At 43.6% G+C, this 44,758-nt stretch carries 41 protein-coding genes and 1 other annotated feature; of the genes, 17 read left to right on the top strand and 24 right to left on the bottom strand.

The features are described 5' to 3' along the window. Positions 1 to 118 precede the first annotated feature (118 nt). Positions 119 to 1,252: an ROK family transcriptional regulator gene (locus ABCM67_RS13615; protein ID WP_044962240.1), complete on the top strand. Its 1,134-nt coding sequence runs from the start codon at positions 119 to 121 to the stop codon at positions 1,250 to 1,252. A 109-nt stretch (positions 1,253 to 1,361) separates the two neighbouring features. On the opposite strand, the gene udk is transcribed toward ABCM67_RS13615, so the two are convergent. From udk to ABCM67_RS13550, 13 genes are all read right to left on the bottom strand, one after another. Continuing rightward, positions 1,362 to 1,982 (bottom strand): uridine kinase, encoded by a 621-nt coding sequence (udk, locus tag ABCM67_RS13610; RefSeq protein WP_021652753.1) that lies wholly within the window; start codon positions 1,980 to 1,982, stop codon positions 1,362 to 1,364. Between the two features lie 175 nt (positions 1,983 to 2,157). Beyond that, positions 2,158 to 3,036, bottom strand: coding sequence for a methylenetetrahydrofolate reductase (locus tag ABCM67_RS13605; protein ID WP_015526188.1), 879 nt, complete (start codon positions 3,034 to 3,036; stop codon positions 2,158 to 2,160). Positions 3,037 to 3,160: 124 nt separating this feature from the next. Further along, a complete protein-coding gene (locus ABCM67_RS13600) occupies positions 3,161 to 3,781 on the bottom strand; it encodes a methylenetetrahydrofolate reductase C-terminal domain-containing protein (RefSeq protein ID WP_021976351.1) in 621 nt (206 codons plus the stop codon). A 1-nt stretch (position 3,782) separates the two neighbouring features. Further along, the gene (gene rsxC / locus ABCM67_RS13595; RefSeq protein ID WP_147602651.1) at positions 3,783 to 5,747 is read right to left on the bottom strand and encodes an electron transport complex subunit RsxC; all 1,965 of its coding nucleotides are present in this window, start codon (positions 5,745 to 5,747) and stop codon (positions 3,783 to 3,785) included. 419 nt (positions 5,748 to 6,166) lie between these two features. Further along, the gene (locus ABCM67_RS13590; RefSeq protein ID WP_114001781.1) at positions 6,167 to 6,691 is read right to left on the bottom strand and encodes a hypothetical protein; all 525 of its coding nucleotides are present in this window, start codon (positions 6,689 to 6,691) and stop codon (positions 6,167 to 6,169) included. Positions 6,692 to 6,802: 111 nt separating this feature from the next. After that, a complete protein-coding gene (locus tag ABCM67_RS13585) occupies positions 6,803 to 7,429 on the bottom strand; it encodes a response regulator transcription factor (RefSeq protein ID WP_022426201.1) in 627 nt (208 codons plus the stop codon). Beyond that, on the bottom strand, positions 7,377 to 8,720 hold the full coding sequence (locus ABCM67_RS13580; RefSeq protein WP_342992923.1) for an ATP-binding protein: 1,344 nt from the start codon (positions 8,718 to 8,720) through the stop codon (positions 7,377 to 7,379). Before ABCM67_RS13580 ends, ABCM67_RS13585 begins: the two co-directional genes overlap by 53 nt. Beyond that, complete coding sequence (locus tag ABCM67_RS13575; protein ID WP_342992922.1) at positions 8,717 to 10,384, bottom strand: histidine kinase N-terminal 7TM domain-containing protein; 1,668 nt, start codon at positions 10,382 to 10,384, stop codon at positions 8,717 to 8,719. Before ABCM67_RS13575 ends, ABCM67_RS13580 begins: the two co-directional genes overlap by 4 nt. Positions 10,385 to 10,530: 146 nt before the next feature. Beyond that, entirely contained in the window at positions 10,531 to 11,385 is an 855-nt protein-coding gene (locus ABCM67_RS13570) for a DUF4428 domain-containing protein (protein WP_342992921.1), read from the bottom strand. 162 nt (positions 11,386 to 11,547) lie between these two features. Then, positions 11,548 to 12,405 carry a S8 family serine peptidase gene (locus ABCM67_RS13565; RefSeq protein WP_265190862.1) on the bottom strand — a complete coding sequence of 286 codons (858 nt, stop codon included), beginning with the start codon at positions 12,403 to 12,405 and terminating at the stop codon, positions 11,548 to 11,550. Positions 12,406 to 12,512: 107 nt separating this feature from the next. Beyond that, a complete protein-coding gene (locus ABCM67_RS13560) occupies positions 12,513 to 14,105 on the bottom strand; it encodes a recombinase family protein (RefSeq protein WP_005428244.1) in 1,593 nt (530 codons plus the stop codon). Continuing rightward, a complete protein-coding gene (locus ABCM67_RS13555) occupies positions 14,102 to 15,691 on the bottom strand; it encodes a recombinase family protein (RefSeq protein ID WP_342992920.1) in 1,590 nt (529 codons plus the stop codon). The genes ABCM67_RS13560 and ABCM67_RS13555 overlap by 4 nt, the downstream gene beginning before the upstream one ends. A 76-nt stretch (positions 15,692 to 15,767) precedes the next feature. After that, a complete protein-coding gene (locus tag ABCM67_RS13550; protein WP_009245398.1) occupies positions 15,768 to 15,935 on the bottom strand; it encodes a hypothetical protein in 168 nt (55 codons plus the stop codon). Between the two features lie 343 nt (positions 15,936 to 16,278). Here ABCM67_RS13550 and ABCM67_RS13545 point away from each other — a divergent pair, with 343 nt between their 5' ends. Further along, positions 16,279 to 18,522, top strand: a complete 2,244-nt coding sequence (locus ABCM67_RS13545) for a tetratricopeptide repeat protein (RefSeq protein WP_005428247.1) — start codon at positions 16,279 to 16,281, stop codon at positions 18,520 to 18,522. A 336-nt stretch (positions 18,523 to 18,858) separates the two neighbouring features. Here ABCM67_RS13545 and ABCM67_RS13540 read toward each other — a convergent pair whose 3' ends face one another. From ABCM67_RS13540 to ABCM67_RS13515, 6 genes are all read right to left on the bottom strand, one after another. After that, positions 18,859 to 20,538 carry an ABC transporter ATP-binding protein gene (locus tag ABCM67_RS13540; protein ID WP_005428253.1) on the bottom strand — a complete coding sequence of 560 codons (1,680 nt, stop codon included), beginning with the start codon at positions 20,536 to 20,538 and terminating at the stop codon, positions 18,859 to 18,861. 25 nt (positions 20,539 to 20,563) lie between these two features. Further along, positions 20,564 to 21,658, bottom strand: coding sequence for a S8 family serine peptidase (locus ABCM67_RS13535; protein ID WP_009245400.1), 1,095 nt, complete (start codon positions 21,656 to 21,658; stop codon positions 20,564 to 20,566). A 115-nt stretch (positions 21,659 to 21,773) separates the two neighbouring features. Then, on the bottom strand, positions 21,774 to 23,294 hold the full coding sequence (locus ABCM67_RS13530; RefSeq protein ID WP_005428257.1) for a DUF6034 family protein: 1,521 nt from the start codon (positions 23,292 to 23,294) through the stop codon (positions 21,774 to 21,776). A 359-nt stretch (positions 23,295 to 23,653) separates the two neighbouring features. Next, the gene (locus ABCM67_RS13525; protein WP_009245407.1) at positions 23,654 to 24,295 is read right to left on the bottom strand and encodes an ATP-binding cassette domain-containing protein; all 642 of its coding nucleotides are present in this window, start codon (positions 24,293 to 24,295) and stop codon (positions 23,654 to 23,656) included. Between the two features lie 12 nt (positions 24,296 to 24,307). Then, positions 24,308 to 25,201, bottom strand: a complete 894-nt coding sequence (locus tag ABCM67_RS13520) for a hypothetical protein (RefSeq protein WP_005428264.1) — start codon at positions 25,199 to 25,201, stop codon at positions 24,308 to 24,310. Beyond that, positions 25,194 to 25,772 (bottom strand): ABC transporter permease, encoded by a 579-nt coding sequence (locus tag ABCM67_RS13515; protein ID WP_244094046.1) that lies wholly within the window; start codon positions 25,770 to 25,772, stop codon positions 25,194 to 25,196. The genes ABCM67_RS13520 and ABCM67_RS13515 overlap by 8 nt, the downstream gene beginning before the upstream one ends. A gap of 714 nt (positions 25,773 to 26,486) precedes the next feature. Between ABCM67_RS13515 and ABCM67_RS13510 the strand changes: the two genes are divergently transcribed. From ABCM67_RS13510 to mobQ, 6 genes are all read left to right on the top strand, one after another. Continuing rightward, positions 26,487 to 27,404, top strand: coding sequence for a ParM/StbA family protein (locus tag ABCM67_RS13510; RefSeq protein ID WP_009245410.1), 918 nt, complete (start codon positions 26,487 to 26,489; stop codon positions 27,402 to 27,404). 3 nt (positions 27,405 to 27,407) lie between these two features. After that, a complete protein-coding gene (locus ABCM67_RS13505) occupies positions 27,408 to 27,791 on the top strand; it encodes a hypothetical protein (protein ID WP_005428271.1) in 384 nt (127 codons plus the stop codon). Between the two features lie 24 nt (positions 27,792 to 27,815). Continuing rightward, positions 27,816 to 28,532 carry a replication initiator protein A gene (locus ABCM67_RS13500; protein WP_005428274.1) on the top strand — a complete coding sequence of 239 codons (717 nt, stop codon included), beginning with the start codon at positions 27,816 to 27,818 and terminating at the stop codon, positions 28,530 to 28,532. After that, a complete protein-coding gene (locus ABCM67_RS13495) occupies positions 28,529 to 29,386 on the top strand; it encodes an ATP-binding protein (protein ID WP_005428275.1) in 858 nt (285 codons plus the stop codon). The genes ABCM67_RS13500 and ABCM67_RS13495 overlap by 4 nt, the downstream gene beginning before the upstream one ends. 169 nt (positions 29,387 to 29,555) lie before the next feature. Next, positions 29,556 to 29,777 (top strand): hypothetical protein, encoded by a 222-nt coding sequence (locus ABCM67_RS13490; RefSeq protein ID WP_005428277.1) that lies wholly within the window; start codon positions 29,556 to 29,558, stop codon positions 29,775 to 29,777. Positions 29,778 to 29,912: 135 nt separating this feature from the next. Beyond that, a complete protein-coding gene (gene mobQ, locus ABCM67_RS13485; protein WP_023924145.1) occupies positions 29,913 to 31,622 on the top strand; it encodes a MobQ family relaxase in 1,710 nt (569 codons plus the stop codon). A 411-nt stretch (positions 31,623 to 32,033) separates the two neighbouring features. Here mobQ and ABCM67_RS13480 read toward each other — a convergent pair whose 3' ends face one another. Both ABCM67_RS13480 and ABCM67_RS13475 read right to left on the bottom strand, forming a co-directional pair. Further along, positions 32,034 to 32,699 (bottom strand): PBECR4 domain-containing protein, encoded by a 666-nt coding sequence (locus tag ABCM67_RS13480; RefSeq protein ID WP_005428282.1) that lies wholly within the window; start codon positions 32,697 to 32,699, stop codon positions 32,034 to 32,036. A 309-nt stretch (positions 32,700 to 33,008) separates the two neighbouring features. Continuing rightward, complete coding sequence (locus tag ABCM67_RS13475) at positions 33,009 to 33,389, bottom strand: TnpV protein (RefSeq protein ID WP_005428283.1); 381 nt, start codon at positions 33,387 to 33,389, stop codon at positions 33,009 to 33,011. A 156-nt stretch (positions 33,390 to 33,545) separates the two neighbouring features. On the opposite strand from ABCM67_RS13475, the gene ABCM67_RS13470 reads away from it, so the two are divergent. Next, the gene (locus ABCM67_RS13470) at positions 33,546 to 33,716 is read left to right on the top strand and encodes a hypothetical protein (RefSeq protein WP_005428285.1); all 171 of its coding nucleotides are present in this window, start codon (positions 33,546 to 33,548) and stop codon (positions 33,714 to 33,716) included. 54 nt (positions 33,717 to 33,770) lie between these two features. On the opposite strand, the gene ABCM67_RS13465 is transcribed toward ABCM67_RS13470, so the two are convergent. From ABCM67_RS13465 to ABCM67_RS13455, 3 genes are read right to left on the bottom strand one after another with little or no spacing between them, the layout of a single operon-like run. Beyond that, positions 33,771 to 34,607 carry a S8 family serine peptidase gene (locus tag ABCM67_RS13465; protein WP_342992919.1) on the bottom strand — a complete coding sequence of 279 codons (837 nt, stop codon included), beginning with the start codon at positions 34,605 to 34,607 and terminating at the stop codon, positions 33,771 to 33,773. After that, the gene (locus ABCM67_RS13460) at positions 34,589 to 34,912 is read right to left on the bottom strand and encodes a hypothetical protein (RefSeq protein ID WP_161206344.1); all 324 of its coding nucleotides are present in this window, start codon (positions 34,910 to 34,912) and stop codon (positions 34,589 to 34,591) included. The genes ABCM67_RS13465 and ABCM67_RS13460 overlap by 19 nt, the downstream gene beginning before the upstream one ends. Before the next feature lie 9 nt (positions 34,913 to 34,921). After that, positions 34,922 to 36,619, bottom strand: coding sequence for a carbon starvation CstA family protein (locus ABCM67_RS13455; RefSeq protein ID WP_147602655.1), 1,698 nt, complete (start codon positions 36,617 to 36,619; stop codon positions 34,922 to 34,924). A gap of 95 nt (positions 36,620 to 36,714) precedes the next feature. Further along, positions 36,715 to 36,964: a binding site (T-box leader), on the bottom strand. 211 nt (positions 36,965 to 37,175) lie between these two features. Here ABCM67_RS13455 and ABCM67_RS13450 point away from each other — a divergent pair. From ABCM67_RS13450 to ABCM67_RS13415, 8 genes are all read left to right on the top strand, one after another. Continuing rightward, positions 37,176 to 38,549: a ParB/RepB/Spo0J family partition protein gene (locus tag ABCM67_RS13450; RefSeq protein WP_342992918.1), complete on the top strand. Its 1,374-nt coding sequence runs from the start codon at positions 37,176 to 37,178 to the stop codon at positions 38,547 to 38,549. 309 nt (positions 38,550 to 38,858) lie between these two features. Beyond that, positions 38,859 to 39,215 (top strand): hypothetical protein, encoded by a 357-nt coding sequence (locus tag ABCM67_RS13445; RefSeq protein WP_009901612.1) that lies wholly within the window; start codon positions 38,859 to 38,861, stop codon positions 39,213 to 39,215. Next, entirely contained in the window at positions 39,202 to 40,287 is a 1,086-nt protein-coding gene (locus tag ABCM67_RS13440; protein ID WP_144100237.1) for a DNA cytosine methyltransferase, read from the top strand. The genes ABCM67_RS13445 and ABCM67_RS13440 overlap by 14 nt, the downstream gene beginning before the upstream one ends. A 4-nt stretch (positions 40,288 to 40,291) precedes the next feature. Further along, the gene (locus ABCM67_RS13435) at positions 40,292 to 41,005 is read left to right on the top strand and encodes an antirestriction protein ArdA (protein WP_005927704.1); all 714 of its coding nucleotides are present in this window, start codon (positions 40,292 to 40,294) and stop codon (positions 41,003 to 41,005) included. Positions 41,006 to 41,019: 14 nt separating this feature from the next. Further along, on the top strand, positions 41,020 to 42,069 hold the full coding sequence (locus ABCM67_RS13430; protein WP_342992917.1) for a hypothetical protein: 1,050 nt from the start codon (positions 41,020 to 41,022) through the stop codon (positions 42,067 to 42,069). A gap of 91 nt (positions 42,070 to 42,160) precedes the next feature. Then, positions 42,161 to 42,631 carry a PcfB family protein gene (locus ABCM67_RS13425; protein ID WP_015567070.1) on the top strand — a complete coding sequence of 157 codons (471 nt, stop codon included), beginning with the start codon at positions 42,161 to 42,163 and terminating at the stop codon, positions 42,629 to 42,631. Continuing rightward, a complete protein-coding gene (locus tag ABCM67_RS13420; RefSeq protein WP_342992916.1) occupies positions 42,628 to 44,451 on the top strand; it encodes a type IV secretory system conjugative DNA transfer family protein in 1,824 nt (607 codons plus the stop codon). Before ABCM67_RS13425 ends, ABCM67_RS13420 begins: the two co-directional genes overlap by 4 nt. An 89-nt stretch (positions 44,452 to 44,540) precedes the next feature. Continuing rightward, positions 44,541 to 44,699, top strand: coding sequence for a Maff2 family protein (locus tag ABCM67_RS13415; RefSeq protein WP_003500126.1), 159 nt, complete (start codon positions 44,541 to 44,543; stop codon positions 44,697 to 44,699). The last annotated feature ends 59 nt before the right edge of the window (positions 44,700 to 44,758 follow it).

The raw sequence follows: 44,758 nt of genomic DNA, 5'->3' as shown, positions 1-44,758 counted from the left end.
AGCTTTGCCCTAAAGGGTAATCGAGCAGGAAGCCCCCACTTCAAAATCGTAAGATTTAAGTGGTGGGAGCATGTCACGACTTAAACATATCTATAATTACTTTTATCAGGAGAATCTCATGAGTGAAAAAGGATTAACCACCATCAATTTAAAAAAAATAAACCGCTCCAAGGTTTACCAATATATATACAAAACACACCAGACTTCCAAAATGCAGATCGTCCAGGATCTTCAGATGGGGCTTTCCACCGTAAGCCAGAACCTGAACCTGCTGGAAAAAGAAGGGCTTATTGACAGAAACGGATATTTTGATTCCACAGGTGGTCGAAAGGCCCAGGCCATCCAGATCGTCTCGGATTTCCGGATTTCCATTGGAATCGGGATCCTGAAAAACATGTTCCATATCACAGCAATCGACTTATATGGAAATGCCTTTTATACAGAAACCATTGCTCTTCCCTATTCCAACACAGAAGAATATTACAGACAGCTGACCGATAAAGTACGAAAATTCATCGCAGAAAATCACTATCCGAATGAAAAGATCCTGGGTATTTCCATTGCCACACAGGGGATCACTTCTCCGGATAATTCCACTGTGATCTACGGAAACATCATGAACAATACCGGAATGAAACTGGAGGATTTTTCCCGGCATCTTCCTTACCCCTGCCATCTGGAACATGATTCCAAATCCGCTGCTTTTCTGGAGCTGTGGAATCACCCGGAGCTTGACAGTGCTGTCGTGTTCCTTCTGAACCGAAACCTGGGCGGTGCCATTATCACCAATCATCAAATTCATCAGGGAAGTTCCATGCACAGCGGAACCCTTGAGCATATGTGCGTCAATCCTGACGGCCCTTTATGTTACTGCGGAAACCATGGCTGTCTGGAAACCTACTGCTCTGCCAACGCTCTGGAACAGTCTGCCGGGATGCCTGTGAAGGAATTTTTCCCTCTGCTCCGCGAAAAAAAATCCCCCCGGCTTGCTGAGCACTGGGAAGATTATCTGAACCATCTGGCCTTTGCCATGAAAAATCTGAACCTGATCATCGATGCACCGATCATCATCAGCGGATATCTGGCACCTTATTTTACAGAAGAAGATATTAATTATCTGTTAGAACACATCAACACAGACGCACCATTCACCCTGGACAGAAGCCAGATTCTGGTCGGCACCCACGGGCAGTATACACCTGCCATTGGTGCAGCTTTATATTATGTAGAGAAATTTACACAGAGCGTGTGAATACAGACATATTCACCTGAACCGGTCAAAAAAGCATGTCATACACAGCCAGACGGATACAATCTGATCCGCTCTGTCCTAGAGTATGACATGCTTTTTATTTTACTTATTATTTTTTCAGTTCTTTCAGCAGCTGCCCGATTTTTGACACAAACAGATCAAAGGCCACATTATTCTTACCGCTGTTGATCACAATATCTGCTTTCGCCCGTGTGGGCTCCACGTACAGATAATGCATCGGTTTTACTGTGGTAAGATACTGATCGATGATTCCGTTTAAATCCCGTCCACGTTCCTCCACATCTCTGGAGATACGTCTTAAGATCCTCTCATCTGCATCTGCTTCCACATAAACCTTGATATCCAGAAGATCTCGGATACGGGGATCTGCAAGAAGCAGGATTCCCTCTACCAGAATGACCGGTCTTGGTTCGATCTTCAGCACTTTGTCGGAGCGGTTGTGCTGACTGTAATCGTATACCGGACATTGGATGGTTTTGCCCTCCCTGAGTTCTTTGAGATGCTCGACCAGAAGATCGGTTTCCAGTGAATCCGGGTGATCGTAATTCACCTTCACACGTTCTTCAAAAGGAATTCCGTCCTGTCTGCGGTAGTAATTGTCATGATAGATCACCACCACATCGTCTCCGAAATGCTTCTTCAGTCTGTTTGTAAATGTAGATTTGCCGGAGCCTGACCCTCCGGCGATCCCGATAATAATACTTTCCATCGTCTCTTTACCTCTTAAGCTAGAATTCTTCCGCTGTGGATCCCGCAGGCTTCCCGAAGAGTTTTTCCGTATAAAGAAGCTTTTTCTTACACAAAAGCTGCCCGGTCGGTGTGCATCTCCTGCATCCGGTTCCGGACAGCTTTTCTGGTTATTTTTTATAAAGCAATCGTTCTGATCAGATCTCAGCCTGCTCCAGAAGTGCCGGGATCTTGGATTCCCATCCAAGTGCCATGATATGTACACCCTGGCAGTATGGCTTACACTCTTTGATGATACGTGCAGCGATCTCAACACCTGTGATACCAGCTTTTGTCTTCTCTTTGTCAGCTTTCAGCTCCTCGATCATCTCATCCGGAACATGGATGCCGGCAACGTTGTTGTTCATGAACTTAGCCATTCCAGCAGACTTCGGAATGATGATACCAACCTGTACCGGTTTTCCGAACTGTTTTGCTTTTTCCATAAATTTGATGAATTTCTCCGGCTCAAATACAGCCTGTGTCTGGAAGTAGTCTGCACCTGCAGCAACCTTTCTTTCCATCTTTGCAAGCTGAGCGTCAACGGAATCGCTGCATGGAGATACAACGGCACCCTTGGAGAATTTCGGAGGCTCACCAACCAGCTGGTTTCCTCCAAGATCTACACCGGACTCGAGAAGCTGTACTGTATGAAGAAGAGATACAGAATCAAGATCGAATACCGGTTTTGCCTGCGGATGATCACCCATCTTCGTATGGTCACCTGTCAGACAGAGGATGTTCTCAATACCAAGCATAGCAGCACTTAAAAGATCAGACTCCAGTGCGATACGGTTTCTGTCACGGCATGCAAGCTGGAAGATCGGATCCATTCCGGCGTCTTTGAGAACTTTACACATTGCAAGAGATCCAAGACGCATAACCGAAGACTGGTTATCTGTTACATTGACTGCATGAACGCCCTTGAGATAAGTTTTGGCTTCTTCTACCAGTTCATCTACATGGATCCCTTTTGGCGGTCCTACTTCTGCAGAAACTACAAATTCACCACGGTCGAATAATTCTTTCATTTTCATATTATATTTGCTCCAATCATTTAAAATTTGGGGTACGGTCCACCTGCTCTGCAACATACATTGCGGAATATTTCCGATGAACCGTATCATAATTTAATTTGGCTTCTTAATAAATCTTTGCTTATTATTTCACTTCATCATCTGTAGCGAAATTATGGATCTGTGTCGGGCATTTCAGTGCGTCAAGGCGTCCGATCTCTTTCAGACGTCTGTAGATGCGCTCCCATCCACACTCCATATCACTGTCCACCTCGCATTTACCATTCTTGGAACCGCCGCACTGGCCGTTGACAAGACTCTTGGAGCATGCTGTGATCGGGCAGATCCCGCCAGTAAGGTTCAGATAACACTCACCACACTGGTCACATTTATATTCTAACGGTGTTACACCCTGGAAACCAGGTACTGGGTATGTATCGCAGGCTGCGCATACCATCTTGTCTTCCAGATATTCTGCGATGGTCTGTACACCAACACCACAGGAGAATACCAGGACCAGATCCGCTTCCCTGATCTTATCCATGTGTTTCTGAAGACGTAACTGCATATTTTCCGGATTACAGATATAATCCGTTGTCATGATCCCTGTCACATTTCCTTCAGCGGAAAGCTCCTTCTGAAGTTCAACAGCTTCTTTTTCCGGAAAACGAACTTCCTTGCATCCATGGCAGTTGATGATAAAAACTTTCTTTCCGGCTGCCAGTGATACGATAGTTTCTTTTGCTTTTAACTGGGTAATCAACATATCACTTCATCCCCCTTACTGCATTTTTTCCGGCTTTGATACTGTTAATGATCGGAATCTTGGAAGAACAGATATACTGACAGCATCTGCACTCAACACAGTCCATGACATTCATGTCCTTCATGCCCTGCCAGTTCTCTTCTTTCGCATATTTTACGAAATACAGAGGAGAAAGTTCCATCGGACATACGTCCACACAGCGTCCGCACTTGATACATGGCTGCTCTTTGGTCTCATCTGTATCAATGGCGATGATACCGTTGGAGCCCTTCATCATAGGTACCTCCAGAGTGTTCAGAGGGAATCCCATCATAGGTCCGCCCATCTTGACCAGAACATCGTCATCTGTAAATCCACCGCAGTAATCGATCAGCTCTTTTACGCTGGTACCGATCTTGATGATAAAGTTGCCAGGATTCTTGATCTTCTCGCCTGTTACGGTTGCAACACGCTCGATCAGCGGCATACCCTGCTGGATCGCATCGGAGATCGCTTTTACAGTACTGATATTATCTACGATAACGCCAACATCTGCCGGAAGGCCGCCGCTTGGAACCTTTCTGCCCATGACGCGCTTGATGAGAGTTTTCTCAGCACCCTGCGGGTATTTGGTTCTTGCAACAAAAACTTCCATATTTCCGATATCGGCAACTTTTTCCTGCATTAATTCGATCGCATCCTGCTTGTTATCCTCGATGACAATGATGCCCTTCTCAGCACCTGTTGTCTTGAGGATCGCTTTCAGACCGAAAATAATATCATCAGCAAACTCAAGGAGAACCTTATGGTCTGCTGTTAAATATGGCTCACACTCACATCCGTTGAGAAGGATGGTATCAACCGGTTTTGCAGGTTTCAGCTTGACACAGGTCGGGAAACCTGCACCACCCATACCAACGATTCCGGCTTCTTTTACAATCTCAATGATCTCATCCGGTGTAAGTTCATCTAGGGCTTTATGTGGCTGTACGGATTCGTGCAGAGTATTTTTTCCGTCGGATTCGATGACAACTGCCATCACCTCACTGCCTCTTGTACCATGCATACGTGGCTCAACAGCAACTACGGTTCCGCTTACACTGGAATGTACTGGTGCGCTGATAAATCCGGCAGCTTCTCCGATCTTCTGTCCAACCTTTACTGTGTCTCCTACTTCCACGATCGGATTGGCAGGTGCACCAAGATGCTGGGACATGGAGATCACAACCGTCTTCGGATCCGGGAATTTCTTCAGATCGATATGCTCGCTGAATTCCTTGTGCTCTGACGGATGAACGCCACCATAGTATCCGTTCAGTCTGTCCTCTCTGATAGACTTCACGTAATCATTGATCACCTTAAAGTTAACCTTGGAGTAATCACGTACCTGTACCGGCTGGTTCAGGAACTCTTCCAGACGACCCTGTTTTGCCAGTCTCTGGTAAATCTTCTCCCATGCGCAGTCCTTGTTAGGATCCACTTCACATTTCCCGTTCTTTGCTCCGCCGCACTGTCCGTTCACAAGACTCTTGGAACAGTCGACGATAGGACAGACGCCTCCGGTAATGTTCAGATAGCACTGTGCACATGCATCACAGCTCTTTTTGGTAAGTGCCATGCCGTGATGGCCTCTGTAGTTAAGGGTATTACTTGCTGCGATCACCGGCTTACCGGTCAGATCTGCAACAGTCTGGATACCAAGACCACAGGAGATCACAACTACATTCTCTGTACCTTCCGGCAGCAGATCCTGTAATTTTCTTTCTGTGTGCATCTTGTTGCACAGAAAATCGAATTTCGCACTGCCTGTGACGGTTTTTCCCTGCTCCGCAGCAAATTTCAGGAATTCCTCGCAATCCGGTTCGTCAACGGTCTCAAATTCCTTGAAACACTTGTTACAGGCGATTACAAACAGATTGTCCCTGCCGTTCAGCACTGATGCAAGCTCATCACTGCTTTTCAGCTTGTACTTAGTATAGTTTTCCAATTGCTCACCTTCCTTATAAAGATTATATCCTTATGATTATCTGCTCTTATCCGTTCCCTCCTTCTCTGCACTCCCAGGAAAGAAACAATAAAACCAAATAAATAAGTTCTTTGTTATTTGTTCAGCCCTTCGAAAATCCTGGTCCAAAAAAAGGCCGCAATATTTCCTCTGACTGCTACAATAAATGTACCATAATTTGAACATATTATCCAGTTTTATTAGCTATTTTTATAAATTTATTCTATGATTTCATTCCAATCGTCTATGGATGTACGGATATTTGTACAACTTCTGTTATGCTGCATGCGTTAGTTATATGCAACTTATATAATTTTGTTTATAAAATATCCTTTTTATGCATTGAGCATATTGCACAAGGATTTTATCTTTAACAGGGCAGATCCGAAAGGTGTCTTTTGTCATGGGGTAAGACGCTGTCCGCAATATTCACAGGTGCTCAGACGACCTTTTATTACCTGATTCTTTGCACCGCAGCTGGGGCAGGTAACTGTAATATAGATCTTCTCATTTACGCGTCTGTTCGGTGCAGTGATCATAATATAATTTCCTTCTCTGTCTATCTGGATATTCCGGATATATCCCCCCGCAATAAATTTTTCCAGCTTTTTCACTGCACCTTTTCCCAGTTCCTGCTCAAGCTTTTCAAATGAGACGGTATTCTGGGCATAGGATTCAAACCAGCAGGCAATTTCTCCAGCTTTTTTCTTCTTTAATGCTTTTTGAATTTCCCGGAAGGTTGGATACAGAAACAGCAATCCAAGTATGATCTCTGTTGCTGCCATTCCCCAGCGCCCTTCACCAATATACTTCTCCGATGCGCCAATAGCTCCCAGGGAAAAAAGTATAAAAAAACCACAAAGAACCCATTTCAGTTTCCCCAGTATTCCTGTTTTTTTATTTTTTTCTGTCAAAAAATCGCTCATGTCTGTTTCCTCTTTCCTATTATTCAAAATCTTATGATATATTTGTGAATGCTCCGTCAGCTCACGCCAAACTCCCTCTGTCCGAATATGTTTCTGCATTCTGTGGATCATCTATTTCAGTGTGGTTACGATCAGTTTACTTTCCAGTGCAGCTGCTATCAGATCCTCCTTGCAGCTGTATCCCGCCTTGGCGATCATTTCCTGAAAATTCCATCTCACCCCAGAAGCAGAACAGTCCATTTTCCTTGCGATCTCGGAATATGACATCCCGTGAATATACAGGCGCAGCATCTCAAGCTGTCTGGGACTGATATCACCGCTTGTGATCCAGTTAAGTTCCACCTCCGGTGCCACATCCGGAAATACATGCTCCCCATTTAACGTTCTGTAGATCACACTCCGTATTTCCTCTTCACCGTGATCCTTATACCATAGACTGTCTGCACATCCGCTCTTTGCTCTTTCCAGCACCTTGGGATCGATCAGCGAAGTAACAACCAATACCTTTGTATATGGATATTTTTCCCTGATGATCTTTCCGGCACTCAGCCCATCATGATTATGAAATGTCTGCACATCCATAAGTACAAGATCAATTGCCGAGTAAGAGCAGATCTTTACAGCTTCACAGGCATCCGAAACTGTCTGGACATGTCGGAATTCCGGTTCCCGCATAATAATACTTTCAAAATACTTCTGCATGATCCTCTGATCTTCTACTATCAGTATCCGTACCATAGACTCCCATCCTTTCTGTCAGTGGCATTTTCAACACCAGACAAAATTCCGGCGAAAAAGAAACCTGCATAATACATTTCTCTGACTCCGCAGCTTTTCTCAGTGCAGACAGACCACCACCTTCTTCTGCATTTTTTTCAGGTGCATCTCCATCATTCGTTATCCGGATGCTGTATTCATTTGCACCTTTTTCTATCTTCACCAGAACTGTACTTCCATGGGCATGTCTGGCACAATTTGTCACACATTCACGGATCGCTCTGTCTGTCAGCAGCCTGTAGGAGGGATGCTGAGGGAAATCCCCGCTGATCTGAACATAAATTCCAAGTTCTTCTGCATGCCTGATCGTATCCGCGCATAATTCTTCCATATTCTCAACAGAAGAATCTGTAAGAATATAGACCAGATGCTTTAGTGCAGATAGCTGTTCATCCATTTTATCCTGATTTTCTTTTCTTTCCAATATCCTGCGTATTGACAGAAGGCTTCGGCCAAAATTGTCATGAACCTGCATTTTCATGGCAAGTGTCTCCTGCTCTCTTATTTTATCTCCGATTTTTTCATACATTTCCTCCAGCTTATGATTCAGGATTTCCAGCTTTTCATTATTTGCTCTGATCTTTTCACCATTGTAATAAATTTCTGATACATTAACTGCCACTGTCTGCAGATATCCTGCACAATCCAGCTCCTGCAGACGATATTCCTGAAACATCCAGACGGAATCATCCGGAAAATAAAATACATTACTGTCACTGTTTAATCTGCGAAGTCCCTCTGCTTCGGATCCTCCATTTATTACTTTCCGCAATGCCTCATAATCCTGCAGATAGGAGCCTGTCATTATCCTGCTCAGTTCATGCATCTTAGTGTTGCATAAAACGATCCTTCCAAGAGGATCCGAAAAACACACCCCACATGGAACATCATCAACAGCTTCATTCACAGACCAGTAAGACAGAGAATGATGATATCTGCGTCTCTCTCTCCAGATTGCCCAGCAAAGATAAAGCAACAATACCACCATCGCTGCCATCAAAACACTGACCGGACACATTCGGAGCATTAGCTGATATGCGCTTTCCCCCTGGCAATATCTGTGATCATTCATCAGGAACCCCATAAGCATAAAAGAAACTGCAAAAACAGTCACTGCTGTTATAATTTTCTTTTTCCCGTAAAAACAGGTTATCCTGATCAACAGAAGGATCAATTCCAGAATCAGGCAGATTTCAAGAAGGATCATCAAAAAATCCTGCATTGCCATACTGCATTCCGCAAAATCAGTCATCTTCCGCCTCTCTTTCTGAATACGATACATCCGATAAACCATTCGTTTTCATCTTCCTGCTGCACATTTAATTCCGGTCTTTCTGACATTAATCCCCGAAGATCTGCTTCTGCTACAATATGAACCGAGATCCGCAAAGCATCATCGATCTGCGACACACGGTAAAAAACAGACTGCATTGTATCAAACAATCGTTCCACAAGCCATTCAAAGGTATCATAGCATTTTAGTATATCATCTGCATTCAGCTGCATTTCACCATTTTCGACATAATAAGCTGCCCGGATCTTACATAATTTTAAGCTGTCACAGGATTCCGCAAGACTCTGTCTGAGATCCTCCATTGTAAGCAGATTTCCGTCTGATGCATATTGTGTCAATACCAGATTTTTTCTTCTTTTTAAATATGTACCAACAACCACGATTTTTCCCAGGATCCGGTCATAGTGTTCCCTTGACTCCGTTCTTTCCAGCTCATCCATCAGCTGTGACAGCAATTCCAGCTGCCCGGCTGTCTGATTCTGTATCATGTTCAGCAGTCGGTTCTGTTCTTCTGTTTTTCTCCGCTCAGCTTCTTTCTGATAGGTTTTCTGCAGCAGACGATTTCTGGCAGTCAGCTCCTCCTGCTGTTCCCGGATATCCTGATACTGATCCAGAAGCACCGAAATATCTTCTGACCAGAACAAATGTCCTCCTCTTATAGGAATATGGTTGATCCGGATTCCCTGTTCCTGTACAGCTGATCTGTTTATTACAATTTTACGCAGTTCCGGTGACAGCTCAGGAAAATCACCGGAATGATAATAACGCTGAAAGGAATCATCCGTAATCTCTGCATCCAGTCCTCCGGAGGTCTGGAATAATTCAAAATATCGATTGTTCGTCTGTATCAGGCCGCATAATATACATCCCTGGTAAATTGCCGCCATCAAAAGGCAGCATACCGCTGTCATATCTCCGGCAATTGTTTTGATCAGAGGCAGACGGAGTAAATTCCCGATATTCCATCCCAGAAGCAATATTCCCGGAATAACCGGCAGCCAAAATTGCTTTCTTCCCGGAATCCTGCTTTTTCTGATCAGCATAATTTCCATCCATATCAGGCAAAATATGATCCATCCCTGGATCACTATAAAAAGAATACCATAGCTGTAATCTCTGTCCGAAAACGGAGGCCGCCCGGAAAACCGAAACACCAGCTGATGCAGGTCATTTGTAAAAACACAGACGATCATAATCACCGCAAAAACCAGCAAAACAATAATTTTTCTGCCCGTTTTCTCGCCGTCCTTTTCACCAAGAAACATCGCTGCTGCCAGTCCAAGGACCGGTATCAGGATCATCGGGATATAATACAGATACCAGCAGATATGTTCTCCAAGCGGATCATGAAAAATATGAAATTTTACTGTCCGTACAAAAAACCAGAAGACCATCAGACAGCCAATTGCAGTCAGACATCTGCGCGTTTTTCTATGCACTACATGCTTTTCCAGATAAATCACCCAGGCACAATACATTCCCAGATAAATACAGTTACGACACTGATCTGCGAGATTTCTCATAAAAACATTTTCCGGTCTTCCCAGCCTGCAGAAATACGCCAGAAATACACTTATCAGGATTCCTCCATACGACAGTGCCCTTTTTTTATTGTATGTCATGAAAATTCCTCTCTCATCAATACACCTCTGTGATAAGTATACTATAAAGTTCTATTTTATTATATAGTTTTCAGAGAAACCATCCATTCTCAACCCCTGTTATCACAAACAGAGTGAACAATTCTGTCCACTCTGTCTATCATCACTCAAAATGGTCTTGGCTGGCCACAGTATTCGCAGAATCTTCCGGTATTCTCTGCACCGCACTGACATTTCCACAAACCGCCGGGCTGCTGCATTCCGTTGTTCATCTGCATTCCAGATTGCTGCATTCCGTTGTTCATATTCATCCCAGGCTGCTGCATTCCACTGTTCATGTTCATTCCGGACTGCTGCATTCCATTGTTCATGTACATCCCGGACTGCTGCATTCCGCTGTTCATGTTCATTCCGGGCTGCTGCATTCCAGCCGCATTTGGTGTCAGGGCGGCTATGATCTGATGACCTGTCTGCTCCACTTCCATCAATTCACCTCTGTTATCGCTGCTTATGGAAAAAGTATTCAAACGAAAATCCATATCATCAAACCATGGAGTTTTTACTTTAATACGCATAGTATAATCAAATTCATACTTATATACCGGTGGCTGATAGCTTACGGTTTCTCCATCCTTTGTTGTATATGTTTCCTCGTTCTGCTGTCGCTCTACATCAACTCTGCACTGCACAACAGCGGATAAAGGAACTATATCCGGATTTTCATTGACATCCAGCTTCCGTGCAACAGTAAAATTCCCCTTATTGTCATCAATAAAAACATTGTAATTTCTGGTATTGATCTGACGTGTTATACAAAAATCCATTACGGCTTTTTTGTTTTTTTCACGATATTCCAGTTGACGTTTTATATCCTCTACCGTACTGTGCCGCCGGTCTTCAAACCATAGTGACAATTTTTTTGCACAATCCTTACACAGATTTCCGTCATCCAGTTTTCTGTTGCCTAATAAACCTATTTTCTCTCCGCAGATATCACAGATCTTCTTATCAAATAATCCCATACCCAATCCTCCTTCTTTTTATATTTGTGTTTTTGTTTATCTACATTATGCGTGAATGCTTCGCCATTTGCACTAGCATCTCTGACAGTAACTGAATTCATCTTCATATCAATGTCAGGATCATAAGGCTCGTATCTGAAAATCCTGTCCGTTTCTATATGTTCAGGATATGCCGTATGGGATACTCTCTGCCAGACACAACCGTCCCCATCCCACCTCCACATTCGGATATTCCTCATATCCGCCCACACTCTGTGCGCCTTTCCTCAGATACGCCTTCACCTTTTCCCCATAAAGAAACGGATCATTTCCTTTCACGATCCCCCATTCCATAAGCAGAGCTGCGCTTCCGCTGACAAAGGGTGCCGCAAAGGAGGTTCCGGTGACAGTGGCGTAGCCTCCGCCGGGAACCGGGGCGGAGATGGATACACCGGGAGCTGCGAGGTCAGGCTTCCGGATCGGCAAGAACTGACTTCCCCTTCCGGAAAAATCTGCGTAGGCATTCTGTCTGGAATCATAAGCTCCAACAGAAATAACTTTTCCGGCAGTGGAAGGAATCGTCAAAGTTCCCACAGCCCGCGGAGAATAAAACCCGGTTCCGCGATTCAGTACATTTCCACCCGGCAGCCAGAGGAAATACTGTCCGGAGCGCACACGTTTTCCACTTAAAAGAACTTTCCAGACACCGCTATCCACATAATTACCCTCAGGAATGAAATCTATGTAGATTTCCTGGGACAGCTGATAGGGACCGGGTTTTCCATAATAGATCAAAAGCTCTGTATTTTCCAGCAGATGCCGCTGTGGACCCAGCCTTTCATATAATGGACCGATCCGTTCTCCGGACGGACTTTCCAGATAAATTTCCATCTCATCTTCATAATCCTTCCATAACTGTACATTTAATGTGGGCTCAAAAGCTCCCACCGCCAACTGGATTTCTTCTGTTTTCCCCTGCTGCAGGATTCCTCCTGCATGCCAGGGCTGGCTGCCGTTATTTCCGGTTCCTGTAACGATCACAGTCCGCCCCATGGCCGCAACTGTATCAATATAGTTTTCCAGAAGAGAATCCCCTCTGTGTGTTCATTATAACTAGGGGAAAATTACTGTAAAAAAATTTGCAGTCTTTACACTGCCTGTTTTTCTACCGGATAAGGCGACTGATACTTAAATACAATATCAATGCTCTTATCTCCATTCACAACAATTTTTTCAATCAATTCTGTCACAATTTCTCTTGTCACTTCGGATAATGTTCCATACTTGATAAATTTCTCTATCCAGTTTTCATAAGATTCTTCTGCCTCTCCAAAGCTGTCTTTCTCTTGTTCTGCCAACTGAATCTTCGCCCTGATATCTTTATCCTGCTTTTCATATTCTGCCTTATAGGAGAGATATTCTTCTTTATCCAGAACACCATCTACATAATTTTCGTAAGTTTTCTTTTTATACTTTTGGACAGCCGCAAGTTCTTTTTGTAACCGTTCAATCTGCTGGTCTGCTTCTGCACATCGTCTCTGCACCTCCTTCTTCCTATCTGCTACTTTTAATATTTCATCCTTATCACTTTCTTTCAGTGCCAGTTCCGCTTGTCTTTGGATTTCATTTTTTACAATAGAATCCAATACTTCTTTTTTAATGAAATGAGAATAACAAACTGTGTTTCCTTTTTTGTGATAGGTACCGCACTCATAACCGTCCCGACAAGTAACCCTCTGGAAATTATATCCGCAATCTCCACAAACAATAATTCCTGCGTATGGATTTACCTTTCTCACTTCGCTATTAAATCCCGGTGTCCGTGTTCTTTTCTTCATAAGTTCCTGTACCTGCTCAAAAGTATCTTTGCTAATAATTGCTTCGTGCATTCCTTCCACAATATACTGCTGTTCCTCTGGAATATATTGATACTTTTCCACTTTATAGGATATCTTTTCTGATTTATGCTGTACCATAGCCCCTGTATAAACTCTGTTTCGCAAAATTACATTGATCGTAGGATATGCCCAGCCCTTTGCACCCGCTTTTTCTAATGCATTGGCATATTTCAATCCCTGCACCTTTCTCTTATACTCTGACGGTGTCAGAATTCCTTCCTGATTCAGTTTCTTTGCAATACCATCCCTGGAATATCCTTCCAAACTCATATAAAAGATTCTCCGTACCACTTTAGCTGCTTCTTCATCTACAAGAAAATGATGCTTATCTGCCGGATCTTTTACATATCCATATGGGGCAAACCCAGACATAAACTGTCCCCGTTTCTTCTGGGCGGTCAATGCACCTCTGATTTTCTTAGATATATCACGACTATACATATCATTAAACAACGTCTTAAACTGTGCCAATTCTTCATTACTGTGATGAACAGAATCCACGCCATCCAAAATTGCAATATAACGCACACCCAAAGATGGAAAAACACGCTCAATATAGTTACTGGTTTCAATATGTTCACGCCCAAGCCGGGAAATATCTTTCGTAATAACGCCTTGAATTTTCCCTTTGTAGATATCCTCCATCATCCGCTGAAATTCCGGTCTATTCGCAAAATAAAGCCCCGAATAACCGTCATCAATATAAATATCTGCGATTTCCAGATCCTCTGATTTAGTCACATACTCACGAATCAGTTTCATCTGATTTTCAATACTCTCACTAACTTTATTCTCTCCATCATCCTTCGACAGACGACAATATACACCCATCTGATACATCATATCACCCCATCTTTCTCAAGTATTCTATCTGGTGAACTCTCTACTGAAGCAAACTTAAAATATATATCTATTTTCTGCTCTGGATATACATAAATTTTATCAACTAACTCCACAAGCGCTTCTCTGGTAAGCTGCTTTACCGTTATTCTTCTGCGATTAAAGTGCTCCAACCATATCTTTGTTTCATTGACCGCCGCCCGCTGCCTTTGCTCTTCATGGTTCAGTTCTGATAATTCTTTTTGATATTTCTGATTCTCTGTTTCATACATCTGTTTTAATTCCAGATATTCCTCTTTGGAAAGTACTTCATCCATAAACTGTTCATATGCTCGTTTCCGGTATTCCAGATTTCTTTCTATTTTTGCCTGCAATTTTGCAATTTTACCATCCAGTTCCGGCTGTTTCTGTCTGATCTGAGTTTCCAGATTCTTCACATCCATCTTCATCTGTTTCAATTGCTGGTTGATTGCAAATACAACCAGTTCATCCAGCTTTTCAAATGTAATATGATTCAGCTCACAGTAATTCTGCCCCTGCTTCTGATGAAAACCACACATATATCCGTCATAGTCTTTATGAGATGCCAGATAACGTTTTCGCATGGCTGTTTTACATTTCCCACAAAAGAGCAGTCCCACATATTTATGTGGTTCATTGTTTTTATCAAAATAGGAAACTCTGCGCCCCTTTCTTATTTGCTGAACCCTATCAAACTCTTCTTTAGAAATGATTGCCTCATGTGCATCCGGCACCAGCTCCATTTCTTCCAGGGGAATTGCCTTTTTGTATTTCAGCTTATAAGACGGTCTTTCATGTTTCCGAATCACAACCGCCCCAGTATAGACCGGATTCTTTAAAATTCCACTTACAGTAGACGATGTCCACAGACCTTTTCCCGAATCCCATACATAATTGGTTTTTAAAACTTCCTTTTTATATTTTGCGGGACAAGGGATTTCATCTTCATTCAAAGTCCTGCAAATAACCGTACAGCCAAATCCATTTTGATACATTCTGTAAATTCTTCGAACAACCTCGGCTGCATAAGGATCAATTTCCAGATGATTATGAATTGTTTTACTTTTCACATATCCAAAGGGGGGCTGTTTCGGAGTATATTCGCCCATACTTCTTTTGGTCTGAATCGTTGTCTTAATCTTTCTGGATGTATCTCTCAAATACATATCATTCAGCAAAGTTTTTATTTCTAACATTTCATCATAAGTTCCAACGGCTGAATCATAATTATCCAGAATCGAAACAATCCGAATCTGTTTCTCCGGGAAATATTTGCCTAGATAATAGTTGGTATCAATATGTTCTCTTCCAAGTCGAGATACGTCCTTAAAAATCACCATATTGATAACACCAAGCTCAATATCTGCCAGCATCCTCCGAAATTCAGTTCTTTCAAAATTACTTCCAGAAGCCCCATCGTCTACATAAACTTTTTTCTCTGCAATATCTTTATTCTCTGCAATATAATCTCTTGCCATCTGAATCTGAGAGTGAATACTATTGCTGTATTCACCCTCTTTATTTTGCTCTTCAATGGAAATTCGGCAATAAATTCCTGCCTGATACATTCTATCCCTCTTTTCATCGGTCTTGCGTAGTCATTGTCTTTAATTGTCTTTATTTTACAACAAGAACTTAAGAAAATCAACCTGCAATTTTTCGTTCAGTAAGATTCTGAATGCACTGGATCAATGTCTTTTCCCCATTAAAATGCACTCGAATCTGATATCCTGCATGTTCATAGCTTACATTCTCTTTTTGGATTTCTTTTTTTGTATCCAGAACTTCTACAGAATCAAATAACGTATTCATGCTATATGCCTCCTTCAGCATACAGTTCTCTCTACATCCTATGCCGGCAGGATTGTACAAAAGTTCTGTATGAATTGAATTCGGCTTTCGAAAGCCTGATTACATTCTAAAATTATTCTGCACCAATCACATTGAATTGAAATTGACCGCAGATTGAGTTTTTAAGATTCATTTTCTTCCTATACAGTATCAATTCCTATTGTCCGGAACATTTGTTCGTGTTATAATAAAAAGACTTTAAGAATATAAAACACGAAAACCAAAGGAGGGATTTCTGTTGGAACGATGTGATTTTTCTTCTATTAGCACATGCCTAAAAAATCAAATCAGTGAAAGCAATCAGATGAACCAACCTGATTTTTTATACGAATTATTTGAAGATTTTATGAATGATCCGATAAATGAAGATTTTTCTATGGATAATGGTCTAATTTGCCGCTGGATAACCGGACAAGCAAAAATCAGTCCCAAAATAACCTCATATTATGCAAAACCCAGCAATCAGAAAAAACTGGCAACAACCATTCAGCGGAACTTACTTCCCTTAATGGCAGACTGCAACATGGTTATACAGGACATTTACACGTTATTCATACAGGACGATACGATTTCGGATACAAAAAAGCAGGAACTTGTATCTCTATATAAACCTTCTGATTCAAGGCTGTTGTTTTTAGCAAAAGTACTTTCTTTTGGTATGGAACGGCAATTTATTAAACGTGATACAAGAAATCAAAAACTGATTGCAGGAGGTGTTCTATCTCCGATTGTTCTGGATTACATTATGGACAGCGAAGTCCCAAAACCATGCCGTCATTTTCTAGGAAGAGAAGAAGAACTGGATGAACTCCATACTTTGTTTGAAGAGAACCGACATATATTTCTTTATGGAATTGCCGGAATTGGAAAAAGCGAGCTTGCTAAAGCCTATGCAAAGCAATACAGAAAACAGTACACCAATATTCTCTATATGGAATACACCGGTAATCTATATCAAGATATTGTAGACATGGATTTTATTGATGATCCACCAGAAATCAGTGAGCAGGAACGTTTTCAAAGACATAACCGTTTCTTACGCTCTTTGAAATCTGATACACTGCTGATCATAGACAATTTTAATGTCACATCCACACAGGACAGTTGCCTGTCAGTCGTATTAAAATACCGTTGCCGGGTTTTATTTACAACCAGAAGCCAACTGTCTGAATACTGTAGTTTTCAATTAAAAGAACTGAAAGATATACCCACTCTTTTTCAACTGACATCTGTATTTTATTCAGAAGCAGAGGAAAACCGGGCAATCGTAGAAAAAATCATAGAAACTGTACACTACCATACTTTTGCTGTCGAACTGGCAGCCAAACTTCTGGAAAATGGAATTTTAACTCCAGAGCAATTATTGATAAAACTTCAAGAGGAAAAGGCTTCTCTTCATAATGAAGATAAGATTAAAGTAATGAAAGATGGTCAGAGCAAAAAAGCCACCTATTACAACCATATCCATACCCTGTTTTCGTTATACTCCTTATCACGGAAACAGCAGGATATTATGTGCAATATGTGTTTTATGCCTTCATCTGGTATTTCTGCCCGTATATTTTCCAAATGGCTGGAGCTGCCTACTTTAAATGACGTGAATGATCTGATCGAGACAGGTTTTGTACAGTCAAGTCTCCGGCATACTATTTCTCTGCATCCAATGATTCAGGAAATTGCAGTTTCCGAGACCGCACCTTCTGTTACAAGCTGCCACACGTTATTGGATTCTCTGCAAAAAATATGTTTGATGCATGGCATTGAAGTTAGCTATTATAAAAAATTATTTCAAACAGTAGAAAACATCATGCTTTTCATTGAAAAGGACGATATTCCCCAATACCTGTTATTTTTAGAAGATGTTTTTCCATATATGGAGAAGTACCACTATCAAAAGGGTATGAAAAAAATCATCCAGGAACTACAGCATTTTATAAAAGCAAATACTTACGGGACTGCATCTGACCGTGCCTTACTATTGGATTATCAGGCAACTCTGGAACCCAAAACAGAAAAAGCGATAAAATTAGAAAAAGAAGCACTTGCTCAAATAAAAGAAACCACAAAAGAAAATGCCCACCTGGTTTCCAACCTCCATTCCAATCTTGGAGGGCTTTACCGAATCAACGGACAACTTGATCTCGCTAAAAGGCACATGAAAATGGGTATCTCTCTTTTACAACAATACCAGCTTCTTTATACTAATGACAGTATTCCTCAGATTAATAATTATGCTGTCCTCTTAATTGAAATACAAGAACCTGACCTTGCCCTGTCTGCTCTTCAGAAATTAGCACAGATTATCAAAGAATATAATTCAAACCACTGTTTGGATTATGCCCAGGTACAGGAATCCCTTGGAAGTATCTGCCTGATCACTGCAAATATTTCGCAAGCGAAAACCCATTTTAAAAAAGCCTTGAAAATTTATGAGGATATATGGGCAGACGAACCCGAATTGATTGAAGAAAAATATCAAGCAATTCAAGAATTGTATCCACAAGCTGGAATTGCTCTGGCAAAAAGTATTCTTCTCACCAAGCACTAACGGTTCCTACAAACACTTGTAAAATATATTGCCTCAATAATGTAAACGCCTAGTTTTGAGATACACTCCAAGACTAGGCGCTTGTCCATTTCCATTTTTTCTTAGACATGGAGCGTTTACATAAGGATCACTTTTCTTTTTTTGACACTTTTCGCTCCTCCTATCTCAAATTTTTTATAGTCTAGGTATATTGCCTTCATCAATGCCTGAGAACTTGTAAATATGCTCCTCTGCTTGTTCAATCTGCGATACATTACAATCATCTCGTCATCAACCTACTGTTTGATACAATATGTCAAATGCATAGTGGCTCAGTTCTATTAGAAATTTATATCTCTAACTCCGCACCAATTCTAAAATTCCTTTTGAAAGGCGATATACTTTATCAACACTTTCCAGTTCTTTATACTTATGCGTAATAAAAACGATAGTCTTATTTTTTAATTCACTATGTAATAACTCACGTAAAGCTTCATTTGATTCAACATCAAATCCTTCTGTAGCCTCATCCATAAGTAAAATGTCTGCATTTTTCAGCAGAGCCCTAGCTACAGCTATCTTTTGTCTTTCTCCTCCAGAAAGTTTTGCACCATCTTGTCCAATTTTTTGTCCAAATCCATGATCCAATTTTTCAATAAAACCTAAAGCACCACTTTTTCTACATGCTTCAACAACTGCATCTCTTGACGCCTTTCCATCGATATTAACATTCTCCTCTATAGTCCCTTGGAATAGATATGGTCTTTGGCTTATAACCGCAATTCTATTTCTCATATCTTGTATATCCATCAATTCCACAGGAGCTCCATACAATTTTATTATTCCTTTTTGTGGCCGGTAGAATCCCGCCAAAAGGTTCAAAAGTGTTGATTTGCCACTTCCATTTTCTCCTACGATCGCAATTCGTTCCCCTTTTTTTACACATAGTGAAATACCATTTAAAATAGGGTGTCCTGGTTCATAACCAAAGACAAGATTTTTTACTTCAAAAACCATATCCCTATCTTGATAAATTTTCTCAGGTTTCATTTCACATAATTTCATTTCCAATTCTTCCGGTTGTCCCCATAACTCAAAAAGACGTTTTGCCGATGGCTCAATTTGCGCAAAATAATATTTAATGTTTATCAATGCTGAAATTGGATTTACAACATATGCACTATATGTAATAAAAGCAAATGCTCCGCCTATAGTGAATTCTCCTTTTATTATAAAAAGCCCACTTAATATATATAATAACGCATTTACAACCGTGTCTATTACTACAACACTGACAGTACTATATTCATCTAGCATTGCGTTCTTTTTATATGAATCCATCAAATCTTTTTGCAGACCTTCAAATTGAGATTTTTTTACCTGAAACAGATTCCAGAGCTTCATTTCATGAATTCCATTTATACACTCGGCAAACCAACTCATAAACTTTCGTTTATCCTCAATCCACTGTTCAAACACTTCCCGTTTCTTGTTTGCACAATAGGACACTATTATAAATTTCAGTGGAATAATTGCTTCTATCAATATTGCTAATTTCCAGTCTAATAAGGACAGCCCAACTACTCCTCCTATTATTTGGAGAATTGATGATATAGAAAACTGAGTAATCTGATCCACAACAGATGACACATTATCAATATCCATACCAATTGTATTTATAATCTCTGCACTTCCTCTTTCAGCAAAATACTGTATTTTCATCCTATTGATTTTCCAGTAAGTCTTTTTATAGAGAGAATGTGTAAACTGATTATGTACATTTGAAAATAATTTTGTTTGGATTATATTTAACTCTTGCTGGGTTAAAGAAATTATTATTAATATAACAGAAAATAAAAGAATGTATTTCATGTTTTTCTGCAATATACCACAATCTGTTATTTGTCTTATAAGCAGTGGGTGTATAAACGTTATGAATGATGAACCCAAAAGGCAACAGATAATCCCTGGAAAATACTTTTTATATTCACACAACATTTTACAAATTCGATACCATGTTTTCCCATTTTCTCTCATATCCAATTGCCATCCTCACTATTCGTTAAGCAAAATATTGACAAACAAGCTCATATATATCCTCTATATTGTAAGTTATTCCTATTCGATCTTCTGCATACAATTCATACATATTATTTTTACGCACAATATACATATCTATATCTGATGCCTTACTACTTTCAAATATTTCTTCCTCTTGATTCAAAAGAATAATATCAGGTTCATAAGCTATATATACTGTATAAAGGATATCGTTCAATGACTCATTGGAATCGTCATAATATTCTAAAGGAATTACATTTTCATCTAAAGGATTTTTCTGCAGATTTATTGCGTAATAACCGTTCTGACTAAACATCACTTTTAGCTGTATCATTTCCTCGTAATCTAAATCAATACCGGCAATTACCGGTATCTCTATATTGGTTTTATCCCTTATTACATTTTCTAGTATATCCGGATAATCAGATTTATGCGTTGCTATAGTCATCAAAAAGTCCATAACATCATCAAATCCTGCTGTGGGCTTTCTGTTTAAATATGTAGCAATATGTCCAGTGACAACAGGAGCCGCATAACTATTGGCTTGATTTACGATCCCATTCCACGAAAAATTTGCTATAATAGAATTCTCAATATTATAACCTTTTTGTTCTTGAAACAGAATTTGACCATTTCCCAAAAGACCATAACGATCCTGCCTGACACCAAAAACACCTGGATATGCAGCTGGATAAGTCTTTATATTTCTGTTATGATATGCTGCTACTATAATCGCATCAGCATCAAGTAATCTTTTTATTTGAATCCATAAGGGTTTAATATCAAAATAATTGATTGTTCCAAGACTCATGTGAATTAACTTTATTTTATTTTGAATACACCATTCCAAAGCTTCCAGCAAAACTGTGATCTGTGTTGTTCCTGCAGAGTCAGTCACATTCAAGTCCCATAATTCTATATCACTACATATGCTTGTGATAATTCCGACGCATACAGCGCCATGGAATGATTTATCGTCTTTATACTCACTTGGATCGCATTTAGAAGCCAAAAAAGATTTATGAACAATCCTTTGATTCCTGTTATTTCTCATATGATAAGGTATACCGTTATCAATCAATGCGAGCTTAATCATTTGCACTATTCCTATTCTTACCTGTTATATATCCAAGCCAAATATCGCATATTTATTATTCTCATGATAAACCTTGTAATTCTATGGTCAATAAAAATTCAAGTGTCGCTGAACCCTAATATGCTTCTCCAATCACACTGCCATCATAAGCATTGATCACATAAGAAAGCTCCTGTAGAGAATTTCCACCAATACTTTCCCTGACAGTAAAAATCCATGCTGGAACCAACCATGCGTGTTTCGGCTCCTGATAGGCTGTGGTATAAGTATACTGCAATTTTGCGTTTACCACATCATACTCCAGTGCGGTAGTGTCGTTGGCAGACTGGCCTTTTCCGGAATACCAATAAAAAATCTGATCTGTCAGCTTTGCCTGTATTTTTTCAAAAGGCAGAAGCTTTGTATTTTCCGTCACCGTACAGACTTCTTCCGATATCCCATCCCATTTAAAATATTTAATTCCTTCCTCTGTTATCAGAATAGAGATTGTTTCTACCTGGAACGGAGGCACATAACTATCCACTGTTTCTTCCGCAACCACGCCATCAGGAACTGAAGTAATACCCTCTACACTTTTCGAAAAACAATACAGATATCCCGGTAATCCTCTATCCAGATCTCCCTGCCACAAAGCATCACTACCAAGTCCCAGACCATTGCGCTCTGAACATGCGCCATTCGGGAACCACACGGTACGATCAGAATCTACAAGGCCCATTCCATCGATACCTAAATCCTCTAAAACTTGTTCTGCCTGTTCCTTTCCATCTTCCTCTGTAAAGGTGATCTTGTCCATGCACTTTCGATACGCATCTGCCAGTTCATGAAATTTCTCTGTATAGCCGTTGGTATCCATGCCAAAGCTACTGTAATACTCACTCTGCATTTCCTCAGTTTCTATTGTTTCTTCTTCTATAAAATTAGAACCCTCCATCCAGAGAAAACTACTGTCATTGTCAATTTCCTGATTATACCGCTCTGCTTCTATATATGCCTTCCTGTCCTCGCCCACATCTGCAGTAAAATAATCCTCTGTATCTGTGTTTTCCAATTCAGTACTCATCCAACTCCGTGCCGCTTCCACACCGTGATCCTCTGTTTTTTTTTGAAATTTTATCTCCATCTTTTCCGGTGCAGACGCTTCATCCGGTGCAAGCTCCATCCCCTCTCGGGTTGCGTTTTGAATCCCTGCAATCGATGTAGAATATGCTGATTGCAAGTAACTTCCTTCCTTGCTGGAAATCCTGTCTAACACTTCCTGATACGCATCCTTTGTCACCATCTGTGGCATATATAGTTCCTCACCGTCCGTAAAATAATCAATCAATCCATTCAGTTCTTCCTGCGTTAACTCGTGATTTTGCATCTCTATGACTGGAAGATTGCCAATGCTTTGTTCGCCCAACTTAATATCTGCCTGGATAACCACACGGTCGTTGCTTTTCTTTTCTTCAAATTTCCAATGCGTTGGAACATTTGTCTCTCTCTTTTCTCCTTTTTTAAGAGGTTCACAGACAGCCGCCTCGCTAATCCCATCCACTTTGCTGACTACCGAACTCTCCTCTGGTGTTTCCTGACAGCTGGAAAGAATAATACACAACGCACCTACCATAATTGCTAAAACACTTTTTTTCATTTTTATATCCATTCCTTTCGCGCTGCTCAAGGCACAAAACGTCATGAAAAAAACGTTGGCTTATTGCAGCTATCTTTTTATAATTGTTCCATAGGGATATTCAGTATACTACAAATCACGGGGAGGTGAGTGGGCTGTCCGTTCATCGGATGACCGTATTTTTATATGTGTAGAATGCTTTTTCAAGCACAAATAAGTGTGCCCTGAGCACGTAACCTTATCTTTGTAAAAACAACTCTCGTTTTTATCCTAAGCATTCAGTCAATGCTGTCTACTCCCTATAATCTATTGAACCTATGGTTCTGAAAGGAGTCCCTATGGCTTTAAAAATTGTGTATCAAATCTGTTCCCCCGTATTTTTATTTTATCTGCGTCAGGACACCTGCATCCATCTCACAGATCGTATCGCAGAGCCATTCGATCTCCAGCATGTTATGTGCTGCGATAAGAATAGTCTTCCCTCGTTCCTTTAATCCCCGCAAAAGCTCGCAGACCTCTCCTGCCCCCTGCTTGTCCAGACCATTAAAAGGCTCGTCCAATATCAAAAGCTCCGGATCTTCCATGATTGCCTGTGCGATACCAAGACGTTCACGCATTCCAAGAGAATACTGTCCTACCTTCTTTTTAGACAGAGGATCAAGCCCTAGGGCACGCATCGTCGCCCTCACATCGTCATCGGAAATACGGTGTTTCAGAGACGCCAGTCTCTTTAAATTCGCAAAACCGCTGAGATCCAGAAAGAAGCCAGGGTTTTCAATGATAATGCCTACGGAATCTGGAAAGTCCAGCTCCTTCCCGATCTGTTTTCCCCCTACGAGCACTGTGCCGCTCTCAGGTTGTAAAAATCCACAGATGCATTTAAACATTACGGTTTTCCCTGAACCGTTAAACCCCATAATCCCATGAATCTTCCCTTTTTCAAAATCATGGGTAATGTTCTTTAATACTTTTTCTTTTTGAAAGGATTTTGTCAGTCCCTTCAACCTGATTGCATATTCCATTTTGCCCTCCATTTATTCGTTTGTCTGCGTAAAAGAGAAATTATAGCCCTTAATTCGGACGGCTGACAAGCCGATCAGCGCTATGATTAATATTGCAAATATGAACATGCTCATCCCGATCCCTGGCAGGTAATCATAACCAAAGCTGTGCATGGGAAAGGTAGCTTGGTTCAACGGAGACAGCCAGCCGCAGAACACGTTCGCCCTATATTCCTGACTTTCTGTAAAATGAAACAGTTTCCGGAAAACATCTGGGTTCAGCAGGAGCCCATACAGACTGACTGCAAAAGCACCGATCACCCCTGCCATATTTCCCGCAGCCAGATTTAAAAACAACATGAGAACTGCGATAAAAAGAGTATATAAAAGTACAAGTCCAAACACTATTGCTGCGCACATATAAGGAGTTGAGCTTTCCATTGTTTTTATGGAAACAGGAACGGTTATGCTCTCCCCACCGCCATAGCCCAACATTGCCGCTGTTTCGCTCCACACATTTCCCGTAAAGGAAAAGGGAGCTCCCATAATTCCAAGCATCACAGCCAAAAAAATATTATAGATCACAGTCGCCAGGATCACATAGATAATCTGACCCGCAAGCCATATCTTCCGTTTTGTGCGTACAAGCCAATACGGAGTTGCCTGACTGATAAATGGCATGTCCGCAAAGAGCAGGATTAAAAGCAGGGAGGACAGCATAACAGAGGATGCATCCCCATATGTCCAAATAAACGGCTCGAATACCTGAAGGATTGTCTCATATTTTATCGCATGGGAAATAATCTGATCCGACAGCATCAGACATAATATAGCTGCCAAAATAAAGGTCATCCAGATCCTCGGACTTTTTTTCCATCCATAGAAATTCTGGCCTGCAATCCAAAAAGCCTGTTTAATATCACGCATACCGCAACCTTCTTTCTATTGCGCACATAAAGATCAGTGCCGTTAAAAAACTTCCAACCGCTAATATAGCAATGCAGAAGATATCATTGTAGTAAATAGACGCCGCCCAATAGCGGGGACTCAGAAAGAATGCTTTTTGATAGTAACGCTCCTGAAATACGGTCAGGACATAATAAAGAATAAAAGGAACGGCATAGGACATATAGCGATTTTTTGTTATGACAGCCGACGTACCGCCAATTAGCGCCCAAAAAGCGCCATTTAAAAACAATCTCAGAAAGCTTACCGCCGTTCTGCCCACAAGCACTGCCATCTCATAATTTCCGTCAATCAGAGAAGGATACTGACCGAACCTCAGTATACAGATTACAAGAAGGAACACCATGGCTAAAAAAGCTGTCAAACCTCCGGAGACCAACAATCCTGCTGCTTTTCCTACGAGATACTGTTTTCTCCCTGAACGGATATAACTGAACAGAAAAAAACGACTGTGCAGCTCAGCCTCCGTATTCTCTCCACCCGCAAAAGCAACGGCAATGGGAACAAACAGAAGCATATTAACGCTGTTCATACAATAGGTGTATGCTACGAACCAGCCTGGTCCTTCTGCAGATCCGCCTGCATTTATGATCTTCTGCAACATCTCATGCTCAGACATCAGGGTAGCCGAAACGATTAGAAAAATCCCCAAAATAAAGCGAATGCTTCGAATATTGTTTTTTATGTCCGTTGCCAACACATTTCTCATACGCTTTTCTCCTCACTTCAAACAGCTATAGACTTGATTTTTTTATTTTTATAAAATCCTAGTTTTTTGCAATAATATCACTATTTGTATAAAACTACACTCCTTATCAAACAACAGTTAAGGACTTGCAAAAACTGTTGTTCCTACTGAAAGCATTGCAACAGCTGTAAAAATTGATAATATTTTAAATTTTCTATTATTCTAAGTTCTACAAATACATAAGCCGCCAGTTAAGTACGATTAGTTTTATTATAATTCAATAAATTCCATCCAACTTTCCACATTTTATTGTGCAATTTTACCATTTATATAATAACATGTCAACATTTAATGAACGTTTATAACAAAAAAATGCAGGGCTATAAAAAACTAAAGAAATTGCTCTATTTTACAAAATTATATCCTATTTTTCAATTCCAACTCAATTTTCCCTCAATGTCTTTTTCCTCCAACTTTCGTATGCTTATCTCACAGCAAAGCAGTACCACACCGGTACAGCCTGCTGAATTAATCAATACGAAAATGGAGGTGTTTTTTATGCGAGAACTCAGAAACACAAAAATCATTGCTGTAGATCACGGCTACGGCAACATGAAAACAGCAAATACCGTCACACCAACCGGAATCAAAGCCTATGAAACAGAACCCATCTTCACCGGGAATATTCTGGAATATAACGGCATTTACTACCGGATTGGCGAAGGACACAAAGAATTTATCCCAGATAAAGCTATGGACGAAGAATATTATCTTCTAACTCTCATGGCGATTGCAAGGGAACTGAATGTCTTTTCCATCCGTGAAGCAGACGTTCATCTGGCTGCCGGGCTTCCTCTGACATGGATCAGAAACCAGAGAGAAGATTTCCGTTCCTATCTGCTCCAGAATCCAGAAGTCCATTACCGATTTAACAGCAAAGAGTATCATCTCCGTTTTGTGGGATGCAGCCTTTACCCGCAGGGATATCCGGCTATCGTAAACCGACTTGGAGATTTCAAGGGGACAAATCTTCTTGCAGATATCGGCAACGGAACCATGAACATTCTGTATATCAATAATAAGAAAGCACAGGAAAGCCGGTGCTGGACAGAAAAGTTTGGCGTAAACCAATGCATGATTGCCGCTAAAAACGCTGTTCTGGACAACTTCGGAGTAAAGATTGAAGAATCTACCGTAGAGCAGATTCTGCGGTTTGGAACCGCTGACATTTCAGCGTCTTATCTGGATTGTATTACTGCTGTTGCCAGACAGTATGTCACAGATATTTTTGCCACGCTCCGCAAATATGAATACAATCCTGGCCTGATGCGCCTGTATGTGGTCGGAGGCGGTGGATGCCTGATCCGTAACTTTGGAGCGTATGACAAATCACGAGTTACCATCCTTGATGATATCTGTGCCACTGCCAAAGGTTATGAATCTCTGGCTTATATGAGCCTGAAAAGGAGGGGATAAGCCATGCAGAACCATATCCGCAACACAAACCTGCGATTTAATCTGGACAAAGACCAGCAGCGGAGAGCCTGGGAATATTTACAGACGATGGACAGACAGAATTTTAAATCTTACAGCCAGGTAATCTCCCTTGCACTGGTCGATTATTTTGACCGCTACTACCGCACTCAGGCTGATCCCTATCTGGAAACAAGGGAACGGGAAGAACTTTTTGTGAAACAGATTGTAGAAGCAGTAGAACACAGCCTGAAACAGTCATTGCCGATTTTTCTGTCCGGGCTGACTGCAGGCATGTTGGAAAGGGAATCCCCCATCAGGATGCCCTTTCCAGCTCCTGAAAAAGAACAGCCGGATCGTGATATAGACTGGGATTTTCTTGGAGAATAAACCATTGTGATTGGAGGTGAACACATGACGGACTTTCTGACAGCAGACACAAGCCTGCCATCTTATATGATGTTTCCCCGTTTTCTTCTGGACATGGAAATAAACGAAACTGCCAAAATGCTTTATATGATCCTGCTCGACCGTGCAAGGCTTTCCCAGAAAAATGAGGGCTGGTCAGATACAAATGGTCATGTGTTCCTCTACTTTACGATTGAAGCACTGGCAGAAGTTCTCCACAAAAGCCAGATGACGGTGAAAACTGCTCTGGCAGTACTGGAAAAACAAGAGCTTATCTTCCGAAAACGGCAGGGACCCGGACACCCTAATCGGATCTATGTAAAAATCCCGAAAGAAACCCTCAGCAATACAGACAGAATTCTTTCCTCAAGACAGACAGAAAACTGTCCTATTGACAGACAGGATTCTTTCCCTGATACAGACAGAAAACTGTCCAGTAATAAGAAAGAGATAAAAAAGAACCATTTAACAATAAGAGGGAGTAAAGAGCCACGCTCACCCTATGGAACATTTCAAAATGTTTTTCTGTCAGAGACGGAGCTGGAAAATATCCGGCAGACAATCCCTGACTGGCAGGACTATATGGAACGCTTATCCGGTTATATGGCTTCTACCGGAAAGCAATACCAAAACCATGCAGCTACCATCATCCGTTGGGCAAGACAGGATCATCCTGTTTCCCGGCAACGAAATTATGAAAGTGAGGAATACGAAACATTATGACAACATTTACAGAAAAACCAACAGCTATCACACCAAACAGAGAGCTTCAGTCTGATGAATATTTTAACGAAACAAATCACCTGATCTACTGTTCCAAATGCAATACGCCAAGACAGTGCAGGCATGAATTACAGGGAAAGGTTCTTATTCCTTCCATCCGCTGTAAGTGCCAGCAGGAGATCTTTGAACAGGAGGAAGCCCAGAGAAAACTTCATGAAAAGCAAATGGAAATAGAGCATCTCAAAACCAGCGGCTTACAGGACAAATCACTTTATGACTACACCTTTGCCAAAGATAACGGCAGCAATCCGGAAATGAAACTTGCACACAATTATGTAAGTAACTGGGAAGAGATGAAAGCAAACGCTTCCGGACTTCTCATCTGGGGCGATGTCGGTACTGGAAAATCTTTCTTTGCAGGCTGCATTGCCAATGCCCTTCTGGAAAAAGGCGTCCCGGTACTGATGACCAACTTTTCCCGGATTCTGAATACCCTTACCGGAATGCATTTTGAAGACAGGAATCAGTTCATCCACAGCTTAAACCGCTACAGCCTTCTGATCATTGATGACCTCGGAATTGAACGGAACTCTGACTTTGCACTGGAACAGGTATTCAATGTGATTGACAGCCGTTACCGCAGTAAAAAGCCCCTGATCATAACAACCAATCTCACTTTATCAGAGCTGAATAACGCCGCTGATATCGCACACAAGCGAATTTATGACCGGATTCTGGAGAGATGTGTTCCCATCCGTATCAATAACCGGAATATCCGTCAGGACAATGCAACAGCTAATTTAAAAAAAACGAAAAAAATTCTGTTAGATAATCACACTTCAAACCAGAGTTGAAACAAAGCAGCATCGCACAATAACTATTTTTCACTGACAGTAGTACTACTTTCTTTTCTTATTTATCACCAGAGACATGCCACTGTCAGTTATCTAAAACTATAGTACTAAACCACAAGATTTTAAAACTAAATCGCCCGGATACGGGCATAAAAAGGAGGTGCCAGATATGGCAAATAAAAGAATTATGACACCAGAAGAAAAAGTGCTTTTACAGGCAAAACACAGACTGGAAGAAATCGAAGCAAGAAACCGTAAAAAGGAACGTAATGCCAGAACACGCAGATTGATTCAAGAAGGAGCGATTCTGGAAAGCATTGCTCCACATATTAAAGAAATGGATTTAGATACCCTAAAGCGGGAGCTGATGCTCCGGCTAAGAGGAATGTAAATACACAAGTTCTACTCCCGAAGGGCGCACTTACTCACCACCCGATAAATCGGGCGGTGGTATCCCCTACGGGGCTCGTGCGCTCTGCCGAGGGCTATCCGCTGTTGCAGGCAACATCGAAAGGAGGTGCCAGATATGGCAATTTATCATATGCAAGCCAAGGTCGTCAGCCGTGGTTCCGGGCGGTCTGCTGTCGCTGCATCTGCTTATATGAGCTGTAGCCGCATATACAATGATTACGATGGCATCCAGCATGACTACACCCGAAAACATGGACTGATCTATCAGGAAGTAATGCTTCCCCCTATGGCTCCGCCTAAATGGAAAAACCGGGAGCAACTCTGGAATGCTGTAGAAGCTGCTGAAAAAACAAAAGACAGCCGACTGGCAAGAGAATTTGTTGTCGCACTCCCTATTGAGTTGGATAAAGACAGCAATATTTCTCTTCTTCAGAATTTTATTCAAAAGAATTTTGTAGATATGGGAATGTGTGCCGATTTCGCCATTCACGATACAGATGGTCACAATCCCCATGCACACATTCTACTTACTGTCCGTCCATTAAACGAAAACGGAACATGGCAGTATAAAACCGAAAAAGAATATCTATGCATCAAAGATGGAGAGGAAAAGGGATTTACTGCTTCTGAATTTAAGGATGCTCAGAAAGAGGGCTGGGAAAAACAGTATCGTTATAAAGCTGGGAAAAAGAAAGTATATCTGACTCCCTCGGCAGCACAGGAGAAAGGTTATGAACGTATCGACAAACATCCAAAAAGCACCCGGTATGGCAGACAAAACCCGATTTCCGAACAATGGAACAGTGAGGAACAGCTCTGCCTCTGGAGAGCAAACTGGGCAGATGCCGTAAATAAAATGCTTGCCCTTAATCAGATAAATGCCGCCATTGATCACCGCAGTTTTGCAGCTCAGGGAATCACTGAACAGCCAACCATCCACGAAGGCTACATTGCCCAGAATATGGAAAAGAAAGGCATGATAGCAGACCGGTGTGAAATCAACCGTCGGGTTCGTGCGGATAACAGAATACTACGGGAATTAAAAACACAGATAAAAAAATTGGTTCAAGCTGTCGAAAAATCTATTCCGGTAATTGCAGAAACATTAGAAGCAATCCGCAATCATATGATTTTTACACAATATCATTTACTTCATAATGAAATGCAAAAAGAAGTGATCCATGACTGGATGCAGCATTTTCGTCCTATCCTAAATAAATATGATACCATTAAGAAAAAGCTCAAAGCGAAAGTTACTGAAAAGAAAGAACTAAATGTGCAAAAAAGTAAAACCAGTATTCTAAATCCTTTCCAGCATATAAAGTTAAACCAGCAGCTTACAACCGTAACAGAAGAAATCGAGGAACTGAAATCTGCCAAAGAACAGCTGCTGTTTCAGGCTGAATGCTCCACAGAGAAAGATATGGCGAGCCTTTCCAGAAAATACGACCAGATGGATAAGAATCTGGATATTCTCGATTCTCAGGATATGGCTCTCAAAGAGCAGCTTGAAAAAGATGCTGTCGCTTTCCAAGAGGAAAAACTCCGGCCTAAACCAGAGCAATATACAGAATTACTGGATGCCAGAATCCAGATACGACCTACTTTCCGAGAGAAACTGATTGAGCAGCTCAAAGGTACTTTTGGTGAATATTATGACTATCACTATCGTGATATCGCAACCCATGAAGTGGATGATCTCAATATGGAAGATCCCTATAGCTTCTCTCATCGTACCTGGGAACTTGAATATCAGAGGAAACAGGAATTGCAAAAAAAACATCCTGTTCAATCCAGGCAAAAATCGCACAACACAGAACTATAATGTTTAAACTACTAATATAAAAAATATCCCGTTTTCTCAAAACAGTTATATTGCTTCATCCCAATAATTCACAAACTGCTAACCACCGAGCAAAAGTGAGGCACAAAGTGCGTAAGCATAATTTGATTTCTTTCCGCTTACGCACTCTCTTTTTATCTTGAGCAAAAAATTCCTACTTTGTAAAGCCAACAAATGGGGTTTGGGGGGCTCCCAAAGTGCGTTTGGATATCCAAACGCTATGCTTGCAAAACCAGTTCCACTAATTTCCCTCGATACTCCCTTCTTCTAAAATCAATGATAATTATAACATTGCCAATTTTGTAAAGTAATAATCAACTTAAAATATAGACGACAAACAATAAAACCATGATACTGTTACAAAAAGCAGTAGCATGGTTTCTTTATATTTCATTATAGATTTTCTCTATCTATCATATTTTCTATTGTTTCTGAGAAACAACACTCTTTCAAATCAATACTTTTGTCCATCTTCACAAGATTTGTATATTTCTCATCTGTATAGTGTTTTGATATTACAGCAAATACTTTATATGTAGGCTGTGCTGTTACATCTCTGATGTCCTTTTTCAGCAATGTGTTCGGTACATTTAATTTCGTATTTTTATCTTTTACGAAGCCAATACAACCACATATATTCCCGGCAGCTTTTTCTGTATATAATTTCGGTCCTCGATCTGTAAATTCTCCTATCATTGTTACGTTTTTCTTAATAAGCATCATACGTTCCAATATATCCAATTTTTGCCCCGTAGAGCCATCTTTTGCAAAAACAAAATCATTTTCTGTTAATCGCTTATCCAGGCATTTCTGGTAAAAATGAATTGCAGAAGCTGTCTCTTTTTTATTCAATCGAACTCCTGTCAAATGTAAAAAATTGTATCTATGGAAAACAACTTCATATCCCTGTACAGATGACAAAATCTTATTACTTTCCTGTAATTGCTTATTCACCTCTTTCGGTAAGCCATATAGGAACAAAACCTTCTGATCCTCAAGATGTTCTTTATATAGTTGTGCCGCTTTTGTCATAATCTGAATTGCACGTCTTTTGTCCATAACTTAATCCTTATCCCATAAAATTTAGAGAAGGGAATGTTCACGCCGCAGCACTAAACATTCCCTTCTCATGGTTGATTTTTCCGTTGTCTGCCAACCTCCAGCACCTTCGTCTGGAAAATATCAGGTTTTTCCGTTGCCTGCCAACCTCCGACACCTTCGTTCGGAAAACGTATCAGATTTTAGGTGTCAACCCACCGCTGATGCACAGCTTTTCTAATTACATTTTACACGAACTATGTGGAAAATGCAATTACAATTTTATCTTATGATGCCCTGCTACATTTTATACACTATTTATCTTACATTTCATTCTTGATAAATTATCTCTTTATCCACAATCTCCCTCGCACATACTTGTATATTGTTCATTCTTCCTATCCATTCCAAGACATTTTCCACCTTTAGCTGTTCTGTAATGCCTTGTGCCTGTTTCATCTGTTCTACAAGTCTTTCAAAGCGTTCCTGTGCCTGTTCTTCTATATCAGCCAAATAACCATTCAGCCTGCCGCTTGTAAGCATATTCAGATATAGCAATCTGCGGTATTCCTTCAAATACCGCAAATGTCTTTGTCCCCATACACCGACAACCCTTTGTTCTTCTTCCTTCGGTAAGGTAAGAGCAGGGATAAGATAATCCCCATGTCTGATATAAGTACCGCCCATCTCTTCAAAAATTGTTTTCTTCATTGTCTGTTCTACCTTTCTTATCGTTCTCTATTCATAGATTTTCTTTACGACCGTTCCAATTTTACAGTAACAATAATTCTTCAATTTTCAGTTCACATTGCCCCTCCCGAAGAAGTATGATAGAATAATTCTATTAAATTGAATCGGAGGTGCCACATGGCTATCAGTTCCAACAATATTCAGGTCTATACTACTTTGTCCAAAGAACTGGTTGCTGAGATTGATAAGGATGCAAAAGCGAACTATCGTACACGTTCCCAGCAGATTAACATGATCCTGACCGAGTATTATAAGACTCAAACAACAACCAAACATGAATCCGAGTAAAACACTGAATTGCCTGAAAACACAGGAAATATCAGTGTTTTCTTATGTTTTCCCTTAATTATAAGGTTCATGAGAACCATAATTATTCCCAAAGCTGACGTTTATAACGATCGGTTTTCTCATCTTCACTGCCTGCCGTATCAGGTAATCAATACCCTCCATCAGCTCCGTTGTCCGCGGAAATGAATTTTCCCGTGGATTTCCCATCTTTACCACCAGAAGATCACTTCTATACGCAACGCCTCGATTCACTCCATCCGATGCTCTCCCATTTCCTGCTGCTATTCCAAGAACTGCTGTTCCATGTCCGCTGAAATCCCCAGACGGAACAAGGCGCCTGCCTTCGGTTTCCCCGAGTGTAAGCGCCTCATCAATTTCTTCCTTTGTATATTCAGTTCCTGATACATAGTTTTCCGGTGGATTTCCAGCTACACTCTGATCCCACAGTCGCAGGATCCGGGTACTGCCATCCTCATTTCTGAAATCCGGATGGAAATAGTCCACCCCGGAATCCACAATACCCACCAAAATCCCCTTGCCGGTTAAGCCATCGGCTCCATTCTGCACCGGCAAAATGCAGCTTGCCTCCCGCTCTTCAAAGGTCTCAAAATAAAGTCTCTTGGGCTTTTCTATAAACTCGATCTGCTCTCTGACTGAGTATGCAGAAATTTCCGTTTCCGGCAATGTCACTACTGCATAGCTGCCAAGCAGCGGGACCACCTGGATCCTCTCACCACCAAGTCCGCTTTCCGGACCGCTGTATTTCACGATCACATCCCACAGCCTGGTGGTGGGATCATATCCCACATTCAGATTTTCCGATTTCGCCCGTTCCTGCGGCAGGGCATTCATGGCAAGATTAAGAAGATTCTCTATTTTCTGATCTGGCATAAGGCTTTCATTTCCATTGATACATTTTTTTTATTATATGCAAAGCCTTCGTTTAAAGCACCAACCATCTGTTCCAGCATTTCTCTTTTAATTCCGGGAACGAAGCTTAACAACTGACGAAGCGGCATTCCTTCCATCATCGCAGCCATCATTTCCTGATTATTTAAAAAGACCCTTGGTTTTTCTGTCAGCGCATTTATTTTGCGCTGCAAGCTGGAGGAAGGTAAAGAATTGCTGCAATACACTAACAAATCCATCAGTACCTTTTTATGCTTCTCCAGCCAAACAAAAATACGTAATCTCATCCGATAATATTATGCCGTTGCTTTTTTATCATCTGTCTTCTCAAGCAGTTTCTTCACGCCCTGGATCGCTACCAATACACCAAGGATCAGCAGTAATACTGCAAATACAAGCTGTAAGGTGTTTCCAAGATCCAGTCCTGTTGTAAAAAGTGCTTTTGAAAGTTTTGTGATGGTCATACCAAGTGCTGTGAAGGTAACTGCCATCATGAATACCATCGGGATCCAGAGCATGCAGCCCTGACGTTTTGTTTTCTTTAAGAATACCGCGCAGGCTACAAGGGCAAGTACGGATAACAGCTGGTTTGCGGAACCGAACAGCGGCCAGATCTCCGCATAGCCTACTTTTGTAAGCATGTAGGCAAGTACCAGTGTGATAACTGTTGCAAAATATTTATTTGTTACGACTTTCAGAAATGGGCTCATGTTTTCCTCATCTGTATCAGAATCAAGGAAAAATTCCTGGAATGACAGACGTCCGACTCTGGCTACAGAGTCAAGAGAGGTCAGTGCAAATGCAGATACTGCAAGGTTGATCAGGGTAAATACCAGTGAATGTGGAAGGCCAACTACAGAAAGGAAGTTTGCGATAGCACCTGCAAAAATCTGCGGCTGTGTTGTAAGCCCCTGTGCTGCTGCCTCGCCGTCTGCAAAGGATGCAACTGCGATCAGCGCGATGATGGCAAGCATACTTTCCATCAGCATTGCTCCAAAGGAAACAGGAAGCATATTTTTCTCATTTTTGATCTGCTTGGATGCAGTACCGGAGGATACCAGTGAATGGAAACCGGAAACAGCACCGCAGGCGATGGTTACAAACAGGATCGGAAACATGTACTGTCCGTCCACATTAAAGCTTGTAAAAGCTTTCAGGTTACAGGACGGATTGGCTACAAATACACCAATAACTGCGCCAACGATCATGAAAATGAGCAGATAGCTGTTCAGATAATCACGTGGCTGAAGCAGTGCCCATACAGGAGCGACACTGGCGATCAGGATGTATACAAAAATGATGATATGCCAGATTCCAAGACTTACATACATGGGGAAATTAAGTCCCAGCACAATTGCTGCTACCAGCAGTAAAATTGCGACTGCAGTGTTGACCCATTTGTTGAATTTTGTATATTTAAGGAAAAATCCAAGTGCAACAGCCTCAAATATAAATAACATGGAAGTGGTTGCAACAGCTCCGTTTGCCGCTACCTTTGTAACAGCTCCTGCATCATTTGCGACAAATCCGTTAAAGGTTCCTGCTACAACATCTGCAAATGCGGCAACGACCAGAATACAGAACAGCCAGCAGAATAAAAGAAACAATTTTTTTCCAAGCTTTCCGATATACGCTTCGATGATATATCCGATAGTACGTCCTTTATTCTTTACAGATGCGTACATGGATGCAAAATCCTGCACAGCTCCAAAGAATACACCTCCGATGAGGATCCAGAGCAGAACCGGCAGCCAGCCGAAAATTGCGGCCTGGATAGGTCCGTTGATCGGGCCCGCACCTGCTATGGATGCAAACTGATGGCCAAATACTACATTTGTATCGGCCGGTACATAATCAACTCCGTCCTCCAGCTCATAAGCAGGAGTTTTTGCTTTTGGATCAATACCCCATTTGTTCTGGAGATAACGGCCATACAGAAGATATGCGCCTCCGAGAACTACAATGGCTATGATCATCATTGTTATTCCGTTCATAATATCAACTCTCTTTCCTTTGTGTTTTTTATACATGATACAATGACCGTAAAACAGTTATTGCATCAAAAAACGCCCTTGCTATCCTTTCGGATAACAAAGGCGGAATGTTCCGTGGTACCACTTTGTATTATCGTATTTATTGCTAAACGCGACCACTTATTACTGTCATATCAAACAGCCTCTTCTGTAACGTGAAGACTACGTCCCGGCTTACTTAAAGATTTCTATTCAGCGGGATGCTCCCAGGTGATATCACAAAATACCTTCTGCCGCTTCTCATCAGCCTGCGGCTCTCTGTAATCCGGCATGCTTTTTGTGGTCTGTCCTGTTCCATGCATTTCTCTTTTTTATTTATCTAATGTTTGCAACGGTGTACAAAGGGAACATAATAAAAAACTTAATAATGGACTGCCAATCTTACACAAAGTACCGCCCAAACGAGACTACGGGCGGTATTTTTGTATCATGGCGGAGAAAGGAGGAACTTCCCACGGGGGCTTGACTGAAAAGTTGAGCCCCTTTTTTCATGCCAAAAAACAGGAGGTAAATGCTTATGGCAGATGATAAAACCACAAAAACGCCGGAACAGCCGGTAACGGATAGCGGGCCGGGCAAGGAAACGCCTCCCGCTCCCCCAAAAGAGCCGGAGAAGGTTTCCGTTTCCCCGGAGCCGGAAAAAAAGACGGAACCGAAGGTAAAGAACCCACAGGTTTCTGTCTATAACTTCGCTGAAATTATGAAGGAAAAGAAAGTCGAGGAACGGGCGGCAGCTCCCAGCGGGGAAAAGCCTGTCCCGGCAAAAACGGAAAAACCGGAAAAGCAGCCGGAGGCTCCGAAGAAAGCGGAGGAAAAACCCAAAGAGCCGGAACAGCCGAAGCGCCGGGGCCGTCCCCCGAAGGCAGATAAGGACAAGGACGCAGTCCCGAAGCCCAAAGCTCCCGCACAGAAACCGGAAAAGGCGGTCAAAAAGGAACCGGAGAAAAAAACGGCTCCAACGGTGCAGACTGCTCCCACTCCGAAGGAACCCGAAAAGCCGAAGGATGCACCACGCCGGGGCAAGGAGCAGATCGTCTATATCAAGCTGAACGAGCTCTACGCCTTCAAGAACCATCCCTTTGAGGTTCGGGATGATGAAGAAATGCGGGCTATGGTGTCCAGCGTTAAGGACAAGGGCGTGACCCAGCCCGCTATTGTTCGTCCCCGTGAGGATGGCGGCTATGAGATCGTGTCCGGCCACCGCCGCCAGAAAGCCAGCGAGCTTGCCGGGTATGCGGATATGCCCTGTATCGTCCGAAACCTGACAGACGATGAAGCCATCACACAGATGGTTGAGGACAATCTCAACCAGCGTGAAGAAATCCTACCCAGTGAGCGGGCCAAAGCCTTGAAAATGCAGCTTGAGGCTATCAAGCACCAGGGCTCCCGCACTTCGGGCCAGATTGACCCGAAGGACGCTGGCAAACGCTCCAACGAGATCGTGGCCGAGCGCAATAAGATGGCGGTCAAGCAGGTGCAGCGGTATATCCGTCTCAATGAGCTGGTTCCAGACCTGATGAAGCTGATGGATGAAAAAAAGCTGGGCTTTACTACGGCGGTGGAGCTTTCCTATATCGGCAAGAAGAACCAGAACTATATCGCCGTCGCCATTGACAGCCAGCAGTCCTCGCCTTCACAGGCGCAGGCAAAGCGTATGCGTGAGCTGGACGAAAAGAAGCTGCTCAACGGGGATGTGATCGACGGCATTATGATGGAGGACAAAAAGGAGGTAGACAAAGTGATTTTGACAGGTGCGGAACTGAGCAAGTATTTCGGCAAGGAAACTACGCCGAGGGAAATGAAGGACCAGATCATCAAGCTGCTGGACGACTGGAAGGGTCAGCAGAAGGAACATGAAAAGCCGGAGAAGAAAACCGAACAGGAAAAGTAAGCCCAAACTTCGGGTCAGCATGGCCCGAGGATTGCGGGGCTCTGCCCCGCGCCCCGAAGCTCTGGAGATATAAATTATTCCCCGTCGCCAGTTATTCCGTAGCATAGCCGGGAAAATCAGTCAAGGGCAGCGCCGCCGCAGGCGGTGCCAGAGGCACCCTTGACGGATTTCTCCCGGTTATGCTTTTTCCCGGTCAAGCGACGGGGATATAAATTCTCCAGAGCCGTTCCCCTTCCCGGGGGAAGGGGCGGAGGGGTTGGGCGAACTCTTGCTTTTCCCTAAACCAAAACAGAAATGGAGGCTCAACCAATGAAACGACCTTTAGCATACCTGACCGCCGCATGGAGCGGCGAGCCGGATGTTGATATGGAGCTGGCGGCCCACTACTGCCGTCTTGCTTATGAGGCGGGCTTTTCCCCGATCTGCCCGCTCTTGTATCTGCCGCTGTTTTTGAATGACAGCGTTCCCGAGGAACACAAGGCCGGGATTGATATGCGCCGGGATATGCTGCGGCGCTCCCACACCCTGATCGTCTGCGGCAGCGTTGTGGACGAGGATGTAAAAAACGATATTGCGGTTGCCGGGCGGCTGGGCATTGCGGCGACAACGCTGGAAGGGGTGCTTGCCGTGAAGGGACACGGCACCCCGGGCCATGCCGGACATTAAGCTGGGGAGCCTTTTTGACGGGATCGGCGTGTTCCCTCTGGCTGCTTCCCGGTGCGGTATCCGTCCGGTATGGGCCAGCGAGATTGAAAAAGCGCCCATCTCCATAACCAAAAGGCACTTTCCCGACATGGTGCATTTGGGGGATATTACGAAGGTGGACGGCGGGAAAATCCCACCTGTCCATATAATTACCTTCGGTTCCCCCTGTCAGAACCTTTCTCTGATCGGCAACCGCTCCGGCCTTGCCGGGGCAAAATCAAGCCTGTTCTATCAGGCGTTTCGTATCATACAGGAAATGAGGGATGCTACTGATAACCTATATCCAGCTATCGCTGTTTGGGAAAACGTCATGGGAGCGTTTTCTACAAATGACCGGATGGACTTTAGAGCCGTCTTATCCGCCTTCTCGGACACCGAAGTTCCAATGCCTCCTTCGGGAAGATGGGGAAACGCCGGAATGGTGCGAGGGGGAACGCCTGATGTGTGCTGGCGACTCATGGACGCCCAGTATTGGGCAGGCTCCCGAAGGCTGGCACGAAGGCAGCGGATTTTCGTCGTGGCGGATTTTGGAGGCAGACGTGCCGCAGACATACTATTTAAGCCCCGTCCAATGCTCCCACTTCCTCCGCCTTGCGGAGAGGGCGGGCGGGCCGCCGCCGAAGGAGATCGAACAGCTTCTTTTGAAACAGGGCGGCAGATACCAGTCATCCACCCCTTTCAGTGCTTCCGTATGCGGGGAGCGGCAAAAAGGCAGGAAGAAACGGCCTTCCGAAACAGCTTCGGATTACCAACTGACCCTTTTCCCACTCTTTTAGCCAGTGATGTAACGCCCTTTGCCTTCTGGTATGAGGGCGACCCGGAGGGCGGCTGCATCCGTTTTCTGACGGAAACGGAAAGCGAACGGCTGATGGGGCTGCCGGAGGGCTGGACAAAGTACGGGGCGGACGGCATGGAGATCCGGCCTCTGCAACGCTACAAGGCGCTGGGAAATGCGATTGCCCTCCCTTGTGCCGATTACATCATGGCCGGGATTTATGAGGTGCTGGCTGACCGGGCCGGAAAGGAGGAATGAGCCCATGTTTGAAGCCTATATAACCAATACAGCCCTATACCCCTTAATGGGGATTGAGGTAGGGACAACGGTACATTTCCCCATGACGACACAGGAGTTGCAGGCCGCCCTTGCCAAAATCGGGATAGACGGGAAACGGTACAGCGAAGTGTTCTTTACCAGCTTTGACAGTGATGTGCTGGGGCTCTACGATCATCTCTACGAATGTGAGAACATCGACGAGCTGAACGAGCTGGGCCACGCCCTGCTGGAAGTACGGGATAAGGGCGGACTGGAAACCTTTGAAGCCGCTCTTGTCTTAGGAAACCACACAAGGAGCGTGAAGGATTTGATAAACCTGACGCAGAACCTTGACCTTTACCGCTTTTACCCGGATATTTCCGATGATGAAGGGCTGGGCCGTCTTTACGCCGACGAGCTTGGGACTATCGACATACCGGAGCACATTCAGAACTACTTCGATTATGAGGCATACGGGCGGGATGTGCGTATCAACGAGGGCGGCGTATTCGCTCCCGGTGGGTATGTGTCGGCAGTCCCGGAGGGCTTCAAGGAGTATTACCACGGGCCGCAGGACATTCCGCCGGAACACCGGATATTTGCCTATCCTGAAAAGGCCGAGCCTGTCCACTCCATTCTCGCTGCACTCAAACGGTTTCAAGAAGCCCCGCCCGCTCCGAAGAAGGACAAGGCGGGGCCTTCCCATGAAGAACGGTAGGACTTCGGGCCAGCATGGCCCGAAGCATGAAGGAGGTGCATACCATCAACTATTACCCTATCAATGAAGGAGCCGCCCGCCGGGCAAAGGAAATGAACAGCTTTTCCGACTACAAGGAAGGGAGCGCAACGGCGGAATACCGGGCAATGGTGGACAAGGCCGCCGCCATAGCGGAACAGCAGAAATCCCGGGTGGACCCCATGTACCATGAGAAGATCGACCATCTGTTAGACACCTACGCCCGCAAGCTGGCCGAAAACATGAACCAGGGCTTTGCCATTGACGCAAGGGTTCCCTCTGTGCTGATCGCCGGGCCTTCCAATTTCCCGGTGGGAAAGAAGGAAAAACAGAACCGGGCGCGGGACAGCAACATGGAGGAATGGAGGCATATTCAAGGGCTGCTGGATAAGATACGCAGCACCGGCATGGGCGGGATCAGCGCCGATGACCCGGCAGCGATTGAAAAGCTCCAGAAGAAGCTGGACGGGCTGGAACGCTCCCAGCTCATTATGAAGGAGGTCAACGCCTATTACCGCAAGCATGGCAAGCTGGATGGCTGTGCGCTGCTGTCGCCGGACCAGATCGAAAAGCTGAAAGCAAGCATGGCGGCAAACTGGCGGAGCGACCCGAGGCCCTTTGAAAGCTACCAGCTTACCAACAACAATGCGGAGATCCGCCGGGTAAAGACGCGTATCGAACAGCTCTCCAAACAGGCGCAGCGGGAGTTTTCCGGCTGGGAGTTCGACGGGGGCCGTGTGGAGATGAACCGGGAGGACAACCGCTTGCAGGTATTCTTTGACGGAAAGCCTGACGCGGACACCCGGGCCGAGTTGAAAAGCAGCGGTTTCCGCTGGGCTCCCAGTGTAGGCGCATGGCAGAGGCAGCTCACGGACAACGCCATCCGGGCGGCTGACCGTCTGGAATGTATCAAGCCGCTGTCCGGCGAAAAGCCCTCCCAGCTCCAAAAGAAGCCCTCTATCTTGCAGACCATGCGGGAACAGGGTGAAAAAGTCCAGACGGAGCCGGAAAAGAAAGCTCCGTCCGGCAGAGATGCCGAGCGGTAAGCCTCGGGCCACATTGGCCCGAGGTTTTCTGTTCCCCGAGATTGTACGGGGGCCTCCCGGATAGCGGGAACCCCGACGGAAAGGAGGTTTTATGCAGGAAGAAGTAAACCAAAAAACGGTTGCCCTTTCGATCAGGACAACGAAGCTCACGGGAAAAGTGCTGGCTGCCGCTCTTGGGAAGGTAGCGCGGGCGCTGCAAAAGCACCACCGGAAGGCGCTGACCCCGCAGGGACGCCAGAGTGTAAAAAAGCTGATGAACCACTATGGCGGCAAAAGCGCCATGCCCTATGTGGGAGCCCCAAAGGATTTTGACCGGATCGCAAAGGAGTTCCATGTGGACTACGCTTTCCATAAAGTGAGCCCCGGTCATTACCTACTGTTTTTCAAAGCCAATCAGGCGGACGCTATCACGGCGGCCTTCCAGAAGTACAGCGCAAAGGTGCTGAACAAAGAGCAGGACAAGGCTTCCATCCTCGGCCAGCTTCGGAAATTCACGGAGCAGATCAGGACGCAGGCAAAGGAAAAGCAGCGGACCAGAGAGGCGGTGAAGGACGGACGTTGAGTGACAAGATTAGAAAATATGTGCTCCCAAACCTGCCGTACCTCTTTGTGTTCTGGTTCTTCTCCAAAATCGGGACGGCCTACCGGATCGCCCCCGGCACAGACTTCGGGACAAAGCTCATGGGGATGCTCGATACCTTCCCCAAAGCCTTTGAAACCTACTGGCCGGGGCTTGGCGGTATTGACCTGCTGGTGGGCCTTGCCGGTGCGGCTGGGGTGTATCTGCTGATACAGTCAAAGATCAGGCAGGCGAAAAAATTCCGGCGGGATGCAGAGTACGGCACCGCCCGCTTTGGAACAAAGGAGGATATAAAGCCGTTTGTAGACCCTAAATTTCAGAACAATGTCATTCTGACCGGGACGGAGTTCCTTACCATGAACACCCGTCCGAAGATACCCGCCAATGCCCGGAACCTAAACGCCTGTGTCATCGGATCGTCCGGCTCGGGAAAGACAAGGTTCTGGTTGACCCCGCAGCTCCTTCAATCCCATTCCTCGTATGTGGTGGTAGACCCGAAGGGCGGCACTCTCGACCAGTGCGGGCGGTTTCTGCAACGGGAGAAATACAGGGTGCGGGTGTTCAACAGTATCGACTTTTCAAAATCCATGCACTACAATCCGCTGGCCTATATCAAGACGGAGAGCGATGTTTTGAAATTCGTTACCGCCCTGATCGCCAACACCAAAGGCGATGGCAAGGAGGGCGACGAGTTCTGGACCAAAGCCGAAACCCTCTTGTACTGTGCCCTTGTGGCCTACATCGTCTTTGAGGGGCCGGAGGAAGAACGCAACATGAATACGCTGGTGGAAATGATAAACAGCATGGAAGTCCGGGAGGATGACGAAACCTTCAAAAATGCGGTGGACTATATGTTTGACGGGTTGGAACGCCGCAGCCCCCAGCACTTCGCCGTGAGGCAGTATAAGAAATACAAGCTCGCCAGCGGCAAGACAGCCAAAAGCATTTTGATTTCCTGCGGTGCAAGACTGGCTCCCTTTGATATTCCCCAGCTTCGGGAGATTATGTCTTATGACGAGCTGGAGCTTGATAAGCTGGGGGATGAAAAATCGGCTCTGTTCTTCCTTATCAGCGACACGGACACCACCTACAACTTTTTGGTTGCCCTCGCTTTTTCGCAGATGTTCAACCTTCTGTGTGAACGGGCTGACAACACCTATGGCGGGCGTCTGCCCTACCATGTGCGGGTGCTATGGGACGAGGCTGCCAACACCGGGCAGGTGCCGGGGCTGGAAAAGATCGTGGCCGTCATCCGCTCCCGTGAGATCAGCCTGACGCTCTTTTATCAGGCTATAAGCCAGTGCAAGGCATTGTACAAAGACCATTCCGAAACCATCATGGGCAACATGGACAGTATCGTATTCCTCGGAGGCCGGGAGGCTTCCACCCTAAAGGATATTTCGGAAAACTGGCTGGGCAAGGCCACCATCTCTATGCAGACCGAGGGCCGAAGCCGGGGACAGTCTGAAAGTTACAGCCAGAATATGCAGCGGCTTGGCCGGGAACTGATGACCACCAGCGAGATCACCACCATGCCCGGGGATAAATGTATCTTGCAGCTTCGGGGGCTCCCGCCCTTCCTGTCCCCGAAGTATGACTTGAAAAAGCACCCGAATTACAAGTACACAGCCGAATTTGATAAAAAGAAAAACGCCTTCCGCTTGGAAAGCCTGTTCCGCCACCGGCCATTGAGACTAAAGCCGGAGGACGAATACACGGTGTACGAAGTGGACGGCTCCGACACGGACGAAGAAGCTGACCTGTTGAATTTCGATGATCTGGACAGCGACGAGTTTGTGTAACTTCGGGCCATGATGACCCGAAGCGCCGCCGATGTGGGCGGCTTTTTTTGTACCCAAAACCATCAAACAAACAAAATGGAGGAACGTATATGGAATTTTTCAATCAGGCAATCGACATTCTCAAAATTCTGGTTATGGCTCTTGGTGCCGGTCTGGCGGTATGGGGCGTCATCAACCTTCTGGAAGGTTACGGGTCGGATAACCCTGCGGCAAAATCACAGGGCATTAAGCAGTTCATGGCTAATTAGTTGGAACAAAAAACGAAAGGAAAAGCACAATCCAGACGGTATCAGCGGCAGGCTACAAG

The sequence above is a fragment of the Blautia sp. 2227st1_G12_2227SCRN_220401 genome (assembly GCF_039062885.1).
Lineage (GTDB): Bacteria > Bacillota > Clostridia > Lachnospirales > Lachnospiraceae > Blautia_A > Blautia_A fusiformis.
This window is presented reverse-complemented; position numbering and strand designations above follow the sequence as displayed.

Bases quoted from the DNA above. Each gene is read 5' to 3' on its own strand.
- ABCM67_RS13615 (WP_044962240.1), top strand. From the start codon at position 119: ATGAGTGAAAAAGGATTAACCACCATCAATTTAAAAAAAATAAACCGC.
- ABCM67_RS13445 (WP_009901612.1), top strand. From the start codon at position 38,859: ATGAAACGACCTTTAGCATACCTGACCGCCGCATGGAGCGGCGAGCCG.
- ABCM67_RS13540 (WP_005428253.1), bottom strand. From the start codon at position 20,538: ATGAGAGAAAATGGGAAAACATGGTATCGAATTTGTAAAATGTTGTGT.
- ABCM67_RS13560 (WP_005428244.1), bottom strand. From the start codon at position 14,105: ATGATGTATCAGATGGGTGTATATTGTCGTCTGTCGAAGGATGATGGA.
- mobQ (WP_023924145.1), top strand. From the start codon at position 29,913: ATGGCAATTTATCATATGCAAGCCAAGGTCGTCAGCCGTGGTTCCGGG.
- ABCM67_RS13475 (WP_005428283.1), bottom strand. From the start codon at position 33,389: ATGAAGAAAACAATTTTTGAAGAGATGGGCGGTACTTATATCAGACAT.
- ABCM67_RS13500 (WP_005428274.1), top strand. From the start codon at position 27,816: ATGACGGACTTTCTGACAGCAGACACAAGCCTGCCATCTTATATGATG.
- ABCM67_RS13435 (WP_005927704.1), top strand. From the start codon at position 40,292: ATGTTTGAAGCCTATATAACCAATACAGCCCTATACCCCTTAATGGGG.
- ABCM67_RS13495 (WP_005428275.1), top strand. From the start codon at position 28,529: ATGACAACATTTACAGAAAAACCAACAGCTATCACACCAAACAGAGAG.
- ABCM67_RS13425 (WP_015567070.1), top strand. From the start codon at position 42,161: ATGCAGGAAGAAGTAAACCAAAAAACGGTTGCCCTTTCGATCAGGACA.
- ABCM67_RS13555 (WP_342992920.1), bottom strand. From the start codon at position 15,691: ATGTATCAGGCAGGAATTTATTGCCGAATTTCCATTGAAGAGCAAAAT.
- ABCM67_RS13430 (WP_342992917.1), top strand. From the start codon at position 41,020: ATGGCCCGAAGCATGAAGGAGGTGCATACCATCAACTATTACCCTATC.
- ABCM67_RS13480 (WP_005428282.1), bottom strand. From the start codon at position 32,699: ATGGACAAAAGACGTGCAATTCAGATTATGACAAAAGCGGCACAACTA.
- ABCM67_RS13525 (WP_009245407.1), bottom strand. From the start codon at position 24,295: ATGGAATATGCAATCAGGTTGAAGGGACTGACAAAATCCTTTCAAAAA.
- udk (WP_021652753.1), bottom strand. From the start codon at position 1,982: ATGGAAAGTATTATTATCGGGATCGCCGGAGGGTCAGGCTCCGGCAAA.
- ABCM67_RS13535 (WP_009245400.1), bottom strand. From the start codon at position 21,658: ATGATTAAGCTCGCATTGATTGATAACGGTATACCTTATCATATGAGA.
- ABCM67_RS13530 (WP_005428257.1), bottom strand. From the start codon at position 23,294: ATGAAAAAAAGTGTTTTAGCAATTATGGTAGGTGCGTTGTGTATTATT.
- ABCM67_RS13415 (WP_003500126.1), top strand. From the start codon at position 44,541: ATGGAATTTTTCAATCAGGCAATCGACATTCTCAAAATTCTGGTTATG.
- ABCM67_RS13575 (WP_342992922.1), bottom strand. From the start codon at position 10,384: ATGACATACAATAAAAAAAGGGCACTGTCGTATGGAGGAATCCTGATA.
- ABCM67_RS13550 (WP_009245398.1), bottom strand. From the start codon at position 15,935: ATGAATACGTTATTTGATTCTGTAGAAGTTCTGGATACAAAAAAAGAA.
- ABCM67_RS13470 (WP_005428285.1), top strand. From the start codon at position 33,546: ATGGCTATCAGTTCCAACAATATTCAGGTCTATACTACTTTGTCCAAA.
- ABCM67_RS13570 (WP_342992921.1), bottom strand. From the start codon at position 11,385: ATGGGATTATTTGATAAGAAGATCTGTGATATCTGCGGAGAGAAAATA.
- ABCM67_RS13585 (WP_022426201.1), bottom strand. From the start codon at position 7,429: ATGGTACGGATACTGATAGTAGAAGATCAGAGGATCATGCAGAAGTAT.
- ABCM67_RS13440 (WP_144100237.1), top strand. From the start codon at position 39,202: ATGCCGGACATTAAGCTGGGGAGCCTTTTTGACGGGATCGGCGTGTTC.
- ABCM67_RS13590 (WP_114001781.1), bottom strand. From the start codon at position 6,691: ATGAGCGATTTTTTGACAGAAAAAAATAAAAAAACAGGAATACTGGGG.
- ABCM67_RS13490 (WP_005428277.1), top strand. From the start codon at position 29,556: ATGGCAAATAAAAGAATTATGACACCAGAAGAAAAAGTGCTTTTACAG.
- ABCM67_RS13580 (WP_342992923.1), bottom strand. From the start codon at position 8,720: ATGACTGATTTTGCGGAATGCAGTATGGCAATGCAGGATTTTTTGATG.
- ABCM67_RS13605 (WP_015526188.1), bottom strand. From the start codon at position 3,036: ATGAAAATGAAAGAATTATTCGACCGTGGTGAATTTGTAGTTTCTGCA.
- ABCM67_RS13450 (WP_342992918.1), top strand. From the start codon at position 37,176: ATGGCAGATGATAAAACCACAAAAACGCCGGAACAGCCGGTAACGGAT.
- ABCM67_RS13455 (WP_147602655.1), bottom strand. From the start codon at position 36,619: ATGAACGGAATAACAATGATGATCATAGCCATTGTAGTTCTCGGAGGC.
- ABCM67_RS13465 (WP_342992919.1), bottom strand. From the start codon at position 34,607: ATGCCAGATCAGAAAATAGAGAATCTTCTTAATCTTGCCATGAATGCC.
- ABCM67_RS13505 (WP_005428271.1), top strand. From the start codon at position 27,408: ATGCAGAACCATATCCGCAACACAAACCTGCGATTTAATCTGGACAAA.
- ABCM67_RS13515 (WP_244094046.1), bottom strand. From the start codon at position 25,772: ATGAACAGCGTTAATATGCTTCTGTTTGTTCCCATTGCCGTTGCTTTT.
- ABCM67_RS13600 (WP_021976351.1), bottom strand. From the start codon at position 3,781: ATGTTGATTACCCAGTTAAAAGCAAAAGAAACTATCGTATCACTGGCA.
- ABCM67_RS13545 (WP_005428247.1), top strand. From the start codon at position 16,279: ATGAACCAACCTGATTTTTTATACGAATTATTTGAAGATTTTATGAAT.
- ABCM67_RS13520 (WP_005428264.1), bottom strand. From the start codon at position 25,201: ATGCGTGATATTAAACAGGCTTTTTGGATTGCAGGCCAGAATTTCTAT.
- ABCM67_RS13460 (WP_161206344.1), bottom strand. From the start codon at position 34,912: ATGAGATTACGTATTTTTGTTTGGCTGGAGAAGCATAAAAAGGTACTG.
- ABCM67_RS13510 (WP_009245410.1), top strand. From the start codon at position 26,487: ATGCGAGAACTCAGAAACACAAAAATCATTGCTGTAGATCACGGCTAC.